47 protein-coding genes (1 of these 47 running past the window's edge) are annotated in these 57,671 nt (G+C 71.3%); 17 read left to right on the top strand and 30 right to left on the bottom strand.

What is annotated here, in order from left to right; genetic code table 11:
- Positions 1-327 precede the first annotated feature (327 nt).
- From AB0G56_RS26275 to AB0G56_RS26290, 4 genes are read right to left on the bottom strand one after another with little or no spacing between them, the layout of a single operon-like run.
- Complete coding sequence (locus AB0G56_RS26275) at positions 328-1,170, bottom strand: isoprenyl transferase (RefSeq protein ID WP_360973372.1); 843 nt, start codon at positions 1,168-1,170, stop codon at positions 328-330.
- A gap of 40 nt (positions 1,171-1,210) precedes the next feature.
- The gene (recO, locus tag AB0G56_RS26280; protein ID WP_360973374.1) at positions 1,211-1,957 is read right to left on the bottom strand and encodes a DNA repair protein RecO; all 747 of its coding nucleotides are present in this window, start codon (positions 1,955-1,957) and stop codon (positions 1,211-1,213) included.
- Positions 1,958-1,999: 42 nt separating this feature from the next.
- Entirely contained in the window at positions 2,000-2,224 is a 225-nt protein-coding gene (locus AB0G56_RS26285) for a hypothetical protein (protein ID WP_360973578.1), read from the bottom strand.
- On the bottom strand, positions 2,221-2,439 hold the full coding sequence (locus AB0G56_RS26290; protein ID WP_360973376.1) for a hypothetical protein: 219 nt from the start codon (positions 2,437-2,439) through the stop codon (positions 2,221-2,223). Before AB0G56_RS26290 ends, AB0G56_RS26285 begins: the two co-directional genes overlap by 4 nt.
- 142 nt (positions 2,440-2,581) lie before the next feature.
- On the opposite strand from AB0G56_RS26290, the gene AB0G56_RS26295 reads away from it, so the two are divergent.
- The 3 genes from AB0G56_RS26295 to AB0G56_RS26305 all read left to right on the top strand — a co-directional run bounded on the left by AB0G56_RS26295 (position 2,582) and on the right by AB0G56_RS26305 (position 5,264).
- Positions 2,582-3,415, top strand: a complete 834-nt coding sequence (locus AB0G56_RS26295; protein WP_360973556.1) for a helix-turn-helix transcriptional regulator — start codon at positions 2,582-2,584, stop codon at positions 3,413-3,415.
- Entirely contained in the window at positions 3,397-3,672 is a 276-nt protein-coding gene (locus tag AB0G56_RS26300) for a DUF397 domain-containing protein (protein WP_360973378.1), read from the top strand. Before AB0G56_RS26295 ends, AB0G56_RS26300 begins: the two co-directional genes overlap by 19 nt.
- A gap of 65 nt (positions 3,673-3,737) precedes the next feature.
- Positions 3,738-5,264: an alpha/beta hydrolase gene (locus AB0G56_RS26305; protein ID WP_360973380.1), complete on the top strand. Its 1,527-nt coding sequence runs from the start codon at positions 3,738-3,740 to the stop codon at positions 5,262-5,264.
- Positions 5,265-5,277: 13 nt separating this feature from the next.
- Here the strand turns inward: AB0G56_RS26305 and AB0G56_RS26310 are convergent, their stop codons facing one another.
- The 6 genes from AB0G56_RS26310 to AB0G56_RS26335 form a co-directional block, all read right to left on the bottom strand.
- Positions 5,278-6,549, bottom strand: a complete 1,272-nt coding sequence (locus tag AB0G56_RS26310; protein ID WP_360973382.1) for a hypothetical protein — start codon at positions 6,547-6,549, stop codon at positions 5,278-5,280.
- Between the two features lie 78 nt (positions 6,550-6,627).
- Positions 6,628-7,674 (bottom strand): SCO2521 family protein, encoded by a 1,047-nt coding sequence (locus tag AB0G56_RS26315; RefSeq protein WP_360973384.1) that lies wholly within the window; start codon positions 7,672-7,674, stop codon positions 6,628-6,630.
- 1 nt (position 7,675) lies between these two features.
- Positions 7,676-8,641, bottom strand: coding sequence for an SCO2522 family protein (locus AB0G56_RS26320; RefSeq protein ID WP_360973386.1), 966 nt, complete (start codon positions 8,639-8,641; stop codon positions 7,676-7,678).
- Positions 8,638-9,555 (bottom strand): SCO2523 family variant P-loop protein, encoded by a 918-nt coding sequence (locus tag AB0G56_RS26325; RefSeq protein WP_360973388.1) that lies wholly within the window; start codon positions 9,553-9,555, stop codon positions 8,638-8,640. The genes AB0G56_RS26320 and AB0G56_RS26325 overlap by 4 nt, the downstream gene beginning before the upstream one ends.
- 3 nt (positions 9,556-9,558) lie before the next feature.
- Positions 9,559-11,403 carry an SCO2524 family protein gene (locus AB0G56_RS26330; RefSeq protein WP_360973390.1) on the bottom strand — a complete coding sequence of 615 codons (1,845 nt, stop codon included), beginning with the start codon at positions 11,401-11,403 and terminating at the stop codon, positions 9,559-9,561.
- 67 nt (positions 11,404-11,470) lie between these two features.
- Positions 11,471-12,220 carry an SCO2525 family SAM-dependent methyltransferase gene (locus tag AB0G56_RS26335; RefSeq protein WP_360973392.1) on the bottom strand — a complete coding sequence of 250 codons (750 nt, stop codon included), beginning with the start codon at positions 12,218-12,220 and terminating at the stop codon, positions 11,471-11,473.
- Positions 12,221-12,541: 321 nt separating this feature from the next.
- On the opposite strand from AB0G56_RS26335, the gene AB0G56_RS26340 reads away from it, so the two are divergent.
- The gene (locus tag AB0G56_RS26340; protein ID WP_360973394.1) at positions 12,542-13,084 is read left to right on the top strand and encodes a GNAT family N-acetyltransferase; all 543 of its coding nucleotides are present in this window, start codon (positions 12,542-12,544) and stop codon (positions 13,082-13,084) included.
- A 21-nt stretch (positions 13,085-13,105) separates the two neighbouring features.
- On the opposite strand, the gene AB0G56_RS26345 is transcribed toward AB0G56_RS26340, so the two are convergent.
- Positions 13,106-13,561, bottom strand: a complete 456-nt coding sequence (locus AB0G56_RS26345; RefSeq protein ID WP_360973396.1) for a protein phosphatase — start codon at positions 13,559-13,561, stop codon at positions 13,106-13,108.
- A gap of 91 nt (positions 13,562-13,652) precedes the next feature.
- Here AB0G56_RS26345 and AB0G56_RS26350 point away from each other — a divergent pair, with 91 nt between their 5' ends.
- The gene (locus AB0G56_RS26350) at positions 13,653-14,591 is read left to right on the top strand and encodes a dihydrodipicolinate synthase family protein (RefSeq protein WP_360973398.1); all 939 of its coding nucleotides are present in this window, start codon (positions 13,653-13,655) and stop codon (positions 14,589-14,591) included.
- A gap of 46 nt (positions 14,592-14,637) precedes the next feature.
- Here AB0G56_RS26350 and AB0G56_RS26355 read toward each other — a convergent pair whose 3' ends face one another.
- Together AB0G56_RS26355 and leuA are read right to left on the bottom strand one after the other, a co-directional pair.
- Positions 14,638-15,336 carry a TerB family tellurite resistance protein gene (locus AB0G56_RS26355; protein ID WP_360973400.1) on the bottom strand — a complete coding sequence of 233 codons (699 nt, stop codon included), beginning with the start codon at positions 15,334-15,336 and terminating at the stop codon, positions 14,638-14,640.
- Between the two features lie 183 nt (positions 15,337-15,519).
- Positions 15,520-17,241, bottom strand: coding sequence for a 2-isopropylmalate synthase (gene leuA / locus AB0G56_RS26360; protein ID WP_360973402.1), 1,722 nt, complete (start codon positions 17,239-17,241; stop codon positions 15,520-15,522).
- Between the two features lie 368 nt (positions 17,242-17,609).
- Here leuA and AB0G56_RS26365 point away from each other — a divergent pair, with 368 nt between their 5' ends.
- The 8 genes from AB0G56_RS26365 (at position 17,610) to AB0G56_RS26400 (ending at position 26,301) form a co-directional block, all read left to right on the top strand.
- Positions 17,610-18,704, top strand: a complete 1,095-nt coding sequence (locus AB0G56_RS26365; RefSeq protein ID WP_360973404.1) for a M4 family metallopeptidase — start codon at positions 17,610-17,612, stop codon at positions 18,702-18,704.
- Positions 18,705-18,725: 21 nt separating this feature from the next.
- Entirely contained in the window at positions 18,726-18,992 is a 267-nt protein-coding gene (locus AB0G56_RS26370; RefSeq protein ID WP_360973406.1) for a protealysin inhibitor emfourin, read from the top strand.
- A 124-nt stretch (positions 18,993-19,116) separates the two neighbouring features.
- A complete protein-coding gene (locus tag AB0G56_RS26375) occupies positions 19,117-20,457 on the top strand; it encodes a GH1 family beta-glucosidase (protein WP_360973408.1) in 1,341 nt (446 codons plus the stop codon).
- An 83-nt stretch (positions 20,458-20,540) separates the two neighbouring features.
- Positions 20,541-21,746 carry an MFS transporter gene (locus AB0G56_RS26380; protein WP_360973558.1) on the top strand — a complete coding sequence of 402 codons (1,206 nt, stop codon included), beginning with the start codon at positions 20,541-20,543 and terminating at the stop codon, positions 21,744-21,746.
- A 212-nt stretch (positions 21,747-21,958) separates the two neighbouring features.
- Positions 21,959-24,130 (top strand): PhoH family protein, encoded by a 2,172-nt coding sequence (locus AB0G56_RS26385; protein ID WP_360973410.1) that lies wholly within the window; start codon positions 21,959-21,961, stop codon positions 24,128-24,130.
- Between the two features lie 12 nt (positions 24,131-24,142).
- Entirely contained in the window at positions 24,143-24,640 is a 498-nt protein-coding gene (ybeY, locus tag AB0G56_RS26390) for an rRNA maturation RNase YbeY (protein WP_360973412.1), read from the top strand.
- A 6-nt stretch (positions 24,641-24,646) separates the two neighbouring features.
- Positions 24,647-25,945, top strand: coding sequence for a hemolysin family protein (locus AB0G56_RS26395; protein ID WP_360973414.1), 1,299 nt, complete (start codon positions 24,647-24,649; stop codon positions 25,943-25,945).
- Positions 25,942-26,301 (top strand): MmcQ/YjbR family DNA-binding protein, encoded by a 360-nt coding sequence (locus AB0G56_RS26400; protein WP_360973416.1) that lies wholly within the window; start codon positions 25,942-25,944, stop codon positions 26,299-26,301. The genes AB0G56_RS26395 and AB0G56_RS26400 overlap by 4 nt, the downstream gene beginning before the upstream one ends.
- Before the next feature lie 33 nt (positions 26,302-26,334).
- Here the strand turns inward: AB0G56_RS26400 and AB0G56_RS26405 are convergent, their stop codons facing one another.
- Positions 26,335-27,798 carry an MFS transporter gene (locus AB0G56_RS26405; RefSeq protein WP_360973418.1) on the bottom strand — a complete coding sequence of 488 codons (1,464 nt, stop codon included), beginning with the start codon at positions 27,796-27,798 and terminating at the stop codon, positions 26,335-26,337.
- Between the two features lie 148 nt (positions 27,799-27,946).
- Between AB0G56_RS26405 and AB0G56_RS26410 the strand changes: the two genes are divergently transcribed.
- Both AB0G56_RS26410 and AB0G56_RS26415 read left to right on the top strand, forming a co-directional pair.
- Positions 27,947-28,768, top strand: a complete 822-nt coding sequence (locus AB0G56_RS26410; protein WP_360973560.1) for a helix-turn-helix transcriptional regulator — start codon at positions 27,947-27,949, stop codon at positions 28,766-28,768.
- 38 nt (positions 28,769-28,806) lie between these two features.
- Positions 28,807-29,169 (top strand): cytidine deaminase, encoded by a 363-nt coding sequence (locus AB0G56_RS26415; protein WP_360973420.1) that lies wholly within the window; start codon positions 28,807-28,809, stop codon positions 29,167-29,169.
- A 74-nt stretch (positions 29,170-29,243) separates the two neighbouring features.
- Here the strand turns inward: AB0G56_RS26415 and AB0G56_RS26420 are convergent, their stop codons facing one another.
- Both AB0G56_RS26420 and AB0G56_RS26425 read right to left on the bottom strand, forming a co-directional pair.
- Positions 29,244-29,582 carry a P-II family nitrogen regulator gene (locus AB0G56_RS26420; protein ID WP_360973422.1) on the bottom strand — a complete coding sequence of 113 codons (339 nt, stop codon included), beginning with the start codon at positions 29,580-29,582 and terminating at the stop codon, positions 29,244-29,246.
- A complete protein-coding gene (locus AB0G56_RS26425) occupies positions 29,579-30,892 on the bottom strand; it encodes an ammonium transporter (protein WP_360973562.1) in 1,314 nt (437 codons plus the stop codon). Before AB0G56_RS26425 ends, AB0G56_RS26420 begins: the two co-directional genes overlap by 4 nt.
- 236 nt (positions 30,893-31,128) lie before the next feature.
- Here AB0G56_RS26425 and era point away from each other — a divergent pair, with 236 nt between their 5' ends.
- Positions 31,129-32,082, top strand: a complete 954-nt coding sequence (gene era / locus AB0G56_RS26430; protein ID WP_360973423.1) for a GTPase Era — start codon at positions 31,129-31,131, stop codon at positions 32,080-32,082.
- Positions 32,083-32,237: 155 nt separating this feature from the next.
- On the opposite strand, the gene AB0G56_RS26435 is transcribed toward era, so the two are convergent.
- The 7 genes from AB0G56_RS26435 to AB0G56_RS26465 all read right to left on the bottom strand — a co-directional run bounded on the left by AB0G56_RS26435 (position 32,238) and on the right by AB0G56_RS26465 (position 49,103).
- A complete protein-coding gene (locus AB0G56_RS26435) occupies positions 32,238-32,894 on the bottom strand; it encodes an RDD family protein (RefSeq protein WP_360973425.1) in 657 nt (218 codons plus the stop codon).
- Positions 32,895-33,104: 210 nt separating this feature from the next.
- Positions 33,105-33,428, bottom strand: coding sequence for a hypothetical protein (locus tag AB0G56_RS26440; RefSeq protein ID WP_360973427.1), 324 nt, complete (start codon positions 33,426-33,428; stop codon positions 33,105-33,107).
- A 65-nt stretch (positions 33,429-33,493) separates the two neighbouring features.
- Positions 33,494-40,381 (bottom strand): polymorphic toxin-type HINT domain-containing protein, encoded by a 6,888-nt coding sequence (locus tag AB0G56_RS26445; RefSeq protein ID WP_360973429.1) that lies wholly within the window; start codon positions 40,379-40,381, stop codon positions 33,494-33,496.
- A 75-nt stretch (positions 40,382-40,456) separates the two neighbouring features.
- The gene (locus AB0G56_RS26450) at positions 40,457-43,375 is read right to left on the bottom strand and encodes a LamG-like jellyroll fold domain-containing protein (protein ID WP_360973431.1); all 2,919 of its coding nucleotides are present in this window, start codon (positions 43,373-43,375) and stop codon (positions 40,457-40,459) included.
- Positions 43,376-44,081: 706 nt separating this feature from the next.
- Entirely contained in the window at positions 44,082-46,028 is a 1,947-nt protein-coding gene (locus AB0G56_RS26455) for a glycoside hydrolase family 31 protein (RefSeq protein WP_360973564.1), read from the bottom strand.
- 404 nt (positions 46,029-46,432) lie between these two features.
- A complete protein-coding gene (locus tag AB0G56_RS26460; protein WP_360973566.1) occupies positions 46,433-47,509 on the bottom strand; it encodes a PfkB family carbohydrate kinase in 1,077 nt (358 codons plus the stop codon).
- A gap of 301 nt (positions 47,510-47,810) precedes the next feature.
- Positions 47,811-49,103 carry a glucarate dehydratase family protein gene (locus AB0G56_RS26465; protein WP_360973568.1) on the bottom strand — a complete coding sequence of 431 codons (1,293 nt, stop codon included), beginning with the start codon at positions 49,101-49,103 and terminating at the stop codon, positions 47,811-47,813.
- 153 nt (positions 49,104-49,256) lie between these two features.
- Here AB0G56_RS26465 and AB0G56_RS26470 point away from each other — a divergent pair, with 153 nt between their 5' ends.
- Positions 49,257-50,051, top strand: coding sequence for an IclR family transcriptional regulator (locus AB0G56_RS26470; protein WP_360973433.1), 795 nt, complete (start codon positions 49,257-49,259; stop codon positions 50,049-50,051).
- 92 nt (positions 50,052-50,143) lie between these two features.
- Here the strand turns inward: AB0G56_RS26470 and AB0G56_RS26475 are convergent, their stop codons facing one another.
- The 7 genes from AB0G56_RS26475 to AB0G56_RS26505 form a co-directional block, all read right to left on the bottom strand.
- Positions 50,144-51,136: an adenosine deaminase gene (locus AB0G56_RS26475; protein ID WP_360973435.1), complete on the bottom strand. Its 993-nt coding sequence runs from the start codon at positions 51,134-51,136 to the stop codon at positions 50,144-50,146.
- Positions 51,137-51,156: 20 nt separating this feature from the next.
- On the bottom strand, positions 51,157-52,062 hold the full coding sequence (locus AB0G56_RS26480) for a ribonuclease Z (RefSeq protein WP_360973437.1): 906 nt from the start codon (positions 52,060-52,062) through the stop codon (positions 51,157-51,159).
- 6 nt (positions 52,063-52,068) lie between these two features.
- A complete protein-coding gene (locus tag AB0G56_RS26485; protein ID WP_360973439.1) occupies positions 52,069-52,422 on the bottom strand; it encodes a histidine triad nucleotide-binding protein in 354 nt (117 codons plus the stop codon).
- 92 nt (positions 52,423-52,514) lie between these two features.
- Positions 52,515-55,664, bottom strand: coding sequence for a S41 family peptidase (locus AB0G56_RS26490; RefSeq protein ID WP_360973441.1), 3,150 nt, complete (start codon positions 55,662-55,664; stop codon positions 52,515-52,517).
- A gap of 261 nt (positions 55,665-55,925) precedes the next feature.
- Entirely contained in the window at positions 55,926-56,318 is a 393-nt protein-coding gene (locus tag AB0G56_RS26495; RefSeq protein WP_360973443.1) for a VOC family protein, read from the bottom strand.
- A gap of 20 nt (positions 56,319-56,338) precedes the next feature.
- Positions 56,339-57,076 carry a 16S rRNA (uracil(1498)-N(3))-methyltransferase gene (locus AB0G56_RS26500; RefSeq protein ID WP_360973445.1) on the bottom strand — a complete coding sequence of 246 codons (738 nt, stop codon included), beginning with the start codon at positions 57,074-57,076 and terminating at the stop codon, positions 56,339-56,341.
- A protein-coding gene (locus tag AB0G56_RS26505) for a nitronate monooxygenase (RefSeq protein WP_360973447.1) crosses the window boundary here: on the bottom strand, positions 57,073-57,671 show its 3' portion. Its footprint extends 499 nt past the window's final position; only the last 599 of its 1,098 coding nucleotides appear in the window; its start codon lies off the right edge, out of view; its stop codon occupies positions 57,073-57,075. The genes AB0G56_RS26500 and AB0G56_RS26505 overlap by 4 nt, the downstream gene beginning before the upstream one ends.

The raw sequence follows: 57,671 nt of genomic DNA on the forward strand, positions 1-57,671 counted from the left end.
CACCTCCACCCTACACCTTTTACCCCCCACCCCTATTTGCTTATTTGTGGGGTCCTTCGCGGGGCGGGGTGGGTTGAACGGTCGGGGGGGGGGGGGCGCCCCCCCCCCCCACCCCGCTCCGGCTCGACGGCCGGGCACGCCTTGCTGGGGCCGGCCCCGGCCGGAGCCGGCCACTCGACGCAGCCCCGCCGGACGACACGGGGCGCAGCCGCACCCGGGGTCCGGGGGCGCGGCCCCTGGCGGGGCCGAAGGGGCAGCGCCCCTGGGCGGCGGGGGCGAAGGACTCCCTGCGCACCCCGAACGCGCCGGGCACGGCGACCGCCGCCGTCAGCCCTCCTCGCCGACCCGGCCCTCCATCGCCAGCAGTTCCTCGTTCGGGATGGCCCCGCCGAAGCGGCGGTCGCGGGAGGCGAACTCCACGCAGGCCCGCCACAGGTCGCGGCGGTCGAAGTCCGGCCACAGCACGTCCTGGAAGACCATCTCGGCGTACGCGCTCTGCCAGAGCAGGTAGTTGGAGGTGCGCTGCTCGCCGCTCGGGCGCAGGAACAGGTCCACGTCCGGCATGTCCGGGTAGTACAGGTACTTCTGGATGGTCTTCTCGCTGACCTTGGACGGGTCGAGGCGGCCGGCCGCCACGTCCTCGGCCATCGCCTTGGCCGCGTCCGCCAGCTCCGCCCGGCCGCCGTAGTTCATGCAGAAGTACAGCGTGATCAGGTCGTTGTCCTTGGTCTGCTCCTGGGCGACCTGCAACTCCTTGGCGACCGACTTCCACAGCCGGGGCATCCGGCCCACCCAGCGCACCCGGACGCCGAGCCCGTCGAGCTGGTCGCGGGACTTGCGGATGAAGTCCCGGTTGAAGTTCATCAGGAAGCGCACCTCGTCGGGCGAGCGCCTCCAGTTCTCGGTGGAGAAGGCGTACAGCGAGATGTTGCGCACGCCGATCTCGATCCCGCCCTGGAGCACGTCGAGGACGCGCTCGGCGCCGACCTTGTGCCCCTCGGTGCGGGGCAGCCCGCGCTGCTTGGCCCAGCGGCCGTTGCCGTCCATGACGATCGCCACGTGCTCGGGGACGAGTTCGCCCGGGAGCTTCGGCGCACGCGCGCCGGACGGATGCGGCTCGGGCGCGTCGTACTCGCGGCGCCGTCCTCCCAGGAACCCGCGTACAGCCATGTGGTTCTCGTCTCCCTCGTGTCCCTCTTGCTTCTGCTTCTTACTTCTCGACGTACCTGAGCGAGCGCAGCCCGCGCTCCAGGTGCCAGTGCAGATAGGCGGACACCAGCCCGCTGCCCTCCCGCACGTACCGCGGCTCGCAGGCGTCCGCGGTTCCCCAGTCCCCCGTGAGCAGGGCGCCCAGCAGCGTGAGCGTCTGCGGCGAGGGTACGACACTGCCCGCCACCCGGCAGTCGACGCAGACCGAGCCGCCGGAGGCCACCGAGAAGAACCGGTTGGGCCCCGGCATGCCGCACTTCGCGCAGTCGCCGAAGCTGGGCGCGTAGCCGTTGACGGCCAGCGAGCGCAGCAGGAACGCGTCCAGCACCAGGTGCGGGGCGTGCTCACCGCGGGCGAGGGTGCGCAGTCCGCCGACCAGCAGCAGGTACTGCTGGACGGCCGGCTCCCCCTCGTGGTCCGTGAACCGCTCGGCCGTCTCCAGCATGGCCGTCCCGGCGGTGTACCGGGCGTAGTCGGTGACGATCCCGCCGCCGTACGGAGCGATGGTCTCGCTCTGCGTGCACAGCGGCAGCCCGCGCCCGACCAGCTCGCTGCCCCGCGCGAAGAACTGCACGTCCACGTGTGAGAAGGGTTCCAGCCGGGCCCCGAACTTCGACTTGGTCCGCCGCACCCCGCGGGCCACGGCACGCACCCGCCCGTGACCCCGCGTGAGCAGTGTGATGATCCGGTCCGCCTCACCCAGCTTCTGGGTGCGCAGCACGATGCCGTCGTCGCGGAACAGACTCATGCGCCCATTGTCGCGCACGGCGGGAGCGGCCCCGCCCCGCCTTCAGGGCACCTCCCCCCGGCTGCGGGCGTTCGCGTACGCCGTCGCCGCGCTGAGCCGCTCGGCCGGGGTGGCCGCCCGCACCAGCTCCGGCAGGCAGTCCCACTCCCGTCCGCCGCCGAGGGGGCGCAGCTGGACGTACGGCCCCTCGTGGCCCATGACCACGCCGATGCGCCCGGTGCCGGTGTCGAGGGCGTAAGCCCCGACCGGCGGACACGGCCCGCTCACCGCAGGACCGCGGCGAGCCGTGCGGCCGTCTCCACGGAGCAGCGGCCCAGCTCCACCAGCGGGCAGGGCGCCTCGCGGGCGAGCCCTGCCGGGTCGAGCCCGAGCGAGGGCAGGGTGATTCCTGCTTTTTCGAGAGCGGTACGCAATTCAACGATTGTTTCCTCCGCTTCCTGAACACAGACCGCCGAGTGAGTCGAGTGTTGCCGTGGTGCCACTGCGCGCTTCCTCCCTTTCCTTTTCTCCGGGATTTCCGTTATCCCAGAGTTTTACGCTTCGTGTCTCCACGATGACGTTCCGCGTCTACACTCGGAAGGGTTTCGGGCCCTACAAGAAGAGGGCTGCACAAGGGGGTTGGCGATGGCCAACGGTTCACGCCAGGCGGTCTGGGAGTTCTTCGGCACGGAGCTGAAGCGCCGCCGGGAGAACGCCGAGCTGACGCAGGTGGAGCTGGGCGCGAGGGTCTTCGTCTCGGGCGGCTACATCGGCCAGTTCGAACAGGCGATCAGAAAACCACAGTTGGACGTGGCCCAGCGGATCGACGAGGTACTGCAAACCGACGGTATTTTCGAGCGGTTGTGCAGAAAGCTGATCGATGATCCGCGGTACGCGGATTACTTCGCCCACGTGGTGGAGTTGGAGCGGTTGGCCACGAGAATCTGCGAGTTCGCGCCTACGGTCGTTCCGGGCCTGCTCCAGACGAAGGCGTACGCCCGCGCGGTAACGATCGCGGCGAATCCCTTCAAGACCGACGCCTACGTCGACGAGATCGTCGCCGCGCGCCTGGAAAGGTCCCTGATCCTCGACGACGCGGCACGCCCCGAGTACTGGGTGACCCTGCACGAAAACGTACTGCGCATCCCGGTCGGCGGCCCGCAGGCCATGGCCGCGCAACTGGACCACGTCGTACGGCTGGTGCACGAGCGCTCGGCGGTGGCGACGGTGCTGCCGTACGCGGCGGGGGCGCATGCGGCTATGGGCGGGTCACTGAAGCTCCTGGACTTCGAGGACGCGCCGCCGGTCGCCTATACAGAGACGGAGTATTCGGGGACACTCATCGATGATCCGGCCGTAGTGAAGCACACCCTGCGCACATACGATCTGCTGAGGGTCGCCGCACTGTCGCCGGAGGCGTCCCTGGCCCTGATCGAATCGGCGGCGGAGGACTTCAGACGATGCGCGAGTACGACCTGACCAACGCCCGCTGGCAGAAGAGCAGTTACAGCAACGGGCAGGGCGGCGACTGCGTAGAGGTCGCCCGCGACTTCCCGGGCGCCGCCCGCTGGCGCAAGAGCACGTACAGCAACGGCGAAGGCGGCAACTGCCTCGAAGTAGCCGACGGAGTCCCCGGTATCGTCCCCGTCCGGGACAGCAAAGTCCCGGACGGCCCCGTGCTGGTCGTGCGGGCGGCGGCCTGGGCCCGCTTCGTCGGGGGCGTGGTGCGGGGGTAAACCCCCGAGCCGACAAGCCAGTTGGCCGGATAGGGCGGACAGCCCCCTTCCGTGAAGCTCGTCGCATGACCACACAGCGCACGGGCAACACCACCCGCAGCCGTAACCGCTCCCGCCGCGACGCCGCCCTCGTCGGTGTCTCCGCCGTACTCCTGGGAGTCACCGCACCCGTGACGGCGTCGGCCGCCGCCGCTCCCGCGCACCGAGAGGACACCCTCACCTGGACGAAGTGCGAGGGCACCGGCCTCGACACCCGGCAGCGGTGCGCGACCCTGGACGTCCCCATGGACTACGCCGATCCGCACAGCCCGCGCATCTCGATCGCCGTCTCGCGCATCCCGAGCGAGAAGCCGTCCGCGCGGCGCGGGGCGCTGCTGCTGATCCCGGGCGGGCCCGGCGGGTCCAGCCTGGACGACCCCTCGGGCAAGGGGCAGAAGCTCCCGAAGGCGGTGCGCGAGGCGTACGACCTCGTCGGGTTCGCGCCGCGCGGCCTCGCGCCCTCCACGGCGGTGGACTGCGGCCTCGACCACGTCGGCCTGGCCACGACGAGGCTGCGCCCGTGGCCGGCCGCCGACGGTTCGATCGCGGGGAACCTGGCCGACGCGCAGCGCATGTCGCAGGCGTGCGCGAAGAACGGCGGGGAGCTGATGCGGCACCTCAGCACGGCCGACGAGGCCCGTGACATCGACCGCCTCCGGGCGGCGCTCGGCGAGAAGAAGCTGTCCGCGTGGGGCGTGTCGTACGGGACGTACGTCGGAGCCGTCTACAACCAGCTCTTCCCGCGGCGCGTCGACCGCATGGTGCTGGACAGCAACGACAACCCGGACCCGACCCGGGTCAACCGCGCCTGGCTGGGCGCGCACGAGCAGGGCGTGGAGGACACCTTCCCCGACTTCGCGGCCTGGGCGTCCCGGCCCGGCAACCCGGACCGGGTGGCCGAACGGGCCGCGGACGTACGGCCGCTGTTCCTGCGGCTCGCCGCCCGCCTGGACCGCGACCCGATCCCGTGGCCCGGCGCCAACCCCGAGGAGCTGAACGGGAACGTGCTGCGCCAGACCATGCTGGACAGCTTCTACTCCCCGGCGAACTACCCGGACCTGGCCGAGCTGATGCTGGCCGCGCAGCGGGGCACCGTACCGCCCGCGCCGCAGGGGCCCCCGGAGGCGGTGCTCCAGAACGTCGCGGCCGTGGGCGCCGGAACCCTCTGCAACGACGTCGCCTGGCCGCGCTCGGCGGCGGCGTACGAGAAGGACGTGGCGGACAGCCGCGCCGCGTACCCGCTCACCGCGGGCATGCCCCGCAACGCGATGCTGTGCGCCGCCTGGCCCTACCCGCCCCGTCAGGAGCCCGTACGGATCACCGACCACGGACCGTCGAACGTGCTCCTGGTGCAGAACGAGCGGGACGTGGCCACCCCGCTCGGCGGCGCCCTGAAGCTCCGCTCGGCGCTCGGCCGGCGCGCGGTCATGGTCACCGTGAACTCCACGGGCCACGGCGCCTACCTGGCCAACGGCAACGCCTGCGGCGACCGCACGGTCTCCCGCTTCCTGGCCACGGGCGTGCGGCCGGACACGGACCTGTACTGCGGCTGACCGGACCCGCCGGTCAGTCCCGCTCGGACCCGTCGACCATCCAGGTGCCGTCCTCCTCGTCGTCGACGCGGACCTCCAGCTCCCGCAGGCTCATGCCCGCCTCCCACAGCTCCGTGAAGCGCTTCATGCGCTCCTGGACGTGGTCGTGGCGGGCGATGAGCCGGGTCCTGACGTTGACGTCGCGCAGGTCCTGGTCGATCTCGAAGGACGCCTCCTCGTCGTAGACGATGAAGTCGTTGGTGGTGCCGCGCTGGAGGTGCGGCGGCAGCTCGGGCAGCACCGACACGCGCACCTCGATGCGCAGCAGCTCCTGTTCCTCGCACAGTCGCAGCAGCCGGTCGTCGAGTTCGCGGGCGCTCTCCAGCAGGAACACCCGGCGGACCGTGACGCCCCGCTCCTGCACCGCCTCCTGCTGCGCCTGGAGATAGCGGGTGGCGGGCTCGCTGTTCCAGAACTCGCGGTCCACGGAGGTGCTGGTGGCGCAGATGGACTCCTCTGCGGCCCGGGTCAGGGACAGCATCCAGTCGTGGTTCTCGCCGGGGCACTCGGCGCTCAGGTTGGTGAGGTCGGTCATGTGGCCGACGACCCGGCTCATCTCCAGGCGGACGAACGTGTAGAGGATCGACGGCCCGGGGGCCAGCACCTCGGCGAAGTTCTTGGCCAGTTCGGGCACCCCGTCGGCCCTGATCCGGGCCGGCTGGAGGTAGGGCTCGTCGGCGGGCCGCTCCACCTCGGCGAGCCGGCTCTCCACGAGTTGCCGCATGTCGTCGGTGTGCCGGGTGAGGCCGGTGTCCAGCTTGTCGTCGTGGCGGCGCAGGCCGTCGCGTACCGCGGCGGCGGTCTCGGCCAGCAGGGTCTCCGTGCGCCGGGCCTGCGCCTCCAGGCGCCTGGCCTGCTCGTCCGTACGCCGGTCCAGGCCGAGGACGTGCTGCACGAGGACCGCAGCCGCAGCGCACAGGGCGGCGGCCCCGGCCTGCCGGGACACCGCGGTCTGCGGGGCCAGCAGCGCGGTGACGGACCAGGCCAGGGCGCCCGTGACGACACCGGCCGCGATACGGCGCAGCCAGCGCGACGGGCCGGGGCGCCGCGCCCGTAACGCGTCCGTCGCGAGGGCCGCCCGGACTCTGCCGACTGGGCCGGACCTCCGCCGCTCGCCGGTCCGGCCGGCCTCGCCGGGCGTGCCGGGCGCCGGAGCGGGGATCGCCGCGCCGGGCGGCCTGGCCGCGCCGGACGCGGCGGCGGTGCCGGTCGTGCTCTCGGGCTGGGGTGACTGTGCCGTGCTCATCTCGCTTCTCCCCCCGTTGGGATACGCGTCGGATCGGGATGCGGGGACGTGCGGTGGGGGACCTGGCCGGGCGTCCGGTCAGGGAACCGGCTCCACCTCCCGGTGCAGCGAGGAGATCGCGTGCAGGGTGAGCTGGTCGCGGATGCGCTGCACCTGCGCCTGCCACTGGCGGGTGAAGCCGGGCCGTTCCTCCAGCGCGTCCCAGAGCGGGGCCAGCTCCGTGGCCACCCGGGCCCGTGGCATCCACAGGTGCAGCAGGTGGTCGACGGCGGGCCGCAGCACCCGGACGACGGTGGAACGGTCCCGCTCCCCCGCTCCGGCCCGGGCGGGCGGGGCCTGGGCCCCCAGGCTGACGCCGTCCAGCAGGCGGACCAGGGTGGTCAGCAGCCAGTCGTGCAGGGCCAGGTCGTCGCAGAGCCCGGCGATGTCGGCGGTGGACGTGCCGGCGGGTACCCGGAGCCGTACGGTGCGCAGTTCGTCCTCGGCGAGCGTGAACCGCTCGATGGCCGGGCCGGCGTCCCCCTCGGCGGGCAGGGCGGCCCAGCGCAGCCGGGTGGGGCGGGAGCGCAGGGGCGGGCAGTGGTCGAGCAGGGGGTTGCGCAGCAGGCGGGTGAGCAGTCCGTCGGCGACGAGGCCCACGTCGAGGTCGCCGTGGCGTCCGCCGCCGAGCACGCCCTGGGCGACCGCCTCCGACGGCACTTTCCCGAACGGTTCCAGGAGGCCGGGCCGCACCAGGTACTGGCCCCAGGGGCGCCGCTGGTCGGGTCCGGCGGCGGTGAGGCGGAAGTACGCGGAGGTCTGCAGGACGCGGCCCTCGGTGAGCGCGGCCCGCGCGGCGACCGTGCCGACGGCGCGGACCCGCGCGCCGTTGACGCTGGGCAGCGGGCAGTCGACGCCGGTGAGGGTCTCGGGGGAACGCGCGTAGAGGTTGGGGCGCTCGGAGAGCAGGACGCGTTCGTCGGCGCGCAGTCCGAGGAGCTGGGCCGCGGCCCGGATGTCGAGGGCCTGCCCGGCGGGCAGCAGGCAGGTACGGATCTCTCCGCAGGCCAGCACAGTGTGCGGCGCGGTCTTCGCGGGCCCGGCAGCCGCCCGGTCCCGACCCCTCACGGCGGTCGTGTCGGCCATGTCACGGCCCCGCGTAGAACACGTAGGAGACGCGGTCGGCCACCGAGTCCGGCACGGTCACCCGCTCGCGGGCGGACCGCTCGGCGACCTGGTCCAGTGCTCCGCGGTCCACCTCGATCTGATCGAGCACCACCCGGACGGCGTGCTCGACGGGCAGGAAGCGGCTGGGCAGCACCGAACAGGTCCGGTACGCGGCGAACGGGTCCGCCCGCTCGTTGAGGCGCAGCAGCGCGGGCAGGTCGTCCCAGTCGTCGGGGAAGGCGTCGGCGCTGTGCGGGTGGGGGTCGAAGACGGGGTCGCCCTCGTTGCGCAGCAGTCCGAGGCGGCCGAGCTGCCACACCGCGGCGAGGAACGGGCAGGACCAGGTGCGGCGCCCCTCGGCGTCGTCGCTCCACAGCTCGACGTCGAGGAAGACGGAGTGGCGGCGGACCGCGGTCTCCCTGGGCGGCTGCCAGGCGGCGGCGGTCTTCATCGCCTGCGGGGCGCGGGCGACGGGGCTGCGCTCGCCGTTGGCCAGCCAGCCGGTCTGCGCGGCCGGGGGGCGGTTGCCGTAGCTGCCCGGCGGGGGTTCCTCCACGAGCCGCCCGGCCACCGCCTCGGCCACGGGAACCTTGCCGGTGACGGCGCAGCCGGACTCCCGGGCCAGGTAGTCGACGACCAGCCCGGCCCGCTCGGCCTCCGCCAGCAGCATCGGGACCAGTTCGGCGGGGCTGGAGAACCGGGCGAAGTAGTCGTCGATCAGGAAGCAGGTGCTGACGCGGGGCCGCCGGGTGCCGGTGCGGACCGCCGCGGCGGCGCGCGCGGCCTCCGCCCAGGGCCGTACCTGGGCGAAGTGCTCGCGCAACCGCTGCGGGCCGGCCTCGAAGTCCTCCATGTAGAGGTGGCCCAGCTCCAGCGACAGGTGGGACAGCGGCACCGCCTGGGTGCGCGGCTCGGCCGCGGTCTCACGGAACACGGCCTCCGTCACAGCTGCCCCCAGTACGTGTCGTCCGTCAGGCGCCGGGCCAGCTCCTCCAGCGCCTCCAGGGTCTCCTTGTTGGCTATCTGGGTGGAGAGCACGTCCTCCTCGGTGATGAGCTGTTCGCGCCACTGGAGGATGGGTTCCAGGGGCACGATGCCGACGACGACGCTGTCGCCGATGCGGTGCTCGGCGGCGAGCCGGCGCAGCGTCTCGTCGCAGGCCTGCATCCAGGCGGCCTGGGCGGGCGAGCCGTGCGACCACAGCGGCGACTCCGGGTCCGGTACGGCGGCCCGCACGAAGCGGATCGACGCCCGCAGGGTCTGCTCGTCGTGGCCGCGTTCCACGCCGCCCCTGATGATGCCGTGCTCCTTGTGGACCAGTCCGGACGCGGCGATCACGTGCTGCCGGGTCCAGCGGTGGAAGACGAGCCAGCGGTGGGGGACGTTGCGCATCCGGGGGTGGGCGGTGGCCGCGAGGACCATGTCGACGGCGTAGCTGCGGCCCGCGCTGAGGTCCACCACGATCAGGTCGAACTCGGTGTTCAGCCGCAGCAGCAGGTCGATGCACCGCTCCAGGGCCTCCTCGCCGGTGGCGAACTCGCCGCCGCCCGCGTCGCCGGGGAAGAGGACCAGCCGGCCGGACTGGTTGGGGCGGGCGCGCAGCAGGGGGTGCTCGGTCTGCCGCCAGACGTCGATCCTGGCGGGTTCGGTGATCTCGCCCTCCAGGTAGGAGTGCAGGCCGCGTTCCTCGGTGCCGCGCATCGCGCCGGGGACGTCGAAGACGGCGGCGGCCGTCGGCGAGCCGAAGTCGAAGTCGACGTAGGCCACGTGGTCGCCGGTGAGGGCCCGCTGGTAGGCCAGGTTGGCGCTGGTGACCGAGCGGCCCGTGCCTCCCTTGTCGGAGGCGGCGAAGACGAGCACGGCTCACACCTCCTGCGCGGCGGCGCCCCTGGCCTGGGCCAGGGTGTCGAGTTCCTGGAGGACGGGCAGGGCCAGCGCGAAGGCGGTGGCGGGGCGCTCGTCGAGCAGGTCGCGGGCGTGCTCCAGGCGGCTCTCGATGCTCCGCATCGTGCGGCCCCGGCCGCCGTCGGCTCCCGCGGACGCCTCCAGTTGCTCCTTGCCGAACAGGTGGGTGGCCTCGCTGAGCAGTTCCCGGGCGAGCTGGGCCAGTTCGGGGCTGCGGATGGGCTGCTGCTCGTACAGGTTGCGGGCGGCCACCAGGCACTCGGTGAGGCGTTCGGTGATGCTCCAGGACAGGCGCGGGCCCGCGTCGCGCGCGTCCGGGTAGACGGTCCGTACGTCGTCCCAGAGGTCGGCGCCCACGCCGTCCTCGATCCGCCGGTTCCACAGGTGTTCGAAGGTCTGCTCGGCCAGCCGCAGCAGGCGGTCCTGGGCGTCGATGTTCCGGGAGAGTTCGGCGAGCTGGATGATGCGTTTGAGGAGCTGGGCGGAGAAGTCGGTCATCCGCCACAGGAGGAGGCCGCCGGAGCGTTCGGAGCCGGCGAGCGGCATGGTGACGCCCGGGTTGTGCAGGGTGATGACGGGGTCGTTGCGGGTCATCCGGCTGGTGACCCGGCCGCGGTCGGCCAGGCGTTCCATGATGGCGACGGTGCGGGTCAGGTCGTCGTCGGTGGCCTTCCTGCGGACGAGGTCGTGGACGAGGATGGCGGCGACGGTCAGGGAGAAGTACTCGGACTCCAGGCGCAGGCCGGTGGTCTGCCAGGGCAGGTCCTCCAGGGGCCAGCGCTCGCTGCCGAACCGGGCGACGGCGGACCAGTACTGCTGGCTCAGCTCCCAGCGCAGGCGTAACGCCTCGGCGAGCTTCTGCTGGTCGGCGTCGAGCAGACCGAGGGTGAGGGTGCGCTCGGAGAACAGGTCCTGGATGCCGTCGAGGGCGACCACGGTGAAGTACACGTAGGGCAGCCGGTCGGCGATGCCGTCGGGCTGGCCGGGGACCTGGACGTCGAGGTCGGTGACGTGCGGCGCGTCCCGCACCACGCCCCAGGCCCAGCCGCACTCGAAGAGCTGGCTCTCGTCGCGGATGCTCTCGTCGACCTGGATGCCCCGGGTGAGGCTTTCGATGATCGTGGCGCGCAGCGGGCGGAAGCGGCGGGCGAACTGCTGGAGGACGGCCCGGTCGGACTGCCGGTTCTGCCCGATGACCTGGATCAGGCGCCTGCCCTGTTCGGACTCGGCGTCGAAGACGTTGACCGTGAAGGAGCGCAGGAGGCTGATCATCGCGGCGGTCAGCCGGGCGTTCGTGGCCTCTCTCAGCTCGTCGATCGCCCTGCGGACCTCGGGGCGGGTCGTGGTGCCCTCGTAGACCTTGAGGAAGCCGAGGGTGGCCAGGCACAGCGTGACGGACATGGAGTAGGAGTCGACCACGCCCAACTGCGCCTGGTCGTGGGTGATCTCACCGCCCGCGTCGGCGGATTTGAAGTAGTGGCCGCCGGAGAAGGTGGGGCTGTCGTCGGGGCCGGTGTGGGTGCGCATGAACTGGTTGAGCGCGGTGATCAGGTTGGGCGGGATCTCCAGTCGGCTGCCGATCCCCTCCAGGGCGCGCAGGACGTCCCGCTCGGTGGTGTCGGGCTGGTCGAGCCGGAACGCGGGCACCTCGGTGGCGGGGTACAGCAGGCACAGCAGGCGCTCGGCGTCCGCGACGCTGCTCAGCCCGTCGGTGTCCCCGGTGACGAGCTTGCCGTCCTCGAACGAATGACGGGCCGTGGCCCGCCAGATGTCCAGCAGATGCTGCCGTGGCTTGATCTGCATCCCCGCACCCCTCGTACAGATCCCGTTGCCGTCCGCCCGTGCCCGTGCTCAGACATGGTCCCCGTTCCTACGGAGCGGCAATCTCCCCTTTGCGCCGCCCCAGAGCGAGGATCATCCCCTCGTGTCCCGGCCGCACCACGTGGTGCAGGTCGTGGATCTCCAGCTCGGCGGTGAACGGCTCCAGGCTCTCCCGGGCCCGGGCCTCGTTGACGCGGTAGGCCGGGTACCGGTGTTCACCCACCCGGTAGCCGACCGACTCCTTCATGAACGCCACCGCGAACGGGGCCCGGTCGCCGAGCGCGTTCATGAAGCACCGTACGCCCCGCTGGAACTCCTCGGGACACTCGGACATCGAGTCGGCGACGAAGAACATCGTCCCGATGTCCCAGCGCCGGCGTCCGTCGAGGTCGAAGAGGTTGGCCCGCTCCACCCGGGTGATCTCGCTGACCCGGCCCCTGGGTTCGACGTCGCGGTAGGCCGGCGCCTCGCGCAGCACCTCCCAGAAGGCGTCCCACTCGGCACCGAAGCCCTCGGGAGCGATCTGCCGCTCCAGGTACTCGATGTTCGGAGGGGCGTACTCCAGCAGGAGGACCTTCTCGCACCAGGGCAGCATGGACAGCGCGGGATACAGGTTCGCGCCGGCCCCGACGTCCACGCCCCGCGCCGAGCCGGGGGCGGATCCGGCGAAGCAGCGGCTGAAGTGGTCGCGCAGCAACCGGACGATCTGGAGATCGGCTTCGAGCGGGGTCCGGTAGTTGTTGTCGACGTACACCTCTGGATCGAACTTCGACCACGGTGCGTCAGCGTTGCGATCCATAGTCACCCTGCCGCGTCCCATTCGTTTGCGAGCCGATCGGTGTGCGCGAGCCCCGTGGACACCGGCAGATGAGCGGCAGACGTCGTTCCCCGCACGGTAGGCCAGAAACACGTCGGTCCTCCCGCCCAGGCCGCGCCCGGTGCACCCCGGCGCACGTCAGCACAGCCGGGCGCACTCCCTAACTCGCCCTTGCAGAAAGGAACTTGGAGACCCCACTGTGGCAGAACGAGCAGCCGGCCGCCACACCGATGCCTCAGCCCTTCGAGTGAGCGCACCGGCTCCCGTCGGATTGACGTCCGCAGGTCCTCACTGGGGGGTGGCATGACCGCCGAACCGCTGGAACGCTTCTTCGACCGCCACGAGCAGCTCACCGCACCCGTGCCCTTCCCGGGCCCCCTCGTCCTGCGCCCCGCGCAGGAGAGCGACCTGCCCGAACTGCAGAGGCTGGACGAGGAGGTCTTCCAGGAGGTCGCCTACCCCGGTTTCCTGCTGCGCCAGCTCTACGACATGTACGCGGAGCACTTCCTCGTCCTCGACGACGGCACGGGCCGGCTGCGCGGCTACGTCCTGGCCGCCACCACGGCACTGGGCCGCGACAGCTGGATCCTCGGCCTGTGCGTGACCCATGACCGGCGCCGCCACGGACTGGGCCGGGAACTGATGGAGGAGGTCCTGAAGCGGCTGCGCCGCAGCGGCATCCAGCGGGTCCGGCTCACCGTCGAGCCCTCCAACCGGGCCGCGATCCTCCTCTACCGCTCCCTGGGCTTTTGCCCCGAGGAACCCGACGCCGGCCTGCGCCCGGACTACTTCGGCCCCGGCATGGACCGCCAGGTGCTGCGCCTGCACCTCGCCCCGGGCCGCTGAGCACCAAAGGCTCCTTTCGGGTCAGCGCGGCGGCGGCACGAAGCCGCGCACGTAACGAGCCTGCCAAGGCGTCTCCACCGCGTGCCGGTCGTAGTGCTCCCGGACATAGGCGACCGCCTCCTCGGGTGGTACGCCGTCCAGTACGGCGAGGCAGGCCAGTGCCGTGCCGGTGCGGCCCCGGCCGCCCGCGCAGGCGAACTCCACGCGGTCGGTGGCCGTGCGCCGCCAGCCCCGCGCGAACTGCTCGCGGGCCGCCGCACGGTCCGCGGGGAGGCGGAAGTCGGGCCAGCGCAGCCAGTGCGACTCCCAGGGGAACTCGGGCGGCGGCTTGCCCAGGAGGTAGACGCCGTAGGTCGGGGCGGGTGCCGCCGGGTCGAGGGGGCGGCTGAGGCCCCTGCCCCGCACCAGCCGGCCCGACGGGAGCCGGAGGACGCCGGCGGCGTCTTCGTCCCAGCAGGGCTCGGACCGCTCACTCATGGGCGTGGCGCTCCCTTCCTCCGTGTTCCGGTGCGGCGCGGCGACTATACAAGGCAGGTGTCGTCGCCCACCGCCCTTCCCGGGAGTCCGCATGACCTTCCCCGCACCGCTGACCGGTGTCGTGCCGCCCGTGTGCACCCCGCTGACCCCGGAGCGCGAGGTGGACGTGGACTCGTTGCTGCGGCTGGTGGACCACCTGGTGGCGGGCGGGGTGCACGGGCTGTTCGTGCTCGGTTCGACCTCGGAGGCGGCGTTCCTGACGGACCGGCAGCGCCGGCGGGTGGTGGAGGCCGTCGTGAGGCATGTGGGCGGGAGCCTGCCGGTGCTGGCCGGGGCCATCGACATGACCACCGCCCGGGTGCTCGACCACGTGAGCGCGGTCGCGGCGGCCGGGGCGCAGGCCGTCGTCGTCACCGCCCCCTTCTACGCCCGCGCCGCCCATCCGGCGGAGATCGCCCGCCACTACCGGTGTGTCGCCGCCGCCAGCCCGGTCCCGGTGCTCGCCTACGACATCCCGGTCTCCGTGCCCGGCAGGCTGCCCGCCGCGCTGGTCCTGGAGCTGGCCGCCGAGGGGGTGCTGGCCGGGCTGAAGGACTCCAGCGGGGAGCTGGGCGGCTTCCGGGAAGTGGTGGCCGGGGTGCGGGAGGCGTCCGGCACCGCCGGGTTCAGCGTGCTCACCGGGTCCGAGCAACTGGTCGACGCGGCGCTCGCGCTGGGCGCCGACGGCGCGGTGCCGGGCCTCGCCAACGTCGACCCGCACGGCTTCGTCCGGCTCTACCGTCTGGCGCGCGCCGGTGACTGGGAGGGCGCGCGGACCGAGCAGGAGCGGCTGTGCGCGCTGTTCGGGCTGACGCGCGCCGGGGACCCGGCCCGGATGGGGCCGGGCTCCTCCGCGCTGGGCGCGTTCAAGGCGGCCCTGCACCTGCGCGGCGTCATCGACTGCCCGGCCACCGCCGAACCCCAGGTCCCGCTGACGGCACCGGAGGTGGACCGGGTGCGCGCGCACCTCGCCGCAGCAGGGCTGCTGTAGTCACCGGCTCACGGCCGACCGGCCCCCTCGTGCCCCCGTGGTGCGGTCACGACGGTGTCCTCGCCGCCGCCAGCAGGCGGGTCACGTCGTCCGTGGGGATGGTCAGCGCCGCGCCCACCGTGGCGAGGGCGTCGCGTTCGGCGGGGGTGTAGGGGCCGTCGGCCAGGGCGACGCGGGCGGCCTGGAGGAGGATCGACTCGCGGCCGGCCGGGGCCAGGTGCGGAGCCAGCGGGTCGAGCGCCTCGTGCAGCTCTATGGTCAGTCCGGGGGCGCACGGCTGGTCCTCGTACACCCGGCCGGTGTCCGCGGCCAGCGCCTCGACCAGGGCGGCCAGCTGCTCCTCGGTGCAGTCGGCGAGCCCGGCGGCCCGGACGGCACCGGCGGCCGTCTCCAGGGCCGTGCGCGAGGACGTGCCGCCCGCGGAGAGCACCGCGAGGGCGGCGGTGTGGACGGCGTCGCGGAGCATCGCGGAGAAGCGGGACGTGGTCGGATGGTCCAGTGCCTCGGTGCCGAAGTGGCCGGTGCAGGCGGCGCACTCCACGACCGGCCCGGCGGCGCCGCGCGGCAGCAGCGGCACCCCGAGGACGCTGAAGCGGCGCCGGCCGCTCAGCCGCTGGTAGTTGCGGTCGCCTCCGCAACCGGGGCAGAAGAACTCGCCGTCTCCGACGGGTGTCCAGGCGGTCCGGGTGCCCAGTATGCGGGCAAGCCTGGCGGCACGGCCGTTTCGTCCCCGTACTGGCAGCACGTCGCACCTCCGTAACCACGCGGCAACATCGCCGCGTGGGCGTGATGTTAGCCACATCGGTGAGGCTGAGTCAGTACCCCGGACGAGACCTTTCCGTGACCTGGCCGGTAAACGACGGCCACGACGAGGGGCCCCGGCCGCCTCAGCAGGCGGTCGGGGCCCGGAAAACGCCGGTCAGGATGGTCAGCGTGCGGCGCGGTTGACGGCCGAGACGACCGCCTTCAGCGACGCACGTGTCGTGTTCGCATCGATCCCGATGCCCCACATGACCTTGTCCTCGATCGCGCATTCGATGTAGGAGGCGGCCTGCGCGGAGGCGCCCTCGCTCATCGTGTGCTCCTGGTAGTCCAGCAGGCGTACGTCGACGCCGATGGCCTGGAGGGCGTCGAAGAACGCGGAGATCGGGCCGTTGCCGGACCCGGTCAGGACCGTGTCCGCGCCGTCGACGGTGGCCTCGACGGTGAGCGTGTCCACGCCGTCGGTGTCGGTGGTCGACTGGCCCGTCCTGACCTGGATGCGGCCCCAGGCGTTGTCCGGGTTGGGCAGGTACTCGTCCTGGAAGGTCGCCCAGATCTCGCCCGGCGTGACCTCGCCGCCCTCGGCGTCCGTCTTCGCCTGGATGATCTTCGAGAACTCGATCTGCATCCGGCGGGGCAGGTCCAGCTTGTGGTCGTTCTTCAGGACGTAGGCGATGCCGCCCTTGCCGGACTGCGAGTTGACGCGGATGACCGCCTCGTAGGAGCGGCCGACGTCCTTCGGGTCGATCGGCAGGTACGGCACCGCCCACTCGATGTCGTCGACCGTGACGCCCTTGGCCTTCGCGTCGGCCTCCATGGCGTCGAAGCCCTTCTTGATGGCGTCCTGGTGGGAGCCGGAGAAGGACGTGTAGACCAGGTCGCCCACGTACGGGTGGCGCGGGTGGACCTCCATCTGGTTGCAGTACTCCCACGTGCGACGGATCTCGTCGATGTCGGAGAAGTCGATCTGCGGGTCGACGCCCTGCGAGAACAGGTTCATGCCCAGGGTGACCAGGTCGACGTTGCCGGTGCGCTCGCCCTGCCCGAACAGGCAGCCCTCGACGCGGTCGGCGCCGGCCATGACGGCCAGCTCGGCCGCCGCCACCGCCGTGCCGCGGTCGTTGTGCGGGTGGACGGACAGGCAGACGTACTCGCGGCGGGAGAGGTTGCGGTGCATCCACTCGAAGCGGTCCGCGTGCGTGGACGGCGCCGAACGCTCCACGGTGGCGGGCAGGTTGAGGATGATCTCGCGGCCCGGACCCGGCTGGTAGACGTCCATGACCGCCTCGCAGACCTCCAGCGCGAAGTCCAGCTCGGTGTCGGTGAAGATCTCGGGGCTGTACTGGTAGCCGAACTCCGTCTCGGGGCCCAGCAGCTTCTCGGCGTACTCCACCACCAGGCGGGTGCCGTCGACGGCGATCTGCTTGATGTCGTCCCTGGAGCCGCGGAAGACGACCCGGCGGAAGACCGGCGCGGTCGCGTTGTACAGGTGGACGGTGGCCCGCCTGGCGCCCTTCAGGGACTCCACGGTCCGCTCGATCAGGTCCTCGCGGGCCTGGGTCAGTACGGAGATCGTGACGTCGTCCGGGATCGCGCCCTCCTCCTCGATGATGGAGCGCACGAAGTCGAAGTCGGTCTGGCCGGAGGCCGGGAAGCCGACCTCGATCTCCTTGTAGCCCATCTTGACCAGCAGGTCGAACATGGCGCGCTTGCGGGCGGGCGACATCGGGTCGATCAGGGCCTGGTTGCCGTCACGCAGGTCGGTGGAGAGCCAGCGGGGGGCGGCGGTGATCCGCTGCTCGGGCCACGTGCGGTCGGGGATGTCGACCTGCTCGTACTGGCCGTACTTGTGGATCGGCATGGAACTGGACTGCTGGCGGTTGACCATGGTGGCGTGGGCTCCTCAGGAGTTCCGCGGTGACGCGGGTGCCGGGATGACGGCCGACGGCGCAACGCCAGACTCCGCGGGGAGGGGGTCGGCCTACGACTACAGGCCCTCGCCGCGGCAGCTAAGGAGAAGCAGCCCGAAACGCATGGTGCTGTGCAGCCTAGCCGAGCCGCGCCGGATGCGCGGGCCCGGTCCAGTATGCGAAACGGGGACCCGAAAAAGGGGCGAAGGGGACAAAAAGTGCGCGATGTCACTCCACGCAGCCACCCCTACCCTTCGCGATCGCCGCGTGAACCCCTTGCCCTGATTTTTCACCAATCAAGATTGCAGGTAGTGACTTTGACGTCACGCAGTGCGATGGTCGACCTATGACCACTCACGGGGGCCCCGAGCCCGTCCTCAAGCCTGTCCCCAAGCCCGTCTTCTGCACCTTCGTGCCGCCCCACGTCCTGGACCGCCTCGCGCGCAGCGACGACCCGGCGCTCTCCGAGCCGGCCCGCCGCAGCCTGCAGCGCGACGCCATGGAGCGCACCCGCCGCCGCCTGACCACCGTCATCGGCGCACCCGCCGTCGCCCCGCCCGCCGGCAAGCAGGCCGAGCAGCCGCACCGCACCGTCTACGACGCCCACCACGGCACCGACCTGCCCGGCACCAAGGTCCGCGGCGAGGGCCAGCAGCCCGGCAAGGACGCCACGGTCAACCGCGCCTACTCCGGCCTCGGCGCCACCTTCGAGCTGTACCTGAAGGCGTACGGCCGCGACTCCGTCGACGGCAGCGGCCTCCCGCTGAACGCGAGCGTGCACTACGACGAGAAGTACAACAACGCCTTCTGGAACGGCGAACAGATGGTGTTCGGCGACGGCGACGGCGAGATCTTCCTCGACTTCACCATCCCGGTCGACGTCATCGGCCACGAACTGACCCACGGCGTCACCCAGCACACCGCCAACCTCGCCTACTTCGGCCAGTCCGGCGCGCTCAACGAGTCGGTCTCCGATGTCTTCGGCTCGCTGATCAAGCAGTACACGCTCGGCCAGACCGCCGCCGACGCCGACTGGCTGATCGGCGCGGGCCTGCTCGCCCCGCACGTGCAGGGCGTCGCACTGCGCTCGATGAAGGCGCCCGGCACGGCGTACGACGACGACCGGCTCGGCAAGGACCCCCAGCCCGCCACCATGGACGACTACGTCCACACCGGCAGCGACAACGGCGGCGTGCACATCAACTCCGGCATCCCCAACCACGCCTTCTACCTGGCCGCCACCGCGCTCGGCGGCCACGCCTGGGAGAAGGCCGGGCAGGTCTGGTACGACGTGCTGACCGGCGGAAAGCTCAAGGAGGACGCGGACTTCGCGGCCTTCGCCACCCTCACCGTGCAGGCCGCGCGCGAGCGGTTCGGCGCGGGCGACGCGCTCCAGGCCGTGCAGAAGGCCTGGTCGCAGGTGGGGGTGCCGACATCCTGATTCCGTACTAGAACACCTCCCATGCATATTCGAGTACGACGCACGGGCGGCTTCGCGGGCATCGAGCGGCAGGCCGAGGTGGACACGACGGACCTGCCCGATGCCCCCGAGTGGCACGCCCTGGCCGAGAAGGCCCTCGCCGCCGGCCGGAGCAGCGCACCGGCCGGGGTGCCCGACGGGTTCCACTACGAGATCACGGTCGACGGGAGGACGGTCCACGCCGCCGACCCGCGCCTGACCGAGGACCAGCGCGCGCTGATCTCCCGGGTGCTCAAGGAAGGCGCGTGAGCGCGCGCACCCGTGAACATCTGGACGTCTGGACGTCTGGCCCTACTGAACGCCTGAAGACCCCTGAACGCCTTTCGACGCACGGCCGTTGACTTCTGTTACCGCCGGTACGGATGATCCGCGCATGGCGACTGACGCAGGCACCTCAGGCACTTCAGCCGGGGCGGTCCCCCGGTTCCCGGACGGCTTCCTGTGGGGCGTGTCCACCTCGGCGCACCAGATCGAGGGCGCGGCCGGCGAGCGCGAGCCGTCCGTGTGGGACGCGTTCACCGCCGAGCCCGGCCGGATCAAGGACGGCTCGACGGCGGCCGTGGCCTGCGACCACTACCACCGCCACGCCGAGGACGTCGCCCTGCTGGCCCGGCTCGGCGTGGACGCCTACCGCTTCTCCGTCTCCTGGCCCCGGGCCGGCTCCCCCGGCGGCCTCGGCTTCTACGACCGGCTCGTCGACGAGCTGTGCGCGGCCGGCGTCCGCCCCGTCCCCACCCTCTTCCACTGGGACCTGCCGGCCCGCCTCGACTGGCTCCAGCGGGACACGGCGCAGCGGTTCGCGGAGTACGTGTCGGTGGTGGCGGAGCGGCTGGGCGACCGCGTCACGAAGTGGATCACCCTCAACGAGCCCGCCGAACACACCCTGCTGGGCCACGCGCTGGGCGTGCACGCCCCCGGCAAGCGGCTGCTGTTCGACGCGCTGCCCGTCGCCCACCACCAGCTCCTCGCCCACGGTCTCGCCGTACAGGCGCTGCGCGCGGCCGGGGCCACCGACATCGGCATCGCCAACTCCCACGGCCCCACCTGGCCGGCGTCTGGGGAGACGGCGGACGTGGAGGCGGCGGACTTCTACGACCTGCTGCTCAACCGCCTGTTCGCCGACCCGCTGCTGCTGGGCCGGTACCCGGAGGGGATCGGCGAGCTGATGCCGGGTGCCCCCGGGAACATCGAGGCCGACCTCGAGGTGATCGCCCAACCGCTGGACTGGTACGGGATCAACTACTACGCACCGGCCCTGGTGGGCGCCCCGCAGGGCACCGACGCGGAGTTCGGCGGGGTCACGCTCCCCACCGAACTGCCCTTCAGCGTGCGGGAGATCGAGGGCCGCCCGGTCACCGACTTCGGCTGGCCGGTGGTCCCCGAGGGGCTGACCGAACTGCTGACCGGCTTCCGCTCCCGCTACGGCGACCGCCTCCCCCCGATCGTCATCACCGAGAACGGCTGCGCCTACGACGGCCTCGACGACCAGGACCGCATCACCTATCTGGACGGCCACCTCAGGGCCCTGCACCGCGCGCTGACAGCGGGCGTGGACGTCCGCGGCTACTTCGTGTGGTCCCTGCTGGACAACTGGGAATGGGCCGAGGGCTACGCCCGCCGCTTCGGCCTGGTCCACGTCGACTACGAAACGCAGCGACGCACCCCGAAGGCGTCGTACACCTGGTTCCGGGACGTACTCCGGGCCCAGAGGTGACCCGACGCCCCGAGCACGCCGCGAAGACGTCGGGACCGGCCGCGCCCGGCGGGGCGGACGCGCTCGGGGAGCCGGTCGAGGGGGTGGGACGGGGGTGGACCGCCGCGCTCTCGCTTGCCAACGGGGCTGTCTGGGTGGGGTGGTACGGGCCGTTGCAGATCCTGCTCGCCGCTCAGGCGGGGGATCTCGCGGCGGGCACCGGCATGTCCAAGGAGTCCCTGCTGGCCTGGGTGACGGGCGCGGGCGCGGTGGTGTCGCTGGTGGCGAACCCGTTCTTCGGCGCGCTGTCCGACCGGACGACGGCACGCCGGGGCCGCCGCTCCCCGTGGATCGTGACCGGGGCGGCGGGCGGCGCGTTGTCGCTGCTGCTGCTCGCGGGCGCGGGCACGGTCGCCGTCATGACGGTCGGCTGGTGCCTGGTCCAGCTGACGCTGAACGCGGCCTTCGCGGCGCTGACGGCGGCGGTGCCGGACCGGGTGCCGCGCGCGCAGCGCGGGTCGGTGGGCGGCTGGCTGGGAGCGGCGCAGATCCTCGGCGTGGTCGGCGGGACGGGCCTGGCGACGCTCGCGGGCGGCACCGGGGCCGGTTACGCGGCGTGCGCGGTGTTCACCCTGGCGGGCGTGCTGCCGTACGTCCTGCTCCACCGTGACCTGCGGCTGGCACCGGCGGACCGTCCGCCCTGGTCCGTGCGCGCCTTCCTCGGCGGCTTCCTGCTGAGCCCCCGCCGCCACCCGGACCTGGCCTGGGCCTGGCTGACCCGGTTCCTGATCAACCTCAGCAATTCCCTGGTGCTGCTCTATCTCCTCTACTACCTGCGCGACCGCATCGGGTACGCCGATCCCGAGCGGGGCGTGCTCGTCCTCACGGCGGTGAACGGAGTGACCCTGCTCGCCACCGTCGTGGCCGCAGGCGTGTGGTCGGACCGGGTGGGCCGCCGCAAACCGTTCGTGGTCTGGTCCGGTGTGCTGATGGCGGTGGCCACGGCAGCCCTGTCGGTGTGGCAGACCTGGCCGGGCGCGATCGCCGCGGCGGCGGTCCTCGGCGTCGGCTTCGGCGTCTTCACCTCGGTCGACTTCGCCCTGATGACCGACGTGCTGCCCACGGCCCTGGACCGCGGCAAGGACCTCGGCGTCATCAACGTCGCCAACGCCCTCCCCCAGGTCGCGGCCCCGGCGATGGCGGCGCCGATCGTGACGTACCTCGGCGGCTACCGCGTGCTCTACCTGGTCGCGGGCGTGATCGGGCTGGCCGGGGCGGTGCTGGTGGGCCGTGTCCGGGGCGTGGACTGAGGCCCGGCCGCTCGCCGTGAGGCCCGGCCGCTCGCCGTCGCCGCGGGGCGGGGCCCCGGGGCGACCGGGGCGGGCGGCGGGGCCGCCGGGGCGGGGCGGCACCGAAAAGTCCTACGGCGTTGTCACCGCACCGTCGTACCCTGGGAAGCGCGAGGCCGCCCTCAGCTGTGCGGCCGTGACGAGGAGGAATCGCAGGCGTCGAGCGCCGGCCCATGACTCAGACACCCGCAGCCAACACCCCCGCGCAGGGGCAGGCGAGAGCACAGTTCACCGTCCCCGCCCAGCACCCCATGGTGACCGTGCTGGGTTCCGGCGACTCCCTCCTGCGCGTGATCGAGAAGGCCTTCCCGGGGGCCGACATCCATGTCCGGGGCAACGAGATCAGCGCGGTCGGCGACCCGTCGGACGTCGCCCTGATACAGCGCGTGTTCGACGAGATGATGCTGGTGCTCCGCACCGGGCAGCCGATGACGGAGGACGCAGTGGAACGCTCGATCGCCATGCTCAAGGCGAGCGAGAACGGGGAGAGCGACGGCCAGGAGACCCCGGCCGAGGTGCTGACGCAGAACATCCTGTCCTCGCGTGGCCGCACCATCCGCCCCAAGACGCTCAACCAGAAGCGGTACGTCGACGCGATCGACAAGCACACGATCGTCTTCGGTATCGGCCCCGCCGGTACCGGCAAGACGTACCTGGCCATGGCCAAGGCGGTGCAGGCCCTGCAGTCCAAGCAGGTCAACCGCATCATCCTGACCCGCCCCGCGGTCGAGGCCGGCGAGCGCCTCGGCTTCCTGCCGGGCACGCTCTACGAGAAGATCGACCCCTACCTGCGCCCGCTGTACGACGCGCTGCACGACATGCTCGACCCGGACTCGATCCCGCGGCTGATGGCGGCGGGGACCATCGAGGTGGCGCCGCTGGCGTACATGAGGGGCAGAGCGCAACCGACCTTCACCAACGTCCTGACCCCGGATGGCTGGCGGCCAATGGGAGACCTTCGAGTCGGCGACCTGGTCATCGGTTCCAATGGCGAGCCGACCCCGGTCCTCGGCGTCTACCCGCAGGGCGAAAAGGACATCTACCGCGTCACGGCCCAGGACGGCTCCTGGACCCTGTGCTGTGGCGAGCACCTCTGGACCGTCCGTACGGCCTCCGACAAGCGCCGGAACAAGCCGTGGCGGGTTTTGGAGACGCAGGACATGATCGGCAACCTGCGCGCAGCGCACGCCCGCCGCTACGAGCTGCCGATGCTCACGGCTCCAGTGTGCCTCCCGGAGCACGAGGTCCCGATGGACCCGTACGCGCTCGGGTTGCTCCTCGGTGACGGCTGCCTGACCGGTTCCACCACACCCTCGTTCGCGACGGAGGACCCCGAGCTGGCAGCGGCGCTGGAGGCGGCCCTTCCGGGAATGTCGGTACGGCATCGCGGTGGCCCGGACTACGTCCTCAACCGGATCAAGGCTCCGGGGGACGTGATCACCCTGGAAAATCCAGTCACGGGCGTTCTGCGCAAGCTGGACCTACTGCGCACCCGCTCGCACACCAAGTTCGTCCCCGACGACTACCTGTACAACTCGGCCGACGTACGGCTGGCCGTCCTCCAGGGGCTGCTCGACTCGGACGGCGGTCCGGTCACCCAGAGGAACCGCACCTGCCGGATTCAGTACACGACGACATCCATCCTGCTCCGCGACGACGTGGTCTCTCTCGTACAGTCTCTGGGCGGTGTCGCATACAGCCGTCGTAGGGCCGCTGAGGGTCGCAAGCCGGGCCTGGCAAAGGGACGGGAGGTCGCGTACCCGCGTGACGCCCACATCGTCGACATCCGCCTCCCCGAAGGCATCGAGCCCTTCCGCCTGGCCCGCAAGCGCGACAAGTACGACGCGGAGGGGGGCGGCGGGCGCCCGATGCGATTCATCGACAGCATCGAGCCCGCGGGCCGCGAGGAATGCGTCTGCATCCAGGTGGCGGCCGAGGACTCCCTGTACGTCACGCAGGACTACCTGCTGACGCACAACACACTGAACGACGCGTTCATCATCCTGGACGAGGCGCAGAACACCAGCCCCGAGCAGATGAAAATGTTCCTCACCCGGCTCGGCTTCGACTCGAAGATCGTCATCACGGGTGACGTCACCCAGGTGGACCTGCCGAGCGGCACCAAGTCGGGTCTGCGGCAGGTGCAGGACATCCTGGAGGGCGTCGAGGACGTCCACTTCTCCCGGCTCTCGTCGCAGGACGTCGTACGGCACAAGCTGGTGGGCCGTATCGTCGACGCGTACGAGAAGTACGACAGCACGCACGGCACCGAGAACGGCGGCGTGCCCAAGGGCGGCGGCCGGTCCAGGACCGCCGGTCACGGGCACGGGCACAAGGGGAAGTAGACCAGCACGACCATGTCGATCGACGTCAACAACGAGTCCGGAACCGAGGTCGACGAGCAGGCGATCCTCGACATCGCCCGCTACGCACTCGCGCGGATGCGCATCCACCCGCTCTCCGAGCTCTCGGTGATCGTCGTGGACGCCGACGCCATGGAGCAGCTGCACATCCAGTGGATGGACCTGCCGGGGCCGACGGATGTCATGTCCTTCCCGATGGACGAGCTGCGTCCGCCGGGCAAGGACGACGACGAGCCCCCGCAGGGTCTGCTCGGCGACATCGTGCTGTGCCCGGAGGTCGCCGCCAGGCAGGGCGCCGAGGCGGAGACGCGGCACTCCATGGACGAGGAGCTCCAGCTGCTCACCGTCCACGGCGTGCTGCACCTGCTCGGCTACGACCACGAGGAGCCGGACGAGAAGGCCGAGATGTTCGGTCTCCAGGCGGCGATCGTGGACGGCTGGCGTGCGGAGCGGGGCCTTCAGGGCCCGTCCCCCGCGCCGACCGTCTCGTAACCGGCGATGAGTCCGCAGATCGTCGTCGGCGCGGTCGCCCTGGTCGTCGTCGCCTGGCTCGCCGCCTGCGCGGAGGCGGGCCTCGCGCGCGTCTCCGGCTTCCGCGCCGAGGAGGCCGTGAAGTCCGGCCGCCGGGGCGGCGCCAAGCTGGCCCAGGTCGCCGCCGACCCGACCCGCTATCTGAACGTGGCCCTGCTGGTCCGCGTCGCCTGCGAGATGGCGGCGGCCTCGCTGGTCACCTACGCCTGCCTGGAGTCGTTCTCCGGCACGGCCGAGGCGCTGGTGGTCGCGATCGCGGTCATGGTCCTCGTGTCGTACGTCGCCGTCGGCGTCTCCCCGCGCACCATCGGCCGCCAGCACCCGCTGAACACGGCCACCGTGGCGGCGTACGTGCTGGTGCCGCTCGCCCGGATCATGGGCCCGATCCCCTCGCTGCTGATCCTCATCGGCAACGCGCTCACCCCGGGCAAGGGCTTCAGGCGCGGCCCGTTCGCCTCGGAGGCCGAGCTGCGCGCGCTGGTCGACCTGGCCGAGCGGGAGTCGCTGATCGAGGACGACGAGCGCCGGATGGTGCACTCGGTCTTCGAACTCGGGGACACGCTGGTGCGGGAGGTCATGGTGCCGCGCACCGACCTCGTCGTCATCGAGCGGTACAAGACCATCCGCCAGGCCCTCACGCTGGCGCTGCGCTCCGGTTTCTCCCGGATCCCGGTCACCGGGGAGAGCGAGGACGACGTCGTCGGCATCGTGTACCTGAAGGACCTGGTGCGGCGCACGCACATCAGCCGGGACGCGGAGAGCGATCTGGTGTCCACGGCGATGCGCTCGGCCGTCTTCGTGCCGGACACGAAGAACGCCGGTGACCTGCTGCGCGAGATGCAGAAGGAACGCAACCACGTCGCGGTCGTCATCGACGAGTACGGCGGCACGGCCGGGATCGTCACCATCGAGGACATCCTGGAGGAGATCGTCGGCGAGATCACCGACGAGTACGACCGTGAGCTGCCCCCGGTGGAGGACCTGGGCGAGGGCCGCCACCGGGTCACCGCCCGCCTCGACATCACCGACCTGGGCGAGCTGTACGGCCTGGAGGAGTACGACGACGAGGACGTGGAGACGGTCGGCGGGCTGCTCGCCAAGGCGCTCGGCCGGGTCCCCATCGCCGGGGCCTCGGCCCTCGTCGAACTGCCCGACGGGCGGGCGCTGCGACTGACCGCGGAGTCCGCCGCGGGCCGCCGGAACAAGATCGTGACGGTGCTGGTGGAGCCGGTGGAGCCGTCCGAGGAGGGTGAGGACCCCGAGTGACGCCCCAGGAGTTGCGCGCCCTGTGCCTGTCCTTCAACGCGGCCGTGGAGGACTTCCCCTTCAACCCGGAGACCTCCGTCTTCAAGGTCATGGGCAAGCTGTTCGCGCTGACGGCGCTGGACGGGCGGCCCCTGACCGTCAACCTCAAGTGCGACCCCGAGGACGCGGCCCGGCTGCGCGGGGAGCACCCGGGGCTGGTCGTCCCCGGCTGGCACATGAACAAGCGGCACTGGAACACGGTCACGGTCGACGGCGAGCTCCCGGACCGGCTGGTCCGGGAGCTGGTCGAGGACTCCTACGATCTGGTGGTGGCCGGGCTGCCGCGTGCCGAGCGGCTCCGCCTCGACCGCCCCTGAGGCGTCCGGGGCGATCGGGAGCCGCGCGGCCGCTCAGGCCGCCGGGCCCTCCGCGGCCTTCCTGCCGCGCAGGCCAAGGCCGACCAGCACCGCCGCCGCCAGCACGATCACCGCGTCCAGGGTGAGCACGGTGTGGACACCGGCGAGCAGGTCGTCGGAGGTGGTGGCCAGCACGCCCAGCAGCGGGATGCCGACCGTGATGCCGACCTGCTGGGTGGAGGTGACCAGTCCGGTGGCCAGGCCCTGCTCCGCGTCGGGGACGCCCGAGGTGACGGTCAGACCGTAGGAGATGATCGCGCCCAGGTGGCACATGCTGGCCAGCGAGACGGCGGCGGTGGCCAGCCAGACCGACCACGTGTGGGCGTCGAGGCCGAGCAGCGCGGCGATCAGCGCGCCCTGCCCGGCCAGCGAGCCGACCAGTGTGCGGCGGGCGCCGAAGCGGCCGATGACCTTCGCGGCGTTCGAGCCGGCGACCGCCGACAGCACGCCCTGCACCCCGAAGACGAGGCCTGTCTCGAAGGCCGACAGGTGCAGGATCTCCTGGAGGTACAGGGTCAGGGCGAAGACCACCGTCGACATCATCGAGAAGGTGACCAGGCCGCCCACGTTGCCCCAGGCGACCGTGCGGCGGCGCAGCATGGGCAGCGAGACCAGCGGGGCGGCGCAGCGGGACTCCACGACCACGAAGGCGGTCAGCAGCGCGAGGCCCGCGAGCAGGGTCGCGATGACGTCGGCGCGGCCGAAGCCGTGGTCGGCGGCGGTGGACAGGGCGTAGATCAGCGAGAGCAGACCGGTGGTGACGGCGACCGCGCCGGGCACGTCCAGGCGCGGGCGGTCCGGGGTGCGGGACTCGGGGAGCAGGCCGGGGGCGAGCGGCAGCACGATCAGCGCGAAGACGGTGAGCAGCGCCATGGTGGAGCGCCAGCCGAGGGCGTCGGTGAGGACGCCGCCGGCGACCATGCCGACGGTGAAGCCCAGCGAGAGCAGGGTGCCGGAGATGCCGAGGGCGCGGTCGCGGGCCGGGCCCTCGGGGAAGGTCGTGGTCAGCAGGGACATGCCGGTCGGCACGATCGCCGCCGCGCCCAGCCCCTGCAGCGCCCGCCCGGCCAGGAAGGAGGCGGGGTCCCAGGCGAGCGTGGCCAGCAGCGAGGAGGCGCCGAACAGGGCCAGGCCGGCCAGGAACAGCCGGCGCCGGCCGAACAGGTCGCCGACGCGGCCGAACAGCAGCAGGAAGCCGCCGGAGGGGAGCGCGAACGCGGTGACCGCCCACTGGAGCGCGGACCGGCTCATGCCGAGGTCGGTGCCCAGGTCCGGCAGGGCCACGTTCAGGACGGAGAAGTCCAGGGCGACCATGAACTGGGCCGCGCACAGGACGAAGAGGACCAGCCTGTCGCGCGTCGACAGCCGGGGGGCGTCGGGCGCCGCCCGGTCGGGCCCGGCGGCGGGGGCGGGTGGAGTGGTCGTGGGTGTGCTGGTCGTGGTGGTGTCGATCGCCATGGGCAAGAGCTTCGTGCGGCCGGAATACCCGTGGGGAGTCGGCACTTATGGTGGTGGTGGCACCACCAGACAGCACGAGGGGGAGCGGTACGTGCCCGAGACGGACGTGTTCAAGAGTCAGCGGCGGCGCGAGCTGCGCGAGTTCCTGATGAGCAGGCGGGCCCGGGTGACACCGGCCCAGGCGGGGCTACCCGACGGCGGCGCCCGGCGGCGCACGCCCGGGCTGCGGCGCGAGGAGGTCGCCGTGCTCGCCGGAGTGGGCGCCTCCTGGTACCAGTGGCTGGAGCAGGGCCGGGACATCTCCGTCTCCCCGCAGGTCCTCGACGCGGTGGCCCGGGTGCTCCGGCTCGGCAACACCGAGCGCCGCCACCTGTACCTGCTCGCCGGGCTGAACCCGCCCGCGCCCGAAGTGGCCCCGGACAAGCGGGACATGTGCGAGGGGCTGCGGCGGCTGATCGACACCTGGATGCCGTATCCGGCGCACATCATGGACCTGTACTACAACTGCGTCATGTACAACGACGCCGCCGCCGTGGTGCTGGGCATGCGCCCGGACATCACGCAGAACTGCCTCGTCGACTTCTTCACCGATCCGCTGTACCGCTCCCGCTCGCAGAGCTGGGAGCGCAATGCGCGCACGGTCGTCGCGCAGTTCCGCGCCGCGTGCGCCGCCCGCCCCGGCGACGAGGGGTACCGGGCGGTCCTGGCCCAGGTGTCGGAGGCCAGCGAGGAGTTCACCGCGCTGTGGGAGGAACGGGACATCGAGGAGCCGGGGCAGGTCCGCAAGGAGCTGGAGCACCCGCTGGTGGGCCTGCTGTGCGTGGAGTCGACGGCGATGAAGGTGCCGGCCCGGCCGGACCTGACGGTGGTGCTGCACACGCCGCTGGACGAGGCGAACACCGCCTCGAAACTGGAGTGGCTGGCCTCGCCCGAGGGGCGACGCGGAACGATGTACCCGGTGGCGGGGTGAGCCGTACGGCCGCCGGTGCGGCTCCGTATGCTCGGATCATGACCGACAGCAACGCGCTCGACCCCGAGGACCGCAAGATCGTCACCCTGGCCCGTTCGGTACGGGCCCGCAACGGCGTGCCGGAGGGCGCGGCGGTACGGGACGAGACGGGCCGGACCTACGCCGCCGGTTCGGTGCACCTCGCCTCGCTGAAGCTGAGCGCCCTGCAGACGGCGGTGGCGATGGCGGTGGCGTCGGGGGCGACCTCGCTGGAGGCGGCGGCCGTGGTCAGCGAGGCGGAAGGGCTCGCGCCCGAGGACCTGTCCGCCGTGGGCGACCTGGGCGGGGCCGGGACGCCGGTGCTGCTGGCGGGGCCCGACGGCACCGTGCGGGTGACCCGGCCGGCGGGTCCGGCGCAGTAGCCGCGGGGCGCCCGCCCGCGCGGGGCGGTCGCGGGGCCGTGCCCGTCGAGACGGCCGCGCGGCCCGGCGCAGGCTCAGAGCGCGTCGGGGCCGCGTTCGCCCGTCCGGACGCGTACGACCGTCTCGACGGGCACGGCCCACACCTTGCCGTCGCCGATCTTCCCGGTGCGTGCCGCGCGGACCACGGCGTCGACGACCGCTTCGGCGTCGGCGTCCTCGACGACCACCTCGATGCGGACCTTCGGCACGAGGTCGACGCGGTACTCGGCGCCCCGGTACACCTCCGTGTGGCCGCGCTGACGGCCGTAGCCGCTCGCCTCGGTCACCGTCAGGCCCTGCACGCCCAGCTCCTGGAGCGCGGTCTTGACCTCGTCGAGGCGGTACGGCTTGACGATCGCGGTGATGAGCTTCATGCCTGGTGGCCGGCCTTCCGGGCGAAGGAGGGGACGGGGGACGCGCCGACGGGGGCGCCGTGCCCGAGGACCCCGTGATCGTAGGCCGTCTCGGCGTGCACCGTGAGGTCGAGGCCGGTGTGCTCCTGCTCCTCGCTCGCCCGCAGTCCCATCACCTTGTCGAGCAGCTTGCCCAGGCCGTACGTCATCACGAAGGCGTACGCCGCGACGGCCGCCACCGCGAGCGCCTGCCTGCCCAGCGGGGCGAGCCCGCCGCCGTAGAGGAGGCCGTCCGTGCCGCCGGTCATCGCCTTGCACGCGAACAGACCGATGAGCAGGGTGCCGACGATGCCGCCGACCAGGTGGACGCCGACGACGTCCAGGGAGTCGTCGTAGTTCAGCCTGAATTTCCAGCTCACCGCGTACGAGCACAGGCAGCCCGCGGCGAGGCCGACGGCCAGGGCGCCGAGCAGCGAGACCGTGCCGCAGGAGGGGGTGATCGCGACCAGGCCGGCGACCGCGCCCGAGGCGGCGCCCAGGGTGGTGGGGTGCCCGTCGCGCCTGTTCTCCACGAGGAGCCAGCCGAGCAGGCCGGTGCAGCCCGCGGCGAGGGTGTTGAGGAAGACGGCCGCCGCCAGGCCGTTCGCGCCCATCGCCGACCCCGCGTTGAACCCGAACCAGCCGAACCAGAGCAGTCCGGCGCCGAGCATCACCATGGGCAGGTTGTGCGGGCGCATCGCGTCCTTCTTGAAGCCGAGGCGCGGGCCGAGGACCAGGCAGAGCGCGAGGCCGGAGGCGCCGGAGGTGATCTCGACCGGGAGGCCGCCCGCGAAGTCGAGCGCGCCGAGGCCCTGCCCGATCCAGCCACCCGGACCCCACACCCAGTGCGTGACGGGTACGTATACGAGCAGCGTCCACACCGGGACCAGGACCAGCCAGGCACCGAACTTCGCGCGGTCGGCGACCGCACCGCTGATCAGCGCCGCCGTGATGATCGCGAAGGTGAGCTGGAAGGCGGCGAAGAGGAGGGTGGGGACGGTGCCGTGGACGTCGGCCGGGCCGATGCCCGCGAGGCCGGCCTCGCGCAGGCCGCCGATCAGGCCGCCGGCCGTGTCGCCGCCGAAGACGAGGGAGTAGCCGCACAGCAGCCAGACCACGGTCACCAGGGCGATCGACACGAAACTCATCATCAGCATGTTGAGCACGCTCTTGGTGCGCACCATGCCGCCGTAGAAAAGCGCGAGGCCCGGGGTCATGAGGAGGACCAGGGCGGTGGCGGCGAGCAGCCAGGCGGTGTCGCCGGTGTCGAGGCGTGGGGCGGCCAGGTTCACGGTGGTCACGGCGGTCACGGTGTCTCCAACGCGGACGGGGGCTCGTCAGAGGGTCACCGGTGTGCGTTTCCGGTCGCGTACGGGTGTGTTTCCGTCACGTTTCGTGTTGCGTCGGGGTTGCGCGGGGGTTTCCACCGGCTCACGGCGGGGCGGGACGGGGGCGGTGCGAGGCGGGGTGAGGGCGGCCCGGGGCCGGGCGTGCGGCGGGGCGTCGTGGATCAGGGACAATGGGCGCCATGAGCGTTCGTACCCAGTCATCCGAGCAGTCCGCCGAGGCTGCCCACCGAGCCGGCTTCGCCTGTTTCGTGGGCCGCCCCAACGCGGGCAAGTCCACCCTCACGAACGCTCTGGTCGGGCAGAAGGTGGCGATCACCTCGAACCGGCCGCAGACGACCCGGCACACCGTGCGGGGCATCGTGCACCGGCCGGACGCGCAGCTGATCCTGGTGGACACGCCGGGGCTGCACAAGCCGCGCACCCTGCTGGGCGAGCGGCTGAACGACGTGGTGCGGGCGACGTGGGCCGAGGTCGACGTGATCGGTTTCTGCCTGCCGGCCGACCAGAAGATCGGGCCCGGCGACCGGTTCATCGCCAAGGAGCTGGCGGGGATCAAGAGGACGCCGAAGGTCGCGATCGTCACGAAGACGGACCTCGTGGACTCCAAGGCGCTCGCCGAGCAGCTGATCGCGATCGACCAGCTCGGCAAGGAGCTGGGGATCGAGTGGGCCGAGATCGTGCCGGTGTCGGCGACGGGCGGCAAGCAGGTGGAGCTGCTCGCCGACCTGCTGATCCCGCTGCTGCCGGAGGGGCCCGCGCTGTATCCCGAGGGCGACCTGACCGACGAGCCCGAGCAGGTCATGGTGGCCGAGCTGATCCGGGAGGCGGCGCTGGAGGGGGTGCGGGACGAGCTGCCGCACTCCATCGCCGTGGTCGTCGAGGAGATGCTGCCGCGCGAGGACCGGCCGGCGGACAAGCCGCTGCTGGACATCCACGCGAACGTCTTCATCGAACGGCCCAGCCAGAAGGGGATCATCATCGGGCCGAAGGGGAAGCGGCTGAAGGACGTCGGGATCAAGTCCCGCAAGCAGATCGAGGCACTGCTGGGGACGCCGGTCTTCCTCGACCTGCACGTGAAGGTGGCCAAGGACTGGCAGCGCGACCCGAAGCAGCTGCGGCGGCTGGGGTTCTGAGGGGCTTACTCACGGGGAGCCGCCGGTCTCGCCCGCCCCGGCCGAAGGGCAGTGGGGCGGGCGACCGGCGGTGGGCGTCCCCGTACTCGTGCCCGTCCGGCCGGCGCAGCGCTCCCCCGGCCGGCCTCGGCCCACCCCGTCGCCCCACCCGTGCCTCACGAATCGGCTCCTACCCTCGACTGCCGGCGCACCACGACGGTGCGGGCCGCCCTGTCCCACTTGCTCTGGTGGTAGGTGCCCCGGTCCTTCGCCATCTGTGCCAGGCAGATCAGCGCCACCAGCACGTTCACCACCGGGAGCGCCAAGAAGGCCGCCCGGTCGAACTCGCGGAGAAACGTGTCCTTCCAGGACGGCGGCAAGGTTCCGTCTGTCCACAGGCGAACCACCCGTAGCCCGAACAGACGTTTCCCGACGGTGGTGCCCCACCGGTGCACCAACGGCAGGTAGTAGACGACGCCGCCGGCCGCGAACCCGACCGGTACCAGGACCAGCAGTGCGACGCCGTCGCTCCAAGTCGCCGCCGCCATGAAACCGAGGACCGCGAGCACAGACGCAATAACACTGTCCACACAACGCGCCGCGACCCTCCGGCCATTGGCCGCGAGAACGAACACCGGATCACCGGTCGCGGAGGCCACGGCCCCCGCATCCGTCACGTACTCGACGGTCGCCCCGTCAGGCCGTTCCCCCCGCAGAGGATCCATCGCGGCCAGGTGCTCCCGGTACCACTCCCGCCCCATCGCTCGCACAACCATGGAGGGAACACCCGGGACCCCTTCACGACTGACCACGGCCGCAGCCTCGAGACCCACGTTGGCTTCATCCTTACGTGTTTACCCCGACCCTCTGAATAGGTGGACGGGAAATAGATGAAACAAAAATCTACTGCCGTTCAAATCTCCTCTGGAGCCCCATCAGTCACATCCGGCAGGACTCCAGATTTACTCTCCAAATCCTATACGTTGCCGTCAAGACTTCCAGAAACCCCGCCGGAGAAATCTCGGCGGATCTTGCTGATTTCACTACCGCGACGGTCGCCGAATCCACTCCTCCAGCCCCAAGACAACCGCTTTTAGCTGGTTCTCAAAATCCGCACTAGAGAGCTCTCCACTGTCAAAAGATCGCCACACTTCGGACAGAACGTCAATCAGATCACTCTGCTTCATGAGGAGATCGGAGAGCTCTTCTCCGCTCAGCGAGTGCTTCCCCGTGGAAATCACCCATACGACGCTGGCCGCGTCCGCCGAGATTCCTCGCCCCGCGAGCTCGACAGCGCGCCACGAAACCCTTGGGTCAGCAGCAACCTTGAGGAATACATCGAGCGCCTCGGAGTTTCTTGCAGCCATTCACATTCCTTACAATCGGGACAGAGCGCTTGAATACGCCGGTCAATGCGTCATCAGCGAGAAGCCTACTGACCGCCGGAGAGGAACTTTCTCGCCCACGGAATAGCCGCTTTCCCTTCCGGAACTTCAGCCCCTCCCGCTCGGAGCACATTTGCACAGTACGTCAGGCAACTATTCCCCAACGGGTGATACGGACCCCAGCTCCCCTGAGTGTTTTTCTGAAATTCCAAGGCAGCCTTAGCGTTCGGAAGGTCGATGTCTCGACTCATAATGCTCGGAGGGCCAGAATACGGCGAGACGACAGCTTCTCCGTCATGAGGCATCAGGTGAGTGTGCGTCACTGTTTCACCATCCGTCACCTCAACACTGAAGTGATTCCCGTCGCCGTGATAGTGCAGCGTTGCGACGCCTTCATTGCAATTGTGTACCAGTACCGGCGTGGCCCCGGCGAGTACATAGTACGTGTGCGTGGTTTTGACCGTCAGGTCGTGAGTGAGGTGCGGGTGGTGCCAGGTCTTGACGGCTGTGACGCTTACGGCTGCGCCGGTGCTGGTGCGGAGGAGCATGCCGGTCTTGATGTGGCCGGCGTCGACCCATGTCTTCAGGGATGTGATCCAGAAGGGGTGGGTGACTGTCGCGACGATCTTTGACGACTTGCCCTTGTTGCGGATGGTGAGGGTGGCGAAGTCTTTGTCGTGCTTGGTGGTGATGAGCTTGTCGACGGTCTGGGGCTGGCTCTTGCCGGTGACGGGGTCGGTGGCCAGGACCTTGTCGCCTGCCTTGACGTCGGCGATCTTCTTCTTGCCCCCGTCGGCCATCAGGACCTTGGTCGCGGGCAGGAAGCTGTGGTTGCAGGCGCTGGCGCCGCTCTTCGGCGCCGCGGTCTTCGCGCGTCCGCTACTGCGGGCGGCGCCGGCGGTCGCCGTGCTTTCGGCTGCGCTTGCGGCTTCCTGTGCTCCTGATCGTGTTGCGGCCTTCGACGCCGCTACTGTTTCAGCGCCTTCCGCGACAGCCCCCGCTCCTGCCCCGGCGATGCCTGCCGCCCCGGCGATGACCGCGCCGCCCTCGCTGGCCACTCCGACGGATGCGCCCACCGCGGCTGCTCCGAGGCTGCCTGCTTCGGCGCCTGCGGTGAATCCTTCGGCCCCGGCCACGATGACGGCTCCGCAGCCTCCGGCTGTGGCTGTGACGCAGGCGACGACTCCGACGACCACGGCGGTGGCTACGACGGTGGCGATCACGGGGTGTTGTTTGACCAGGTTGTAGCCCTTGTGTACGACATTGTGGAAGTGGCAGGACCAGCCACAGTGGTGGTGACCGCCGCCGCCACCGCCACCGCCTCCGCCACCACCGCCGCTGCTGGGGGTGGCACTGGGGTCCGGGTTGGTGTTGCCGTACGCCGGGTCGGGTTCCTGGGAGCCCTTCTTGCCGCCGTCGTCGGGTGTGCAGTGTCCGTTGCCGGGGTCGATGCACAGGCCGGCCGGGTCGCTGTTCGTGACGGGGTTGTTGCCGGCGTAGGTGTAGCCGTCGATCTGCTCGGGGTCCGTCAGCTCCAGGACGGGGTCGACGGAGACGAAGCGGCCGGTCGTGGGGTCGTACTCTCGCGCTCCCAGGTGCGTGAGGCCTGTGGTGGTGTCCACGACTCCGTTGACGAATCCCTTGTCGCCCAGCCATGCGGCGGCGTCGGGCTGGGTGCCGCGTGTGTTGCCGAAGGGGTCGAGGCGGCGGCGGGTGGCGGTCTGTGTGGTGGCGTCGACGGCGGTTTCGGCGGTGTTGTGCGGGTCTGTGACCTGCCATTGGAGGCTGCCGGAGCTGGTGCGGACGGCGATGGTCTGGCCGGCCCAGGTGTAGTAGCGGGTGCCGGTGGTCGTGTTGGTGCCCTTGGCGAGATGGACTTCGGTGTCACCGATGTAGAGGGTGGTGCCGTTGTCGTCGCGGCTGAGCAGCCGGTTGCCGTCGGCGTCGTAGAGGTAGGAGGCGGAGGTGCCGTCGGCGTTGGTCACCTTGGCCAGGTGGCCCTCGTCGTCCCAGTCGAGTGCCTGCTTCTTGCCGTTGAGGGTGCGGGTGATCGTGTTGCCGGAGGCGTCGTAGGAGTAGGAGTTGCTGGTGCTGGTGGTGCCTGTGGTGCTGGTCGACGACGTCAGCGTGTGGGGCTGGTCGGTGTTTTTCGCCGGGTAGTCGTAGGTCGTGGTGGTGTCGTTGCTGCCCGTCGTCGTCGCGTGATCGGTCCGGGCTGTGCGGTTGCCGAGGCCGTCGTAGGCGAAGCTCTGCCAGTAGGGTGCCGGGCCGCCGAGGACGGCGGTGGTGGGGTCGGCGGAGCAGCCGTCGGTGGCGGACCAGGCCTGGGTGAGGCGGTCGTGGCCGTCGTAGCGGTAGCACTGGACGTCGTCGGTGCCGTCGGCGTGTGTGGCCGTCTTGGTGGGATTGCCGGCGTCGTCGTAGTCGTAGGAGGTGTCCTGGACGGGTGCGGTGTGTGTGTCGTCGGTGACGAGTTCGCGCTTGAGGCGGCGGGTGCCGTCTTCATAGGTGTTGGTGACCTGCAGCCACTTGGCGCTGTTCGCGGAGGAGACGCCGAGGGTGATCTGCCCTATGTCGCCGAGCTTGGTGTAGCTGGTCTTCTGTACGTAGCCGGTGGCACCGTCGAGGGTGGTCGGCATGCCGATGTCGTTGTACCCGTACTCCAGGGATTCGGCAGGCAGTCCGCCGGCCGCCGGGTCGGAGGTGACCTGGACGGTGCCGTCGAGGTTGTAGCCGACGGTCGAGGTGTAGCTGCCGGCCAGTGCTTCCTCACCGGTGACGGAGGGGATCGTGACGCGGGACAGGGTCGGCCGGTACAGGCTGTCGTAGGCGCCGACCTGGCTGATGTATGCCTTGCCGGCGGAGTCTCCCACGTAGCGGATGGAGGAGGTGGGCTGCCCCTTGGCTATGGAGTCGTAGGTCCACTTGGCCAGTTGGTGGGCGGCGTCCTTGGTGGTGCCGTCGTACATGTCCGTCTTGCGGCCGAGGACGTCGTACGTGTAGCTGAGGGTCTTCTCGTCGGCGGTACCGACGGCAGTGGTGCTGGAGACGGCCTGGTCGAGCTCGTTGTACGCCGTGGTGGTCTTGCCGGCGTCGGGGTCGGTGGTGCTGACCTGGCGGCCCATCAGGTCGTACGTGTAGGTCCAGGTGTTGCCGTCGTTGTCGTTGACCTGCTGGAGGCGGCTCTTGGCGTCGTAGTGGTACTTGATGGACGTGTAGGAGCCGGACGGGGTACCGCTGTCGTACTGGCGCGTCTCCGTGGTGCGGCCCAGGGTGTCGGTCAGGGTCGTGGTGGCGATGCCGCCCTTGGGCGGCGTGACGCTGGTCCGGTCGCCTTGGTAGGCGGTGGAGGTGGTCCACCGCTTCACGCCGCCCGCGTAGAAGTCGGTCCTGACGGCGCGGCCCGCCCCGTCGTAGCTGGTACGGGTCTGGGAGGGAACCGCCGAGGTGATGGCGACGAGGGTGCCGGTGGGCGAGGTGGCGTCCGTGTAGTCGGTGTTGGACTGGACGGCCAGGCCCCGGCTGTCGTATTTGGTCTCGGCGATGACGCGTCCGCCGTCCGGGGAGGGGGTCTGCGTCTGGCGTGGTCTGAGCAGCGCGTCGTAGAGGGCGTAGGTGGTGTCGTAGGTGCTGCCGTCGTTGTTCAGCTTGCCCGTCGAGACCACGGAGGCGGATGTCTTCGAGGTGGTGTAGGCGTAGGTGAGGCTTGGGGACTGGTTGGCGGCTTTGGAGCGGTTGGCCAGCCACAGTTTGGTGACCCGGCCGAGGCCGTCGTAGGCGTAGTCGGTGCGCTTGTTGTTGGGGTCGACGACTGAGGTGGCCGTGCCGCGGCCGGGGTCGAAGGTGGTGGTGGTGGCGTAGCCCTTGGCGTCGGTGGTGATCGTGCTGGTCAGCGGGCCGCCGGTGGGCGGGTTGTACGTGGTGGTGCTGACGCTCGCCGAGTTGGTGTCCTTGACGGAGTCGACGCGGCCTTGGGCGTCGTAGTGGCTGGTGGAGACGGTCTGGTAGACGGGGCTGCCGTTGCTGTAGGAGGTCAGCCGCTGCGTGGAGGTCTCGTCGCCGCGGGTGGGGGCGGCACCGTAGGCCTGACTGTCGTAGAGGGTGCGGACGTCGGAGACGACATCGTCAGGGCGGCTGGGTGCGGCGTCGCAGGCGACGTCGACGGTCTCGACCCGGACGGGGGCGGCCATCAGCCAGTCGGTGGTGTTGTCGGCGAGTGTGGTGCGGGTGCACTGCTCGTCGCCCTTGACGGCGGTGTCGCCCGCGTCGTCGACCATGGTGACCGCGCCGGTGGTGTCGTCGTAGGTCGTGGTGACGGCGGTGTCGCGGGTGCCGCCGGAGGCGAGGTCGGTGCGGGTGCGGACGGCCTGCGGGCGGGTGTAGGTGCTGGTGCGGGTGCCGTCGGTGCCTGTGGCGTGGATCCACTGGTCGGTGATGACACCGGACACCTCGGCGCTGCCGTTGTAGGTGATCGATTCGCGGACGTTCCCGGCGAGGGCGTCGGTGTCGGTGACCGTGGCGCCGGTGGAGTCGGTGATCTTGGCGGTCCGGGTGGTGCCGTCGGCCTGTTTGTCGCCGTCCATGCCGCGGAAGTACGTCGCGACGGTCTTCGTGCGGGTTGCCTGGGCGTTGCCCGTGGTCGTGGTGACGCTGCCGTAGCCGCGCCAGACGGACCAGGTCTTGCGCTTGGCCGGCGACGTGACGTTGTCACTGTCGTAGTGCCAGGCCGGGGAGCCGTTGTACGTGTAGTCGGTTTCCTTCAGCGGGGCTCCGCCGGCGGGATCGGACTCGGTGACCTGGGTGACGACGTACTTGTGGAACCAGTCCAGTTGCGGGTCGGGAGTGTAGGGCGGTTGCCAGTACGTCGGGAAGCACCGCATGGTGTCGGAATCGGGGCTGCTGGGCATGGTGGTGCCCGCGACACACTGCGGATCGGAGTAGTTGACGGTCAGGACCGAGCCGGTCTCGGAGGTGATGGTTCTGACGCGCCACTTGACCAGGGCGGCGATGTCGTCGTGTGCGGTGTCCACTCGGTTGAACAGCTGGATGCCGGCGAAGGTGACGGCCGACATGGGCGTGGTCGCGCCGTCCTTGCCGGTACGGGTGATGGACTTCAGCCACAGGCCCGCGGAGGTACCGTCCCCGGGATCGGGGAAGTCCTGGTCGAGCGCCCAGCTGTCGATGTCCCGGTAGGCGGGGGTGGACAGGCCGGCGTCCCAGACGCTGGTGGTCACTCCGGCGAGACGTATCTCGGAGAAGAAGGTCGGGCCGGTCGACTTGCACGTCTTGCCGGAGTCGCAGACCTGGTCGAAGGGCACATCGGGCCAGTGCGATGCCGTGCTGGAGGTGAGCGAGGAGCACGTCTCGGTGGTGGTGACCACACAGCGTGGGGCGGTGGTGAAGGTGACCTTTTGGGGTGCGGCGCCGAAGACGGTGGAAGCGGTGATGCCGTAGTCGATCCGCTTCAGGTAGCCGCCTCGGTCGTAGGCGGTGCCGTTGACGGTGGTGACGCCGTTCTTGGCGTAGTAGTTGGTGTCCTTGCTGTACCAGTACGACATCGCGTTGCCGTGCGGGTCGACGACGTAGTCGAGGTTCCAGCGCCAGGCCTGGGTGAGGGCGCGGCCGGAGAAGGAGGTCGCCTTGTCGTAGCCGGGCTCGCCTGAGTCGTCGCCGAAGACCGGGACGGTCCAGGTCGAGTTGGTCTCGGCGGCGCCGGTGGTCCAGCCGGGCAGGTGGTTCTTGCCGAAGACGTACTGGGTGCCGTCCGGGGTGGTGACGGTCCAGTACTCGCCGTCGTTGTCGCCGTTCACCGCGCCGGTGGACCGCACGACTCGCTCGCCGTCATCGCTCTTGGGGTGCCAGGTGCCCGTCTTGCTGTCCTTGATCAGCGGGCTGGATTTGCCGCCGAGGACCAGGGTGGCGTTGTCGTTCGCCCAGCACTCGTCGTTCTTGTCCTTCTGGCCGTCGTCGTCGCAGGAGTCGTAGGAGCGCTCGATGTAAGAGGTGGAGAGGTCGAATCCCTCACCGACCCACGAGGGCTGGTTGTTGGTGGAGGGCAGCCGCCCGTCGACGCTCTGCGAGTCGTAGGTGATCGCCAGGTTCGGGGCGGGACCGCCGTTGGAGGGAGGAACGGTGAGCGGGTAGGACCAGGTGAAGTCACCGCTGGAGCCGCCCGCGTTCCAGGCCGCCGACGGATTGAGAGAGGTCGCCTGGTAGGAGCCGGCACCGGACTTCGCGGTGGCGGTGGTCGCGGCGAGCGCGGTCACCCCCACGGGACTGAGTGCTGCCGTGGTGGTCAGCGTGTGATGCACGACGTCGTTGGTGGTGGGAACCGGCTTGGTGGCCTGGCACTTCTTCACGGCCGGGGTGGTGAGCGCGCAGGCAGGGAGGGTGACCAGGGTGAGCCGGGAGGCGTAGTCACCGCCGTAGGCGTTCGCGAAGCTGGAGTAGTCCAGTGTCAGCCGTGTCTTACCCGCGGCCTTGCGGCCGTCGGCGCGGGCCACGGACAGTACGGTGCCATTGATGCCGAGGGCCGTCGCGGTGCGGTGGTCGGCCACCTTCACCGCCACCTTGGCCGGGGCAGCGCCGCCGGTCGGTGCGCTCAGCGTGACCGGCAGTTCGCCTACCCGCGTGGTGGCGGCACGGACTCCGTGTGGCGCCACGGACACGGTGGTGGTGGATACCTCGGGCCATGTGATGGGTTTCGCCAGTTTCGCGGTGGTACGGGCGGCGGCGTCCTTGGCCGGGTCCTTGCGGGCAGGGGTTTGCGTCTTGACCGGCACGGCGGTGCCGTTGTCAACGTCCGGCGCACCCACCGTGTGATGTCCGTGCCGCTGGGTGGCCCACACCGCCGGCGCCGCACCGAGCCCGGTGGCTACCAGGGCGCCCGTAGTGACGGCGACGACCCACAGACGTGTCCGTCGTAGCCCATCCATGACTGGTCTCCTGAAGGTGTGGGGTGAAGGGGGCCGCTGACGGTGTGGCGCGCCCGGCGTGCCGGCGGGCTGATGTCACAGCGGGATGGGCACTTCGTTGAGGTACATCTGGTCGATGGCCATGTCGGACAGCACTCCGGTCCACACCCGCACGTCGTCCACGAGGCCACGCGCATAGTCGCCGTAGTCGCCCTTGATGGTGCGCCCGCGACCGATACTGAAGGCGCCGGTGGCCTGCCAGGGGATGCCGAGGGTGCGCCCCGAGTCAGTGCTGGGATCGGAGTCGGTGTCGTGCAAGGCGCTCTGGCGGACGCCGTTGACGTAGAGGAGCATCTGGTTGTGGGCGCTGTCGTCCACGCCGGTCAGGAGGGTCCAGGCACCGGGGTCGACCAGTTGAGCAGCTGATATATCGGCGGGAACCTGGATGACCGGGCCTCCGTCGAACATGGCCCGGCCGAACACCCACATTCCCTGGGTGGATCCCGCGGCCTGGTCGTACCACAGCCCCCACGCGTCGCGTGCGCTGCCGGACTGAGTGGCGATCTTCATGTGGTGGGGCACGGACGTGTCGGCCAGGGCGGCCGCGTCGAGCTTTACCCATGCCGACAGGGTGAACTCACCCTGAGAGTCCACAATCGGACCGGCGGCCGTGGCGTTGGCCGTCGACGTCCCGTCCAGAGACAGGACGTTGCCCTTGCCGCCGTCGGTGTCGGTGGTCCAGGTGCCGCCCGCCGTCACGGCAGCGGTGTGGGCGTATCCGGAGGAGTCCGAGGCGCTGGTGCCGGAGGTTTCCTCCATCGTCCAGTCGGCGGCCAGAGCCGGGCGTGCCTGTCCGGTGCTCGGGTCGGTCATCGCCTGGAGGTCAGCGATCTCCTGGGAGGAGAGGATGCGGTTCCAGGCCGTCACCTCGTCGACCTGGCCGGAAAGGTACTCGGTGAAGGCGCCGCCTGACAGGACGCGGCCGATCTGCACGCCGCCTGTGGCAGCCCAGGGAGTGGTGAAAGAGACGGGATCGCCCTGCGGCAGGCCATTGACGAACAGTTGGATGGTATGGAATTGCGCGTCGTAGACCCCCATCAGATGCGTCCAGACACCCGCAACCGGGGTGGCCGTCGAAACCGACCGGACGACCGTCGGCGAGACGACGTCCGAGGCGTACCGGTTGAAGATCCACGCCTTGTAGGAGGCCGAGTAGTAGAGCGCGAAAGCGGATCCGTTGGATCCCGACTGGGCGACGACGACGGAGTTCTGGGAGGTGCTCGTCAGACGGGTCCAGGCAGCCACCGTGAAGCTTTTGGTGGTGTCGAGCGCGGAGGATTCCGTCGCCGCGTAGGCGGACGCCCCGTTGCCCTGCAGCGCCTTGCCGAGCCGGGCCTGGCCCGTCCAGGCAGCCGAGCCGTGCAGCGTGGCGTCCTTGCCTCCGATGGAGTCTCCCGCTGTGGAGCCTGTTCCTTCGTCCATCGACCACTGGTCGACGGGTCCGGCGCCGGGGGCGACCTTGAAGGAATAGGTGTAGCTGGCCGATTCGTTCCCCGCCGCGTCCCAGGTGTTGACCGTGAGCGTGTTCAGCCCGCGCACATCCGGGGCCATCGAAGGAGGTGTGTAGCTGGTGGCGGGGCTGGTGAACGTCTTGGTCTGCACCGGGTCGTCATTGAGCTGGAAGGTGTACTTGACGACGTCCGAGGCTCCGTTGGCCTTGAGCGTGAACGATCCCGGCACTCCCACGCCACCGTAGGCGGTGCAGTCATCGGGCGCGTCAGGGCTCGCGCACTCCGGATAGGCCGATGAGTCGACATCCGGCTGTACGGGACGTGTGGTGTCGACCTTGAACCAACACGCCGGAGACCAGTTCGAGTACATGTAGCCGGTCGTCCCGTTGAAGGAGTACCTGTACTCGCTTCGCGCGCGGTACCAGTAGGTCTGCCCGTTGGTCAGCGATGGAGCGGTCCACGTACCCGCCGTGCCCGATGTCGTGTACGCCGACGGGCTGCCGGAGCCGACCCGCGGATCGGTGGCATTCGGGTCGTACTTGTACACCTCGAAGTTGGGCCGCAGTGTCGACTGCGAACCGTCGGCGGACTGGGGTGCTGCGGCCAGTGTGGGAGTGGTGTCCCGGATCACGACCGCGCCGGCGTAAGTCGTGGAGCACGCCAGGCTCGGGGCCGACATCTTCACGTTGGAGGGAGCACTGGGCTTCGACACGAACGTCACAGACAGCGTCGGCTTGTAGTCGGAGGGTGAGCCGAACTGCTTCCAGGCGATCGCGTCGCTCTCGTCGCTGGCGCGCAGGCCGAGGGTCGTGGTCGAGGCGGACTGGCCGGCGGTGTAACTGACAGCGCCGGTCGCGTCGAAGGACACATTCCCGCCGGGGCACGACGAGGAGTAGCCCTTGGCCGCCGTCACCGTGTCCGCGCGTGCGGACCAGGACGGCTGGGCCGACCACGTCGTGGACGACGAGATCGGACCGGTGCGCCACAACTCCACCGGCTTGCCAGTGCAGTTCGCCGACCACACCTCCAGCGCTGTGAAGGTGGCCGAGAGGATCTTCTTGCCGCCCAGGGTGTGTGTGTCGAACTGGTAGAGCGAACGGGCCTTCTTGTTGTCCACCCACGCGTCATAGCCGACCCCGAGCGCGTGCGAGGTCTTCCAGAACGACGTCGACGGGGAACTCGTCCATACCGTCGTCCAGCCGGCCAGTGAGGCACTGGTCGTCTGAGGGTCCAAGACCACGGGGTAGACGGTGTCCGGATCGTCGAGGAAGGACCGGTCGGGCTTCAGCGTCAGCTCGTCGTCCGAGACCGTCACGTCCATCGCGGTCGTGTGAGCGCCGGGGACCGGACCATCGGTAGCGCCCCCGGTGAGGGCCGCGGTCCCGGCCTGCGTACGAGCAACACTGGACTTCTTGGCGGACGGAGCCTGAGGGGTGGCCGGCGTGGCGGAGTCGTACATCAGCGCCGTGCCGGTGGTGAACACGGGCCGGCCCTGAGTGTCCACGAACGCGGCTCCACCCGCAGTCGTATCGCGCGCCGTGACCCCGTCGACGGAAACAGGAAAACGGACACTCGCAAGGTCCGTGCTGTGCGCGGCGTCCCGCGACTTGACCACCTACGCACACCACCCCACCCCATGACCCCCACCTTGCATTCACAGGCTATTTACAAGCGGTGATCAAATCCCGGCCCTTCTCGTCCTGTCAATGGCTTCCCAGAGGCGCCAAGCAGCCAAATCGACTCAATAGGTCGCGTGGCTTTGACAAAAAAACGCAATAGCGTTGCACAAGAAGGACCCAGGAAAGGTAAAGGAATATTCAGGTGCTCCAGTCCGGGCAAGCCGCGAATGTGAGGAAAAGCCCACGAACTCAGCCCGCAGGCATGCTCGGAAGCAGCCGCGCTCCGAGCACCGAGCGGCCGATGGATCCACCTCTTCCCAGGCGACCCCAAGATGTGGAACTTCGCCGTAACGTGACCTACACGGAAGCCGCACACATAGCCAGGCGGAAGGTCACTAGCTCACCATCAAACGCAAATACATCGGACCGCTCACATCGGGCGCCGCCCACGATCCTCACCAAGCACTGCGTGGAATCACCGAAAAGAACCGGCTCTGCCGGCGTTTCGGATCCGGACAGCACAGCCGCCCGGGCCGGCCGGCCCGGGCGGCTGTGCTGGGACGGGGCTTTCTCGACGCAGAGCCCGCAGGCTCAGCGCAGCGCCCGCAGGGCCTTTTGCGCTCCCTTCGCGCCCAGTTTCACGAAGACCGGGGCCGTGCCCAGGGGGGTCGCGTAGGACGTCAGGGTTCGGTCGCCGTGGACGGTCCTGGCGTGGGCCACGTCGTACCAGGTGCCCGGGGGCAGGTGGACCGTGCGGGTGGGAGCGTCGGTGAGCTGGGGGGCCGCCAGGACCGCCGGGCCCAGCATCCACTCGTCGGTGATCGTGTAGGCGGCCTTGTCCTTCGGGAAGTCGAAGAACAGGGGGCGCATGATCGGGTCGCCGGTGCGCAGGGTCGCCTGGACCTGGTCCCAGATGTAGGGGGCGAGGCGGCCGTGGCGGGCGATCGCGGCGCGGTAGAGGTCGATGGTCTCCTGGTCGTAGACCACCTTCTTGCCGGTGGTGGGGTCGTTGGTGTCGACGGGTGACGTGGACGCGTACATCAGGGGCATCAGGGACGCCGACTGGGCCCAGCGGACCAGGACCTGCTTGCTGGGGGCCGGCTGGCCGAGGGAGCCGCCGATCATGTCGGTGGTGACGAAGGGGTAGCCGATGGTGGAGATGGCGAGGTTCTGGGAGACGGAGGCCCGCAGAGAGTTCCAGCCGGTGCCCTTGTCCTCCTGCCGGGTGACGAATCCGGCCTGGTGGGCGGTGCTGTCCCAGTGGACGCGGATGCCGACGCCCTGGAGGTCGTACTCGTCGGCGAGCTGGGCGCCGAGCCGCTGGTAGTCGGTGGGCTTGTAGCCCTCGTGCGGGGCGCACTTCTCGTCGATGAAGCGGGTGTCGAACTTCAGGCCGTCGATGCCGTAGGTGCTCATGAGGGACTTCAGGCGCCCCTCGTACCAGGCCTTGGCGTCCGGGTCGGCGAGGTCGACGATGCCCGCGGTGCCGTTCCACCAGGTGACCGTGCAGGGCTTGGCGGTGTCGGCGGCGGACTTGAGCAGGTAGCCGTGGTCGGCGGCGTACTGGTACTGGTCGGAGTCGAGGTTGATCCAGAGGGTGACCCAGAGGCCGAAGTCGAAGCCGAGGTCGTGGATCTTCTTCGACATGGCCTTGGGGTCCGGGTAGGCCTTCGCGTCGAAGGTCATGTTCCCGTAGTTCGACTCCCACTTGTCGTCGAGCTGGAGCGTGTGGCCCCTGACGCCGTTGTCGTGCAGGTCCTGGGCGTAGTCGAGGAGTTTCGCCTGGTCCACGTGGGTGTAGAACTGCGCCCAGGAGTTCCAGACGGGCTCGGCGTACTGCCGGTAGGTGGCGTCGCTCTTCGCCGGCTTGCCGACGATGCCGATGTAGTCGCGGTAGACGTCCAGCGGCGTCGACTCGACGAAGACGGTCGCCTTGTAGGGGTCGGCGGACTCGACGTCGAAGCGGCCGAGGCCGTCCTTGTTCTGGTTGATGGCCACGTCCATGACGTGGCCGGTGTCCACACGCAGACCGGTCGCGCGCGAGGTGTACCAGAAGGGGTCGACCATGTAGTACGACGCCGGGCCGAAGGCCGAGTGGACCACCTGGCCGCTGTCCAGGGGCCAGGGCTGGTCGGTGCCAGGGCCGCCCGCGGGGGTCTGGGCCTCGCCGTGGCCGTACCAGTGGCCGGCGGAGGAGAGGTCGTAGGCGATGCCGAGGCGGTCGGGGGCGGCCTGGCCGGTGACCTGCCAGTCGAGTTGGTAGCGGTCGGCGGCCGGCGTGAGGCGGGCCCGGACGGTGGCGCCGGGTGCCGTCGTCGCCGCGGTGAGGGTGAGGGTGCCGTCCCGCCAGGACCAGTCGGTCACGCGGGTGGCGTGCTGCCAGGTCCCGCCGGTGCGGAAGCGCAGGGCGCCCGTGTCGGCGGGGGCCGAGGCCAGAACGGTGGTGCCGGAGCGGCGGGTGGTGAAGGAGAGTTGAGCGGTCGTCACCTGGAGGCGGTAGCCGGGGGACGTGCGGCTCGGCGGGACGGTCAGGGTCACCTCGTTGGGGGAAGAGGTGAGCCGGGGCGCGTGGGGGGCGGGAGCGGGGGCGGCCTGGGCCTGATCCTGCGCGGTCAGTCCGACGGGGAGGGCGAGGGCCAGGGCTAGGGCGGCGAGGAGCACTCTGGGTCTGCGGGATGGTCTGCGCACGACGCTTGTCCTTCGACGGAGGGTCAGGCGGGAGCCATGGGTCAGGAAGTGCGGTGCCCGTGCAAAATAATGCTTGATCCTGCCGATAATTGAGCAGCAAACGTCATCTGTCTGTCAATGGCGTGTCCGGACACCCCGGATCGGGAGTGTCCCGGGGGCCGGGAGTGTCCCGAGGGCGGAAGAGTCTCAGGGGCGGGAGTGTTCCAGGTCGGGAGTGTCCCGGGGCGGGAGTGTCCCGGGCAGGGCGGCGTCCGTCAGGCGGACCTGCCGAAGCCGATGGTGGGTACGGCCCTGCGCCTGGGCCACGGCTCGACGCACGCCTCCGGGACCAGCCGTTCCAGGAAGGCGTACCGCCGCAGGGCCGCCGGGTCCTGGCCGGCCACCGACTGGACCCGGCGCCACCACGCGGCGATCTCCGACCAGCCCGGTGCCGACAGGGAGCCGCCGAACTCCTGCACCGAGAGCGCGGCGGTGAGGCCGGCGAAGGCGAGCCGGTCGGCCAGCGGCCACCCGGCCAGGCTGCCGGTCACGAACCCGGCCACGAACACGTCGCCCGCGCCCGTCGGGTCCAGGGCCTCGACCGCGATGGCGGGCACCTCGGCGCTCTCCCCCGTGCGCCGGTCGACCGCGTAGGCGCCCTCCGCCCCGAGGGTGACCACCGCGACCGGCACGAACTCGGTCAGCCGTTGCGCCGCGGTGCGCGGGCAGTCGGTGCGCGTGTAGCGCATCGCCTCCTCGGCGTTGGGCAGGAACGCCTCGCAGTGCTCCAGGTCGGCGAGTCCCGCCAGGTCCCAGGCGCCGGTGTCGTCCCAGCCGACGTCCCCGAAGACGCGGGTCCCCTTGCGGGCGGCCTCCGCGATCCAGGGCGCCCGCCTGCCGGGGGTCAGGGAGGCGACGGCGGCCCGCGCGGGTGGCAGGCAGACGGGGCCGCCCTCCTGGAGCAGTACGTCCTCCGGCGGCGGCTCGTGGCCGTGCGAGACCATCGTGCGCTCGCCCTCGTACGCCATGGAGACGGTGACCGGGGAGTGCCAGCCGGGGACCGTGCGGGACGGCGAGAGGTCGATGCCCTCGCCCTGTTCCAGGGCGTCCCAGCAGTACTCCCCGTAGTGGTCGTCACCGAAGGCCGCCGCGAGGGAGGTACGCAGGCCGAGGCGGGCGAGGGCGGTCGCCATGTTGGCCACACCGCCGGGGCTCGACCCCATCCCGCGCGCCCAGGACTCCGTGCCGCGCACCGGGGCGGAGCCGAGGCCGGTGAAGATGATGTCGAGGAAGACCGTTCCGGTGAGGTAGACGTCCCAGGGCGGGTCGTGCACGGTGCGCAGGGCGGCCAGCGGGTCGACCTGCGGGGCGGCGTGGGCGTGCGGCGCCCCGACGACGTACTCCCGGTCGCGGGGGTACTCGCGGTCCTCGGGGGACTCCTGCCCCCTCCGGTACTCCTGCCCCCTCGGGCACTCGTGCTCCCTCGGGTACTCCTGCCCCTTCGGATACTCCGGTCCTTCTCCGGCGGGCGTGCTGGACGCGGTCACGGTGCGCTCCCCTGGCATGGTGCGGATCAGGCCAGTGTGCACCACTTCGCCCACCCGGCGGGGCGGTCGCGCCAGGTGCGGCGGCACCTCGGGAAGTCCGCGCCCCTCACCAGCGGGGCACCGCCGGGGTCGTCCACTGCGGGTCCGTGATCCGCATGGCCGCCGCGTCGTCACGGTCCCGCAGTGAGCCGTCGTCCGCCAGCCACCGCCGGTGCAGGAACGCCAGCTTCTCCCGGTCGAGTTCGACACCGAGTCCGGGCCCCTCCGGTACGGCGACGCGACCGCCGGTGAAGGTGAGCCGCTCGGTGAGGACGTCCTCCGCCTGCCAGGGGTAGTGGGTGTCGCAGGCGTGGTGGAGGTCCGGGACGGTCGCGGCGACGTGGGTCATCGCGGCGAGGCTGATGCCCAGGTGGGTGTTGGAGTGCATGGACACTCCCACCCCGAAGGCGCGGCAGACGGCGGCGAGTTGCCCGGTGTTGCGCAGTCCGCCCCAGTAGTGGTGGTCGCAGAGCACGACCTGCACGGCGTCCTTCGTGAACGCCTCCCGTATCTCGGCGAACGTCGTCACGCACATGTTGGTGGCCAGCGGCACCCCCGTCCGCCGGGCGACCTCGGCCATGGCGGGCGTGCCGAGCGCGGGGTCCTCCAGGTACTCCAGGACGTCCCCCAGCTCCCGCGCCACCCTCAGCGAGGTGGCGACGGACCAGGCGCCGTTGGGGTCGAGCCGCAGCGGGCGGCCGGGGAACGCGTCGGCCAGCGCGCGCACGGCGGCGATCTCCTCGTCCGGCGGGAACACGCCGCCCTTCAGCTTGAAGGACGTGAACCCGTACCGCTCCTCGAACCGCCGGGCCTGCGCGACGACTCCGGCCGGGTCGACGGCGGCGCCCCAGTCGTCCTGCTCGCAGGGCACGCCCGCCGGATGCGCGGCCCACCTGTAGAAGAGGTACGCGCTGTACTCGACGCTGTCGCGCACCTTGCCGCCGAGCAGTGCGTGCACGGGCAGCCCGAGCGCCTTGCCGAGCGCGTCCAGGCAGGCGACCTCGAAGCCGGAGACGACGGACAGGCGCAGTTTGTCTGCGGTCTGCACGCCGCGCAGTCCGCCGACGTCCACGGCGTCCTCGATACGGGAGGCGTCGACGGCGACCTCGTCCGCGAGCGTGAACAGGCCGTTGAGGTCACTGAGCTGACGCCCCTCCAGGCGCTCGGCGAACGGCCTGGCCAGCTCCAGGTACTTGGTGTCGCCGTACGTCTCCCCCACCCCTGTCGTCCCGTCGGCCGTGACGACCTCCACGACCAGCCGGGGCGTGTACGGCTGGTGCACGCCCTGGGTGTTCAGCAGGGGCGGGTCGGCGACCAGGATCGGCGTCAGGCGCACCTCGGCGATGGTGAGGTCGAGCAGGGTCCTCCGGCCGGCGACACTCACGCGCTTGTCTCCCTCTGTAGACGTCATCCACGTATGGAGATGGAGATTAGATAGCTGAAAGGAGGCCGTCAATGGGCGGGGCATGCGCCCACCGCCTCTTGCTCCCCCGGCCCGGTCTACGATCGGCGCATGTCGGAGACCGGGGGCGCCGCGGGCGGCGTGCGCGAGGTGAAGTCGGCGGCGCGGACGGTCGAACTGCTCGAACTGCTCGCCGCGCGCGGCGACCGCCCCGCCCGCTTGCAGGAGCTGGCCGACGCGCTGGGCGCGCCGCGCAGCTCCATGTACGCCCTGCTCCAGACCCTCGTCTCCCGCGGCTGGGTGCGCACGGACGTCACCGGCTCGCTCTACGGCATCGGCATCCACGCCCTGCTCACCGGCACGGGCTACCTGGACTCCGACCCCCGGGTCGGGCTGGTGAGACCGTACCTGGACGAGGCGTCCGAGGCGCTGGGCGAGACGATCCACCTGGGGCGGCTGGACGGGCGGGACGTGGCGTACCTGGCGACGCGGGAGTCGCACGAGTACCTGAGGACGATCAGCAGGGTGGGGCGGCGGCTGCCCGCGCACGCGGGCGCGCTCGGCAAGGCGCTGCTCGCCGAGCGCGCCGACGCCGACCTTCCCGACGGCCCGTACGAGGCGCTGACCGCGCACACCCGCACGGGCCGGGACGCCCTGGCGGCCGACCTGGCGCGGGTGCGGGAACGCGGCTACTCGGTCGACCGGGAGGAGAGCGTCCCCGGCATCGCCGGCTTCGGCTTCGCCCTGCGCTACGACACCCCGGCGCTGGACGCGATCAGCTGCTCGGTGCCGGTGGCCCGGCTCACCCCGGCCCACGAGGAGCGGATCGTCACGGTGATGCGCGGGATCAGGGCCGGGATCGAGGCCGCCGCCCCCGGCGCGGGCGGCGCGCCGCACTGGCGCTGAGCACACCGCCCTGGGGGTCTACGGGCCCGCGGTTGCGCGAAAGGAGCCTCCGGTTCCGCGGAAGGAGCCTCCGGTCCCACGGAAGGAGGGGCCTACGGGAACTCGTACGCCTCCACCTCGGCGAGGTAGCGACGGCGCCGCTCCTCGTCGTCCTCCAGGAAGGAGGCGAGGAAGGAGTTGCGGGCCAGTTCGCGCAGCCGGTCCTCGCTCAGGGCGAGCGCGCGGTGGACGGCGTCGAAGTTGTCGCCGGCGTAGCCGCCGAAGTAGGCCGGGTCGTCGGAGTTGACCGTGCACAGCAGGCCCGCGTCCAGCATGGCGGGCAGCGGGTGGTCGGCGAGGGTGTCGACGGTGCGCAGCCGGACGTTGGAGAGCGGGCACAGGGTCAGCGGGATCCGGTCGCGGACCAGGCGGGCGACCAGCGCGGGGTCCTCCATGCAGCGCAGGCCGTGGTCGACGCGCTCCACGCCGAGCACGTCCAGGGCCTCGGTGATGTACTCCGGCGGGCCCTCCTCCCCCGCGTGCGCCACGCGCCGCAGCCCGAGTGCGGCGGCCGTCTCGTACACCTCGCGGAACTTGGCCGGCGGGTGCCCGACCTCGGCCGAGTCGAGCCCGACGCCGGCGATCCGGTCCAGGTACGGCCGGGCGGCCTGAAGGGTCTTCAGGGCCGACTCGGCGGACTCGTCGCGCAGGAAGCACAGGATCAGCCGGGTGGAGACGCCGTGCTTCTCCTCGCTGCGGCCGAGCGACCGCCACAGTCCCTCGACGACGGTGTCCATGCTGACGCCCCGCGCGAGGTGGGCCTGCGGGTCGAAGAAGATCTCCGCGTGCCGCACGCCCTGCGCGGCGGCCCGCGCGAGGTAGGCGTCGGCGAGGTCCGCGAAGTCCCGTTCGGTGCGCAGGACGGCCATCAGCTCGTAGTACAGGTTCAGGAAGGACTGGAGGTCCTTGAACCGGTAGGCCTCGCGGAGCGCGTCGGTGTCCTCGTACGGGAGTTCCACACCGTTGCGCGCGGCCAGCTCGAAGGCCAGCTCGGGTTCGAGGGTGCCTTCGATATGGAGGTGCAGTTCAGCTTTGGGCAGGGGCATCGAAGAATCCTACGGCTCTTTCACCGGCGTTTCGGGACCGGCACCCGCAGCAGGTCGTGGGCCACGGTCAGTTCGCCCTCGAACCCGGCCGCCCGCGCCTGCCGTTCGAACTCCTCGGGGTCGGTGTAGCGCTGGCTGAAGTGGGTGAGGACGAGGTGCCGTACGCCCGCGTCCCGGGCCGCCCGGGCGGCCTGGGCGGCGGTCAGGTGACCGTGCTCGACGGCGAGCGGCTCGTCCTCGTCGAGGAACGTCGACTCGATGACCAGCAGGTCGCAGCCGTCCGCGAGCGCGTGCACGCCCTCGCAGAGCCGGGTGTCCATGACGAACGCGAACCGCTGCCCGCGCCGCACCTCGCTCACCGCCTCCAGCGGCACCCCGCCGAGGGACCCCTCGCGCTGGATGCGGCCCACGTCCGGGCCGGTGATCCCGTGCGCGGCGAGCCGGTCGGGCAGCATGCGGCGGCCGTCGGGTTCGGTGAGCCGGTAGCCGTAGGACTCGACGGGGTGGGAGAGGCGGCGGGCTTCCAGGGTGTACGCCGGGGTCGCGGCGAGGGGGCCGTCGGCGTCGGCGGGGGCCTCGGTGAGGGCGACCGTCTCGCGGTAGGCGGTGGCGTACCGCAGGCGGTCGAAGAAACGCTTGCCGGAGCGCGGGTAGTGCGCGGTGATCTCGTGCGGGACCTGGTCGAGGTTGATCCGCTGGATCACTCCGGCCAGGCCGAGGGAGTGGTCGCCGTGGAAATGGGTGACGCAGATCCGGTTCAGGTCGTGCGCGGCGACCCCGGCGCGCAGCATCTGCCGCTGGGTGCCCTCGCCGGGGTCGAACAGGATGCCTTCGCCGTCCCAGCGCAGCAGGTAGCCGTTGTGGTTGCGGTGCCGGGTCGGGACCTGGCTCGCGGTGCCGAGGACGACGAGTTCACGGACGGACACGGGACCCTACCCGGGGGGCCACTGCAGGCCGCGGCCGCCGAGGAGGTGCGCGTGGGCGTGCCAGACGGTCTGGCCCGCGCCGGCGCCCGTGTTGAAGACGGTGCGGTAGCTCTCCAGCTTCTCCTCCTCGGCGACGGCCTGGGTCTCGCGCAGGACGTCGGCGGCGAGCTGGGGGGCGCCTGCGGCGAGGGCGGCGGCGTCCTTGTAGTGCGCCTTGGGAATCACCAGGATGTGGGTGGGCGCCTGGGGGTTGATGTCGCGGAAGGCGACGGTCGTGTCCGTCTCGCGGACGAGCGTCGCGGGGACCTGACCCGCGACGATCTTGCAGAACAGGCAGTCGTCCTGGGGTTCCCCTGCCATGCGCGTGCGCTCCTTCGGGCCGGTGAGCTGGTACGGGGCATCGTAGTCGGTCGGCTGCGGGCCGGTGGGCGGCCGGCCCGCAGCCCCGGTCCTCAGACGGGAAGGTCCGGCGGCGTCTTGGCGGGTGTCGACTCCAGCGCCTCCAGGGCCAGCCTGATCGCCTCGTCGAGCTGGGGGTCGCGGCCCGCCGCGTGGTCCTGCGGGCGCTGGACGACCTCGACGTCCGGGTCCACGCCGTGGTTCTCCACGTCCCAGCCGTAACCCTCCAGCCAGAACGCGTACTTGGGCTGGGTGATCAGCGTGCCGTCGACCAGGCGGTAGCGGCTGTCGATGCCGATGACGCCGCCCCAGGTGCGGGTGCCGACGACCGGGCCGATGCCCAGCGCCTTGATCGCCGCGTTGACGATGTCGCCGTCCGAGCCGGAGAACTCGTTGGCGACGGCGACGACGGGACCGCGCGGCGCGTCCCGCGGGTAGCTCTCCGCCCGCATGCCGCGCGGCAGGTCCCAGCCGACGATCCGCCGGGCCAGCTTCTCCACCACGAGCTGCGAGGTGTGGCCGCCGCGGTTCTCCCGAACGTCCACGACCAGGCCTTCGCGAGCCACCTCGACGCGCAGGTCGCGGTGGATCTGGGCCCAGCCGGGCGCCTGCATGTCGGGCACGTGCAGGTAGCCCAGCCTGTCCCCGGACTTCTCGTGGACGTAGGCCCGGCGGTCGGTCACCCAGGCGTGGTAGCGCAGCGGTTCCTCGTCGGCGAGGGGAACCACGACCGCGTACCGCACGTCCCCGCCGCCGGCGGGCGAGATCGTCAGCTCCACGGGCTTGCCGGCCGTGCCGACCAGCAGCGGGCCGGGGCCGGTCACCGGGTCGACGGGCCGGCCGGCGACCGCGAGGACGGCGTCCCCGGGGCGGAGGGCGACGCCGGGCGCGGCGAGCGGGGAGCGGGCGTGCGGGTCCGAGGTCTCCGAGGGCAGGATGCGGTCGATGCGCCAGCTGCCGTCCTCGTGCCGGGAGAGGTCCGCGCCGAGCAGGCCCTGGCGGGCGCCGTCCCCGAAGGCGCCGAACGGGGTGATGTAGGCGTGCGAGGTGCCGAGTTCGCCGTGCACCTCCCACAGCAGGTCCACGAGGTCGTCGTGGGTGGCGAGGCGGTCCAGGACGGGCCGGTAGCGGTCGAGGACGCCGTCCCAGTCGACGCCGCTCATGTCGGCGCGCCAGAAGTTGTCCCGCATGATGCGGCCGGTCTCCTCGAACATCTGCCGCCACTCGGCGGCCGGGTCGACGTACTGGCGCACCCGGCCGAGGTCGACGGTGATGTTGGAGTCGCTGTCCTCGTCGCCGGAGGCGCGCCGGTCGCTGGGGACGACCCTGAGCTTGCCGTCGGACCACAGCAGGACGCGCTTGCCGTCGCCGCTGACCTCGAAGTGGTCGGCGTCGGCGGCCAGGTGCTCGATGCGCTGCTGGGCGAGGTCGTAGCGTTCCAGCTCGGTCTTCGGGTCGGGGTCCTCGGGTGTGGCGCGGGAGGCGCCCAGGACGCCGGTGACCGGGTGGCGCAGCCACAGCACGCCGTCGCGGGCGGCGCGCAGGTTGGAGTAGCGGGCGGCCTCGACCGGGAAGGGCACGATGCGGTCGGCGAGTCCTTCGAGGTCGATGCGGGTGGCCGGGGCGCCCTCGCTGTCCGGGGTCTCGTCCTTGTCGGCGGTCTCGAAGGGGCGGCCGTGGCGCTGCGGGCCGAACGGGGACGGTGTCGTCGCGGCCAGGGTGATCAGGTGCGGGCGGGAGCTCTCCACGAACGCCAGGTCGAAGACGTGCTCGTCGTAGACCGGGTCGAAGGAGCGGTGGGAGAGGAAGGCGAGGTGCTTGCCGTCCAGGGTGAACGCGGGCGCGTAGTCCTGGAAGCGCAGCGGGGTCGCCTCGGTGACCGACAGGTCGGTGGTGTGGGCCAGGCGGAGCTGGCTGAGCGGGCTCGGGCCCGGGTGGGACCAGGCGAGCCAGGCCGAGTCGGGCGAGAACGCGAGACCGGTGACGTCGCCGTTGTCGCTGCGGTCGACCTCGCGGACCTCGCCGCTCTCGCGCTCGACGAGCAGCAGCCGTCCGTCGTGGGCGGCGACGGCGGCACGGCTGCCGTCGGGCGACATGGCCAGTTCCAGGACCCGGCCGAGCTGCCCCGCGGCCAGCCGGCGCGGGGTGGCGCCGGGGGCGAGGCCGGTGGCGGGCGCGAACTCCAGGGCGTCGTCGCCCTCGGCGTCGGTCACCCACACCACCCACTCCTCGCCGTCGGCGCGGAAGGTGCGCGGCAGCCGGGTGCGGACGCCGGGTTCGGCGGCGAGCGCGCGGGCCGGGCCCGAGCGGTGGGTGACCCAGTGGACGGCGCCGCGCACGGCCACGGCGCTGCCGCGGGCGGTGTGGTCGGGGGCGGCGGAGCCGAACCAGCGGCCGGCGTCGACCGGGTACGGCTGGAGGTCCACGCGCGGCCCGCCGAGCCGGATGTCGAGGCGGCGCGGCTCGGCGCCGTCGAGGTCGTCCAGGAGCCAGAGTTCACCGGCGCTCGCGTACACGACCCGGGTGCCGTCGGTGGCGGCGTGCCGGGCGTAGAAGCCTCCCCCATGCGGGGTGTGGCGGCGCAGGTCGGAGCCGTCGGCGTGCGACGAGTACAGCGCGCCCGTGCCCTCGTGGTCGGAGAGGAACGCGATCCTGTCGCCCACCCACAGCGGGTACTCGATGTTGCCGTCCAGGTCGGCGTGGAGCCGGACGAACTCCCCCGTGCCCTCCGGGTCGATCCACAGCTTGCCCGCCGTGCCGCCCCGGTACCGCTTCCACCAGGCGGCCTCGCGGCCCATCGGCGCGGACAGCAGCACGGTGTGCGGCCCGTACGCGATGTCGCCGACCGGGCCGTAGGGCAGGGTGGTGGCCTCGGTGCCGTCGAGCGGGACGGCCCGGGCCCAGCTGCGGCGCAGGCTGGCCTGGCCCTGGGTGCTGATCGCGAGGACCTCGCCGCCGGGGGTCCAGCCCCGCACCTGGGTGCGCCAACTGCCCCAGTGGGTGAGGCGCTTGGCGGGGCCGCCGGCGACCGGCGCCGCGTGCACCTCGGGGGCGCCGTCGCGGGTGGAGGTCCAGGCGAGGGTGGTGCCGTCGGGCGAGATGCGCGGGTGGTTCACCGGCACGTTGTCGGCGCTGACCCGCCAGGCCCGGCCGCCGTCCAGCGGCGCGAGCCACACGTCGTCCTCGGCGGTGAAGGCGACCAACTCCCCGTGCAGGTGCGGAAACCGGAGGTACGCAGACGGTACGGTCGATGCAGACGATGCGGACTGAGTCACCCGATCACCCTACGCAGCGCCCGCGGTCACGGACAGGGGTCCGGATCACTTCGGGATCACTTCGCCGGCCCCGCGCCGCCCGCTTTCCCGGCGTGCCGGCCCTGCCGCCGCCGGAGCGGGCCGCGTGTCCCGAGCCGGTGCGTCAGAGCGCGCAGGGCCACCTGCGCGCCGTGCGCGCCCGCGCACCTGTCAGGAGCGCAGCAGCAGCCACTCCTGGAGTTCCACGAGGTTGCCCTCCGGGTCCTTCAGGTGGGCGACGCGCATGCGGTCCGTCATCGGGGCCGGGCCGTGCAGCACGGTCGCGCCGCGCTCGGTGACCTGTGCGCAGTAGGCGTCCAGGTCGTCCACGCGCAGCACCACCAGCGAGCGGTGCCCGGTGGCGGTGTCGCCCAGCTCGCCCAGCACCTCGGCCATCATCGCCCGGTCCTGGAGGGCGATGCCCGCGGAGCCGGTGGCAGGGCTGAACTTCTCGTACGGTCCCCGCACCGCGCCGGACTGCGGCTTGAGGCCCAGCACGTCGGCGTAGAAGCGGTAGGAGGCGGCGAAGTCGGTGACGAGGAGCCGTACTTGGGCGAGTTCCACGGTGTTTCCCCCTGGCGCGGTCAGGACCAGCGGCCGGTGCGGCCCAGGAGCAGGGCCGCGGCCGCGGTGCCGGCGGTCGATGTACGCAACACAGTAGGACCCAGGACGTAGGGCTGGGCGCCGGCCTCGGCGAACAGCGCCAACTCCTCGGGACTGACGCCGCCTTCGGGGCCCACGACCAGCACGATCTCGCCACGGTCGGGGAGTTGGGCGGTGGCCAGCCGCTCCTCGCCGCTCTCGTGGAGCACCGCGGCGAAGTCCGCCGCGGCGAGGAGCGCGGCGACCTGCTTGGTCGTCGCGGCGTCCGCGACCTCGGGGAAGCGGACCCGGCGGGACTGCTTGCCGGCCTCGCGGGCGGTGGCCCGCCACTTGCCGAGCGCCTTGAGCCCCCGCTCGCCCTTCCACTGGGTGATGCAGCGGGAGGCGGCCCAGGGCACGATCGCGTCGACGCCGACCTCCGTCATGGTCTCCACGGCCAGCTCGCCGCGGTCGCCTTTGGGGAGGGCTTGGACGACGGTGATACGGGGCGACAGCGGGGGTTCCTCGGTCACTTTGTCCAGGCGCACGACGAGCCGGTCCTTGCCCTCGGCGGCGGTCACCTCTCCCTCGGCCCACCGCCCTGCGCCGTCCGTGAGCACGACCCGCTCACCGGGCTGGAGCCGCTTCACCGAGACGGCGTGCCGTCCCTCGGGGCCGTCCAGCACGCACTGCCCCTGCCCGTCGTCCAGCCTGCCGACCACGAACACCGGCGCCGTCATCGCGGGTCGCCTCCGGTCGAGGGGTACGCCGACAACGCTGTCCTGGCGGCATCCAGTTCGGCCGCCAGCACCGCCACCAGCTCCCCGGCGGGCAGCGCACGGGCCATGCGGTGGCCCTGGCCCGCCCACAGCGCCATGCCCTGCGGGTCGCCCGCCTTCGCGGCGGCCTTGCGCAGCGGCGAGGTGAGGTGGTGGACCTCCGGGTAGGCGGCGGGCGCGTACGGGCCGTGTTCGCGTACGAAGCGGTTGACCAGGCCGCGGGCGGGCCGCCCGGAGAAGGCACGGGTCAGTTCCGTGTGCGGGAACAGCGGGTCGGTCAGGGCCTGCTTGTGCAGGGCGTTCGCCCCGGACTCGGGGGTGGCGAGGAAGGCCGTGCCCAGTTGGGCGGCGCTCGCGCCGGCCGCGAGGACGGCGGCGATCTGGCTGCCGCGCATGATGCCTCCGGCGGCGATGATCGGCAGGTCCACGGCCTCGCGGAGCTGCGCGACCAGGGAGAGGACGCCGATGCCGGCGCCGTCGTTCTCCGGCTGGTCGCGGTGGGCGCCCTGGTGACCGCCCGCCTCCACGCCCTGCGCGATCACCGCGTCCGCGCCCG

Source organism: Streptomyces sp. NPDC021356, assembly GCF_040641015.1.
GTDB lineage: Bacteria > Actinomycetota > Actinomycetes > Streptomycetales > Streptomycetaceae > Streptomyces.

Bases quoted from the DNA above. Each gene is read 5' to 3' on its own strand.
- AB0G56_RS26470 (WP_360973433.1), top strand. From the start codon at position 49,257: ATGTCGGAGACCGGGGGCGCCGCGGGCGGCGTGCGCGAGGTGAAGTCG.
- AB0G56_RS26415 (WP_360973420.1), top strand. From the start codon at position 28,807: ATGACCGACAGCAACGCGCTCGACCCCGAGGACCGCAAGATCGTCACC.
- AB0G56_RS26310 (WP_360973382.1), bottom strand. From the start codon at position 6,549: ATGAGCACGGCACAGTCACCCCAGCCCGAGAGCACGACCGGCACCGCC.
- AB0G56_RS26350 (WP_360973398.1), top strand. From the start codon at position 13,653: ATGACCTTCCCCGCACCGCTGACCGGTGTCGTGCCGCCCGTGTGCACC.
- AB0G56_RS26340 (WP_360973394.1), top strand. From the start codon at position 12,542: ATGACCGCCGAACCGCTGGAACGCTTCTTCGACCGCCACGAGCAGCTC.
- AB0G56_RS26275 (WP_360973372.1), bottom strand. From the start codon at position 1,170: ATGGCTGTACGCGGGTTCCTGGGAGGACGGCGCCGCGAGTACGACGCG.
- AB0G56_RS26345 (WP_360973396.1), bottom strand. From the start codon at position 13,561: ATGAGTGAGCGGTCCGAGCCCTGCTGGGACGAAGACGCCGCCGGCGTC.
- AB0G56_RS26405 (WP_360973418.1), bottom strand. From the start codon at position 27,798: ATGGCGATCGACACCACCACGACCAGCACACCCACGACCACTCCACCC.
- AB0G56_RS26295 (WP_360973556.1), top strand. From the start codon at position 2,582: ATGGCCAACGGTTCACGCCAGGCGGTCTGGGAGTTCTTCGGCACGGAG.
- AB0G56_RS26385 (WP_360973410.1), top strand. From the start codon at position 21,959: ATGACTCAGACACCCGCAGCCAACACCCCCGCGCAGGGGCAGGCGAGA.
- leuA (WP_360973402.1), bottom strand. From the start codon at position 17,241: ATGGTCAACCGCCAGCAGTCCAGTTCCATGCCGATCCACAAGTACGGC.
- AB0G56_RS26335 (WP_360973392.1), bottom strand. From the start codon at position 12,220: ATGGATCGCAACGCTGACGCACCGTGGTCGAAGTTCGATCCAGAGGTG.
- AB0G56_RS26500 (WP_360973445.1), bottom strand. From the start codon at position 57,076: ATGACGGCGCCGGTGTTCGTGGTCGGCAGGCTGGACGACGGGCAGGGG.
- AB0G56_RS26395 (WP_360973414.1), top strand. From the start codon at position 24,647: ATGAGTCCGCAGATCGTCGTCGGCGCGGTCGCCCTGGTCGTCGTCGCC.
- AB0G56_RS26445 (WP_360973429.1), bottom strand. From the start codon at position 40,381: ATGGATGGGCTACGACGGACACGTCTGTGGGTCGTCGCCGTCACTACG.
- AB0G56_RS26375 (WP_360973408.1), top strand. From the start codon at position 19,117: ATGGCGACTGACGCAGGCACCTCAGGCACTTCAGCCGGGGCGGTCCCC.
- AB0G56_RS26410 (WP_360973560.1), top strand. From the start codon at position 27,947: ATGAGCAGGCGGGCCCGGGTGACACCGGCCCAGGCGGGGCTACCCGAC.
- AB0G56_RS26370 (WP_360973406.1), top strand. From the start codon at position 18,726: ATGCATATTCGAGTACGACGCACGGGCGGCTTCGCGGGCATCGAGCGG.
- AB0G56_RS26440 (WP_360973427.1), bottom strand. From the start codon at position 33,428: ATGGCTGCAAGAAACTCCGAGGCGCTCGATGTATTCCTCAAGGTTGCT.
- AB0G56_RS26305 (WP_360973380.1), top strand. From the start codon at position 3,738: ATGACCACACAGCGCACGGGCAACACCACCCGCAGCCGTAACCGCTCC.
- AB0G56_RS26330 (WP_360973390.1), bottom strand. From the start codon at position 11,403: ATGCAGATCAAGCCACGGCAGCATCTGCTGGACATCTGGCGGGCCACG.
- AB0G56_RS26315 (WP_360973384.1), bottom strand. From the start codon at position 7,674: ATGGCCGACACGACCGCCGTGAGGGGTCGGGACCGGGCGGCTGCCGGG.
- AB0G56_RS26475 (WP_360973435.1), bottom strand. From the start codon at position 51,136: ATGCCCCTGCCCAAAGCTGAACTGCACCTCCATATCGAAGGCACCCTC.
- ybeY (WP_360973412.1), top strand. From the start codon at position 24,143: ATGTCGATCGACGTCAACAACGAGTCCGGAACCGAGGTCGACGAGCAG.
- AB0G56_RS26300 (WP_360973378.1), top strand. From the start codon at position 3,397: ATGCGCGAGTACGACCTGACCAACGCCCGCTGGCAGAAGAGCAGTTAC.
- recO (WP_360973374.1), bottom strand. From the start codon at position 1,957: ATGAGTCTGTTCCGCGACGACGGCATCGTGCTGCGCACCCAGAAGCTG.
- AB0G56_RS26365 (WP_360973404.1), top strand. From the start codon at position 17,610: ATGACCACTCACGGGGGCCCCGAGCCCGTCCTCAAGCCTGTCCCCAAG.
- AB0G56_RS26420 (WP_360973422.1), bottom strand. From the start codon at position 29,582: ATGAAGCTCATCACCGCGATCGTCAAGCCGTACCGCCTCGACGAGGTC.
- era (WP_360973423.1), top strand. From the start codon at position 31,129: ATGAGCGTTCGTACCCAGTCATCCGAGCAGTCCGCCGAGGCTGCCCAC.
- AB0G56_RS26485 (WP_360973439.1), bottom strand. From the start codon at position 52,422: ATGGCAGGGGAACCCCAGGACGACTGCCTGTTCTGCAAGATCGTCGCG.